Raw genomic sequence first — 43,241 nt, forward strand, 5'->3', positions numbered from 1 at the left:
ACGCCCCGCCGCCCGCCCGCCGCGCGTCACACGGCGACACCTTCGGTCACGTTCCGCAACACCGCTTCGCCGCCCGGCCGAACCGTCCTAGCGTCGCCCCATGACCGTGCCTGACCGCATCACCCTCGTCACCGCGCTGCAGGGCGCCGGCTGGCATCCCGCCGCCTGGCGCGCCGCCGACTCGGCAGCGCACCGGCTCACGAGCCTCCGGCACTGGCGCGACGTCGTCGTCGAGCAGGACCGGCTCGGAGTCGACGCCGTCACCCTCGAGGACTCCTTCACCGCCGGCCCCACCGACCCCGACGGCGACCTCGACACGTCGACCGTCGTCGGCCGCCTCGACGCGCTCCTCGTCGCGAGCGCGGTCGCCCCCGCGACCCGCGCGATCGGTCTGGTGCCGACCGTCTCGGTGACGCACACCGAACCGTTCCACGTCGCCACGGGCCTCCAGACCCTCGACCACGTCTCACTGGGGCGAGCCGGGTGGCGGATCCAGGTGAGCCCGACGACCCGCGAGGCCGCGCTTTTCGGCCGCCGACCCGGCGGCGGCGACGCGGCAACGCTGTTCGACGAGGCCCGCGAGGTCGCCGAAGTCGTCTCCCGCCTCTGGGACAGCTGGGACGACGACGCGATCATCCGCGACGTCACGACCGGCCGCTTCATCGACCGCGACCGCATCCACAACGCGGCGTTCTCCGGTTCGTTCGTCTCGGTGCACGGCGCGTCGATCGTGCCGCGGTCGCCGCAGGGGCGGCCGCCGGTCTTCTCGCTCGCGCACCGCGCCGACGCGGCGGCGTTCGCCGTGGACGCCGCGGACGTCGTGCTGGTCACGCCCGGGTTCGACGGCCTGGAGGCGCAGGACGCGTTGGCACTCGTCCGTGACGCCGAGCCGACGGCCGGGTCCGACCTCCGTCGTCCGGTCCTCGCGGACCTCGCGGTGCTCATCGGGTCGTCGCCGGCAGCCGCCGCCGACGAGCTCGCCGCACTCGACGCGGCAGCCGGTACCCGGTACGCCGCCGGCTCTGGGTCGGACACGTCCGTCCTCGCGACGACGGTGCCGGACCTGGTGGCACGGATCGGGTACCTGCGGGCCCTCGGGTACGCCGGCGTCCGGCTCCGTCCGCTGCGCATCCCGGTCGACAGCACCGCCATCGCGCGGCAGCTCGTCCCGGCGCTCGTCACCGCGGGGCTCCGCGCCGACGTGGCGTCCCGTCCCACCGCCGACCTGCGCACGCGGCTCGGCATCGCGCCGGCGGTCAGTCGGTACGCGCGTCCTGCCGTCACCGGTGCCGGTGTCGGTTCCGTCTCCTCGAGGGTCTCAGCATGAGCGCCAAGCGTCAGGTCCACCTCGCCGCCCACTTCCCGGGCGTCAACAACACCACCGTCTGGAGCGACGACCGAGCCGAGAGCCAGATCGCGTTCTCGTCGTTCGAGCACTTCGCCCGGAACGCCGAGCGGGGGTTCTTCGACTTCCTGTTCCTCGCCGAGGGGCTGCGGTTGCGCGAGCAGAAGGGACGCATCCACGACCTCGACGTCGTCGGGCGCCCGAACACGCTCGCGATCCTGGCCGCGCTGGCCGGGGTCACCGACCACATCGGGCTCGTCGGCACCCTGCAGACGACCTTCAACGAGCCCGTCGAACTCGCGAAGCAGCTCGCCACGCTCGACCACCTGACCGACGGCCGCGCCGGCTGGAACGTCGTGACGAGCTCGGACGCGTTCCACGGTGCGAACTTCCGCCGTGGGGGATTCCTCGACCACGCCGACCGGTACACGCGAGCCGCCGAGTTCGTGGAGCTGTCGCGCGAGCTCTGGGACTCGTGGGAGTCGGACGCGATCGTGGCGAACGGGTCGGGCGCCGCCGGGACCCGGGGCGCCGGGGCCTTCGCCGACCGCTCCCGCATCCACGACGTCGACCACCACGGCCCGCAGTTCGACCTGACCGGCACGTTCCCGGTGCCGCGCAGCCCCCAGCGGCACCCGGTGATCGTGCAGGCGGGTGACTCGGACGAAGGCCGCGACCTCGCCGCCGCCCACGCCGAGGTGATCTTCTCCCTGCACACCGAGTTCGACGACGCGCAGTCGTTCTACCGCGACGTGACCGAGCGACTCGAACGGGTCGGACGGTCGAAGGACGAGCTGCAGATCCTGCCCGGCGCGACCTTCGTGCTCGGCGAAACGGCGGACGAGGCCGAGGAACGTTCCCGGGCGATCCGCCGCGCCCAGGTCAGTCCGGCGACGGCGATCGCGTTCCTGGAACAGGTGTGGAACCGTGACCTGTCGTCGTACGACGTCGACGGGCCGTTGCCCTCGATCGAGCCGGACCTGGAGGGCGCCGAGATCACCCGTGGCCGCGTCCGCCACACCCGCGACGTCCCCGCGCTGGTGCAGTCGTGGCGTGACCTCGCCGCGGCCGAACACCTGTCGATCCGTGACCTGGTCATCCGCGCCTCCACCCGTGGCGGCTTCGTCGGCACGCCCGCTCACATCGCCGCCGAGATCGACCGGTACGTGCAGGAACGCGCCACCGACGGCTTCGTCGTCGTGCCGCACACCAACCCGTACGGGCTCGACGAGTTCGTCGACCGGGTCGTCCCGCTGCTGCAGGAGCGCGGCGTGTACCGGCAGTCGTACGACGAGGGGGCGACGCTCCGGCAGACGCTCGACCTGCCCGGACGGGTCCTCGACCGGCAGCGGGTGCTGGCATGAGCCGGGTCCCGCTCTCCGTCCTCGACCTCGTGCCGGTGAGCAGCGGGTCGACCCCCGCCGAGGCCCTGGCGAACACGGTCGACCTCGCACAGCGTGCCGAACGTGCCGGGTACGCCCGGTACTGGTTGGCCGAGCACCACCTGAACCCGGGCGTCGCGGGCAGCGCCCCGACGATCGTCATCGGTGCGGTCGCCGCCGCCACCTCGACCATCCGGGTCGGCAGCGCCGCGACCCTGGTCGGCAACGTCCGCGGGCTGCAGATCGCCGAGACCTTCGGCACCCTCGCCGCGCTGTACGGGCCGCGCATCGACCTCGGGCTCGGCCGGTCCGGAGCCCCGGCTCCCGGCACCCCGAAGCCGCCGTCGCTCGCCCCGCGGACCGACCAGGTCGTCGACGGCCTGCTCGTCCCCGCGCCGTTCGAGTTCCGCATCGCGCCGGGCAGCCGGTTCGCCCTGCAGGGGGAGCTGCTCGGCCGGGTGCCGGGCGACGTCGACCGGTTCGCGGACGAACTCGACCTGATCCGCGGCCTGTTCGCGGGCACGTGGTCGCGGGACGGCGCGGTGATCGAGGCCCCGCCGTCCGCGGGCGCAGCCGTCGAGCTGTGGATCCACGGCTCCACCGGCGGCGAGAGTGCCCGGATCGCCGGCGCGCTCGGGCTGCCCTACGGCGCGAACTACCACACGTCGCCCGGCACGGTCCTGGCGTCGGTGCAGGCCTACCGCGACGCGTTCCGTCCGGGCGTGCTCGACGCGCCGCACGTCATCGTGTCGGCCGACGTGCTCGTGGCGCCGACCGCGGCCGAGGCGGACGAGCTCGGGACCGGGTACGCCCAGTGGGTGCACTCGATCCGCTCCGGCGTCGGGGCGATCGAGTACCCCACCCCGGACGAGGCTCGAGCGGCGCGGCTGCCGGACGAGGCCGCCGCGTCGGTGGCGGACCGGCTCGCGACGAGGTTCGTCGGCGACCCGGCACACGTCGCGGAACGGCTCGAGACGCTCCGACGGGTCACGGGAGCGGACGAGTTGCTCGTCACGACGATCGCGCACGACCACGACGCCCGGGTGCGCTCCTACGAGCTGCTCGCCGCGGAGTGGGCGGCGCGCGCCGATCTGCGGGAGCCGGCGGCGGTCTGACGCGACCCGGTCCGGACGGGAGGCGCGGTGCCAGCTGGCACCGCGCCTCCCGTCATGTGGTCTGCGCGCTGCAGGCGCCGGTTCAGGCCGACGTGCTGGTGTCCGGGTGCATCCAGAACGGCGAGTAGTGGTAGCCGTCCGGGTCGTCGAACTGGCGCTGGTACATGAACGGGTACTCGTCGGTGTCGCCGATCCGGCCGCCCGCTGCACGGGCGCGTTCGACGAGTTCGTCCACGGCCTCACGGCTGGGGAGGTCGAACGACACCGTCACCTTCGACGGGGTGTCCGGTCCACCGATGAGGTCCTCGGTCCCGCCGACGCTCGCGTACGCGGCGCGAGAGCTGAGCATGAGGTACTGCTCCGGCGCGATCGCGACGCAGGAGTTGTCCGGGCCGGACATCGCCGCGTTCCGGGTCCACCCCAGTGCGGCGTAGAAGGTGGCCGCGCGCTCGACGTCCTCGACGGGGCAGCTGATGAAGAGGCTCATGCCGCCGATGGTGCTCCGTCCGGCTCGTCAGGTCAACACCCTCGTGCCCGACCCGCGCACGTCTGCGCCCCCGCTGCCATCGGGCAGCAGGGGCGCAGACAGAGCGGGGCGCGCGGCCTCAGCTGTTGTCGAGCGGCAGACCCTCGGGGTTCACCTCGGACGTCTTCACGGCCTCGTTCGACAGGTTGTAGGCCGCGAGCCACTTCGCGTAGGTGCCGTCCTCGATGAGCTCGTTGATCGCCGCCGCGACCGGCTTCGCGATGCCGCTGTCCCGCTTCGTCGTCGCGGCGATGAGCCCCTGCAACGAGGAGCCGGCGCCGGAGTACGTGCCCGCGGTCGTCGTCGGCTTCGCGGTGCTCTTGCTCTGCGTGTTCTGGTAGGCGATCGTCGGGTTCGGACCGAAGTAGGCGTCGATCTTGCCCGAGTCGAGCGCGAGCCTCACCGCGTTGCCGTCCGGGTAGTACTTGATCGTGAAGTCCTTGCCCTTGGACCGGAGCTCCTTCTGCCACTCGAGCAGGATGTTCTCCTGGTTCGTGCCGGAACTGACGGACAGGGTCTTCCCGGCGAGCACGGACGGGTCGCCGTCGAACCGCAGCGAGCTCGAGGCCAGCACCTGGAACGCCAGGTTGTCCTGCCGGTACGAGGCGAAGTCGTACTTCTCCTTGCGCTGCTCGGTGACCGTGACGTTCGAGAAGCCGGCGTCGTACTTGCCGCTGTCGATGCCGACGAACAGGTTGTCCCACGTGGCGTTCTGCACGTCCGCGCGCAGCCCGAGCTTCGCGGCGACGAGCCGTCCGAGGTCGGGCTCCGAGCCGGTGATCGTCTTCTGGTCGTCGCCGGTGAAGGCGAGCGGCGGGAACCCAGCGGGCAGGGCACCCACGCCGATCGTCAGCTTGCCGGACTTCCGGACGGCGGCGGGGAGCGCGTCGTGCAGCTTCGTGTCCTCGGTGACCTCGAGGGTCGTCTCCTTCGCCGCACCGTTCGAGGCGGCGCCGATGGTGACGGAGCCGTCGGGTGCGCCGCTCGTGTCGGCGGAAGCGCCCGCCGAGCACCCGGCGAGGGCGACGACGACGCCGGCTGCGAGGACGAGGAAGCCGGCGCGGTTGCGCCAGCGGGCGGGGGTGATCGTGGACATGGTTCTCCTTGGGGTGCGTGCGGGGATCAGGGATCGGGTCAGGGGTCAGCGGACGCGGGACAGGAAGTCGCGCGTGCGGGTGTGCTGCGGGTGGTCGAGCACCTGGGCCGGCGGCCCCTGCTCGACGACCCGCCCGTGGTCGAGGAACACGACGTGGTCGGCGACCTCGCGGGCGAAGGCGATCTCGTGGGTGACGATGACGAGCGTGGTGCCCGTGTCCGCCAACTCCCGGATGACCCCGAGCACCTCGCCGACGAGCTCCGGGTCGAGCGCCGAGGTCGGTTCGTCGAGCAGGACCACCGACGGCTCGAGCGCCAGGGCCCGGGCGATCGCGACGCGCTGCTGCTGCCCGCCGGAGAGCTGCCGCGGCCGGGTGTCGCCACGGTCGCCGAGTCCGACGCGCTCGAGCAGGGCCGCCGCGCGGTCGCGCGCCACGGCGCGGGGGACCCCGGCGGCGATCGGCCCCTCGGCGACGTTCTCGAGCGCGGTCAGGTGCGGGAACAGGTTGAAGTGCTGGAACACGAAGCCGATCCGCGACCGCTGCCGCAGGATGTGCCGCTCGGGCAGCTCCTTCCAGCGGGGGACCCCGTCGCGCCCGGTGCGCAGGCGGACGCCGATCGTCTCGCCGCCGACGGTGACGACCCCACGGTCGAGCGGTTCGAGGTGGTTGATCGCCCGGAGCAGCGTGGACTTGCCGGAACCGGAGGGGCCGAGGACGACGGTCACGCTGCCGGACGGCAGCGACAGGTCGACGCCGTCGACGACGACCGTGTCGCCGAACGCCTTGACGGCTCCGTGGATGCTGATCGCTGCGCTCATCAGATGGTCCTGTCGTCGATGGTGGAAGCGGGGCCGGACGCGACCACGCGCGCGGCGGAGGCGGCCTGCCGGGGGCGATCCGGGCCTCCAGGCCGTCCCGACCCACGTCCGGAACCGCGACGCACGGCGGCCCGCACCCGCTGGAACGGCGTGGGCGGCAACGCCCGGACGGAACCTCGGGCGGTCCACCGCTCGACGTAGTACTGGACGATCGAGACCGCGCTGGTGAGCACGAGGTACCAGATCGTGGCGACGACGAGCAGCGGGATGATGTCCGTCGGGTAGGTGCTCGACAGGTTCTGCACCACGCCGAACAGGTCGAGCAGCGAGACGTAGAACAGCAGCGACGAGGCCTTCAGCAGTCCGACGACCTGGTTGACGAACGCCGGCACGATCGACCGCAGCGCCTGCGGCAGGATCACCCGCACGAACTGCCGGCGACGGGGGAGCCCGAGCGCCTGCGCGGCCTCGTGCTGGCCGTGGTCGACGGCGAGCACGCCGGCGCGGACGATCTCCGACGCGTAGGCGATCTCGCTGAGGCTCAGCCCGATCACACCGATCGCCAGGTCGCCGAGCACGTTGGCGGTCGGCACCTGGAACTGCGGCCCGAAGGGGATCCCGATGCCGATGGTCGGGTACAGCGACCCGAGGTTGTACAGGAAGACGAGCACCAGGATGAGCGGCACCGACCGGAACAGCCAGACGTACCCCCACGCGAGCCCGGACAGCACCGGGTTCTGCGACAGCCGTGCGATCGCGACGACCACACCGCCGGCGAAGCTGATCACCGCGCTCAGCGCCGTCGCCGTCAGCGTCAGCTGCAGTCCGGTCAGGACGGCGGGGCTGAACAGCCACTTGCCGACGGCGGGCCAGCCCCACTGCTCGTTGGTGAACAGCGTCTCGACGAAGTTCAGCAGCACCACGAGCACGAGGGCCGCGGCGATCCACCGCAGCGGGTGGCGCAGCGGCACGACGGGGCGGTCGAGTGCGGCGTGTCCGGCCGCGTCGATGGTCGCGGTCTCCGGCCTGGAGGCGCGGCTCGGCTCGGGCGTCCGGCCCGCGTCGTCGACGCTGGTCGCCTCCCGCTGCGGGGCCCTGGTGGTGTCGGTCATGTCGCGACCGTAGGAGGCCCGGGCGGCGCCGACAACGCCTCGCGCAACACCCCGCCACGCGACGCAACACCCGGCCATCCGGCGCAACGCGGCGTCACAGAACGCCTGCCCTGCGTGACGTTCCGTGACGGCGGACGGAGCGCTACCGTTGCGCCATGACAGCGCATCGTGTGACCGCCCCGGTGCCCCCGGCGGACGGCACCAAGGTGAAGGGTCCGGCGTCGTACTTCCCGAGCATCGAGGCGACGTACGGGCGCCCGGTGCAGGAGTGGCTCGACCTGGTCGCGGACCGGCTCGACGACCACCAGCACATGGAGGTCGTCGGGTGGCTCAAGTCCGAGCACGGCCTCGGGCACGGGCACGCGAACGCCCTGGTCGCCTACGTGAAGCACGCGCTGGCCTCCTGAGCCGTCGTGCGGTGCGGTGCGGTTTCGTGGCGGGTGTCGGTGGCGCTGCTCGCTGCGTGGTGCAGCGGGTGTCGGTGGTCGTTCCTAGCGTGGTGGGGTGGCCGAACCCGTCGATGCGTGGTGGCGCCGCCGACAGTGGTCGCGCGGCGAAGCGGTGCCGTACGCCGTCGGACAGTTCCGCGCCGACTGGGCGCCGTACCCGGTGCTCATCCGGCAGTACCACCCCGACTGGAACCACGGCGTCGTCCTGACCCAGGTCCCCCCGGCGGCCGAGGTCCTGCTCACCTGGGAGTGCGACGTCGGGCACGTCTTCGTCGCGACCCCGTCCGAACAGCGGTCCCGTCCGGGCCGTGAGCGCCGCCGCTCCGTGTGGTGCCCCGAGTGCGCGGTGCAGGCCCAGCCCCAGCGGTGGCCGGTGCTGCCGTCGGAGTGGCCCCAGACGGTGCCCGTGCCGCAGCGGGTCGTCCGGAGCGCCGGACGACAGACCCTGCCCGCGGCTCCGGTGCGCGGGGTCCCGGCCGGAGCCGTCGCGTCGAGCCGTGTCCGCTCTCGTCGGCCCGTCGCCGGGTCCGCCGGCTCGGCCGGCTCAGCAGGCTCGGCAGGGTCGGCAGGGTCGGCCGGTGGTGCACCCCGTCGGACCACCCAGTCCGTTCCCCGCACGATCTGCCCGAAGACCCCGCGGCTGCCGTCGGGTGAGTCGTTCACGAGCGTCTGCGCCCCGGCGACGGCCTCGGCGGTCGAAGCCGAACTCCGGGGCATGCTGTCCGAGCGGTTCGCGTTCACCTACGACCACTCCGCCATCCGACTCGACCGCCCGTTCTTCGACCACGTCGAGGCCTGGCCGGACATCATCCTGCCCGAGCTGCGCGTCGCCATCGAGTACGACTCCACCGGTCGGCACGGGCTCGAGCACGTCGGACCCCGGCAGGACATCGACCGCAGGAAGGACCGAGCCGTCCGCGCCGTTGGGTGGGAGGTCGTCCGCATCCGTACCGGGCGGCTGCCGGCGCTCGGCCCGTACGACCTGCAGGTCTCGGGCATCTCCGGCCGGACCGTCGAGCGGCTGGCGGACACCCTGCGCGAGCTCCGGGGCGCGCTGTTCGTCGACGCCTACGCCCGGTGACGCCGCCGATCGGGGTACAGGCGCGGCGCGACGGGGTACGGCCCGGCTGGGAGCGGTCGCGAGCGACGGGTAGGTATACAGGGTGACCACCGTCTTCTGTCTCCACGCCCTCGGCGCGAGTTCCGAGGAGTTCGCGCTGCTGCGCGCCGAGCTCCTCGGCGACCTCGACCTGATCGGCATCGACCTGCCCGGCTTCGGTCGCAGCCCGGCGTCGTCCGGCACCACCGTCGAGGAGATGGCCGTCCTGGTGGAGCGCGCGATCGGGGCGAGCGGCTCGACGGAGTGGATGCTCCTCGGGCACTCGATGGGCGGCAAGGTCGCCACGGTGGTGGCCGACCGCACGATCTCCGGCGCGAACGGCCTGTTCGGGCTGCGGGCCGTGGTGCTCCTCGCCGCGTCCCCGCTCGCTCCCGAGCCGATGGACGACGACCGCCGCTGGACGATGCTCTCGTGGGCTGCCGGTGGCCCGATCGGCACCGAGGACGCCGAGGAGTTCGTCGCCGCCAACACCGCGGCACCCCTGGCGCCCGCGCGGCACAGTGCGGCGGTGCAGGACGTCGAGCGGACCGACCCCGCGGCCTGGACAGACTGGCTGTCCCGCGGCAGCCGCGAAGACTGGTCGGACGCCGCACCGAACCCGGTGCCCGCCCTGGTGCTCGCCGGCGCCGAGGACGGCGACCTGGATGCCGACGCCCAGCGTCGCCTGACCCTGCCGCACTGGCCGAACAGCGAGCTCCACGTCGTCGACGGCGCCGCCCACCTGCTGCCCTGGGAACAGCCCGAGGCCGTGGCCGAGCGCATCCGCGACTTCTGGCAGCGCCGGGTCACGGGTTCGCCGGTCGTCCCCGTGGAGCACGCCCGCGTGATCGCCTCGCCGCGGGTCAGCGCCCGGACCCGAGGGCTGCTCGCCGAGCGCGCCCTGCCCGACGACCCGACGGCCGCACCCCACGCGCTGACGCCGACGCAGTTGGGCACGCTGCGTGACGTCGCGCGGATCGTCGTCCCGCAGCCCGGCACCGACCAGATCGACCTGGCACTGCGGGTCGACGCGCAGCTGGCCGCGGGGCTCGGCGACGGCTGGCGGCCGGACGGCCTGCCGGTGGACGCCGAGGCCTACCGCGCAGCGCTCGACGTCCTCGCCGCGCCCGCCCGCGACGGTGTGCTCGACCAGGCCCTCGAGTCCGTGGCTGCCGGGCGGTACCGCGCCGACGGTGATCTCGACGCCGAGCAGCTGCGCGCGTGGTTCGAGGACGCCAGCGTCGACCTCGTGAAGCACTGGCTCGCACACCCCGCCACCATGGCCGCCATCGACTTCGACGGCTACGCGAACGGTGGCGACGGCGTCCGCAAGCAGGGCTTCCAGCTGCTCGCGGCGGGCCAGCGCGAGGCCTGGGAACCCGAGGCCCCCGCCGACCCCGGCACCGCCACCACGATGGACACCGCACCGACGACCGGAGCTGCACGATGAGACTCGACGGACAACGCACCTACGGCACGGACGACGTCGTCGACGTTGTCGTGGTCGGCACCGGGGCCGGGGGAGCACCGCTCCTCGCCTCGCTGGCCCGCCGTGGCCTGACGGTCGTCGCGCTCGAAGCCGGCCGCAACACCGAGCCGGGCGACCACGTGCCGGACGAGGTGGCCGCCCCCGGTGACATCAACTGGATGGACGAGCGGCTGAGCGGCGGCGGAGCCCCCACGGCCTTCGGCCCCAACAACAGCGGCACGGGCGTCGGTGGCTCGACGCTGCACTGGGGCGCGTTCACCCCGCGGCCGAGCGAGCACGACCTGCGACTGCGGACCGAGAGCGGCGCGGGGCAGGACTGGCCGATCAGCCACGCCGAGCTCACCGGCTGGATCGAGCAGGTCGAGCACGACGTCGGTGTCGCCGGCCCCGAGCACTACCCGTGGGACCCGTCCCGTCGCTACCGGATGCGCCCGCCGGCCCGGAACGCCTCGTCGGACATGATGATGCGCGGTACCGCGGTGGCCGGGATCACCGCGACCGATGCCCCGGTCGGCCTGACCACCGAGGACCGGCACCAGGAGCACCACGGGCTGCGCCAGGCCTGCGTGTCCTGCGGCTCCTGCCACCAGGGCTGCCGCAACGGCTCGAAGGTGTCGATGGACACGACCTACCTGCCCGCCGCCGTCGCGTTCGGTGCCGAGATCCGTCCGGAGTCCTTCGTGCACGGCATCGAGCTCGACGCGGCGGGACGGGTCGAGGCCGTCCTGTACACCGCCGACGGGCGCGAGCACCGCCAGCGCTGCCGGACCCTCGTCCTCGCCGCGGGCGGTGTCGAGACGCCGCGGCTGCTGCTGCACACCGGTGTCGCGAACGGCAGCGGACAGGTCGGCCGGAACTTCACCGCGCACGGAGCAACCCAGGTGTGGGCGCGGTTCGACGAGTCGATGCGCTCGTACCGCGGGTACCCGTCGTCGATCATCACCGAGGACTTCGTCCGACCGGCGGACGCCGACTTCGCCGGCGGCTACCTCATCCAGAGCCTGGGCGTGCAGCCGCAGACCTTCGCGACCTCGCTGGTCCGGGGCGGCGGACTCCGCGGTGCCGAGCTCGTCCGGGCGCTGCAGGACTACCCGTTCTCGGCCGGCGTCGGCATCAACGCCGAGTGCCTGCCGTACGACGACAACCGCCTCGAGCTGACCGACGAACTCGACGAGCACGGTGTCCCGCGTGCCCGGGTCTCCTTCACCCCGGGCTCGAACGAAGAGGCGATCCGCCGCCACGCGGTCCGCACGATGACGACCATCGTCGAGGCAGCCGGTGGCCAGGACGTCCGGGTGCTCGAACGCACGGCGCACACCATCGGCACCGCGCGGATGGGCACGGACCGCGAGACCTCCGTCGTCGACCAGGACGGCCGCTCGTGGGACATCCCGAACCTGTGGATCGCCGACAACTCGGTGTTTCCGAGCGCGGTCATCGCGAACCCGGCGCTGACGATCATGGCGCTCTCGCTCCGCACCGCCGACCGCATGCTGCAGGCCGCCTGAGCAGGCGCCCCGGCGGCTGAGCAGGCGCCCTGCCTGCTCGGTCGTGCGTCAGCCCCGCAGCGCGAGCGCCTCGCTCGTCCACCGGGCGTGCAGGTCCCACGGGTCGTCGACCCCGGCGGCGACGGTGTCCACGTGGGCCAGGAGTTCCGGCGTCACCCGGAACCACTCGGTACCCGGGTACCGGCTGGCGGCGAACGTGGCGTGCCGTCGGCGTTCGAGGGTCCGGTCACCGCGCTCGAACGCCAGCAGGTCCTGGTGCGGGATCGCCGCGAGCCGTTGCCGGGGGTTCATCGTCGTGCCGATCTTGATGCGGTCGCCGAAGTCGTCGCGCATCCGCAGGTAGTAGACGACGTCGACCCGAGGGGGAGCGAGGTCGCCGTCCGGTACCTCCCCCCAGCGCCACTCGCACCGGGCGCAGACCATCCCCGAGGGGTAGCGCACCCCGATCCGCGAACCGCACGCCGGGCACGGGCCGGGCAGGGTGTCCTCGATGCCGGGGTGTTCGGCTGCGAGGTCGGCGACGAACGCGACGTGCGCACCGCACAGGGGGACGCCCGCGAGACCGTCCGCGAGTACGCCCGCGCAACCGGGCACGCAGCACGACGAGGTGACCATGCGCGGAACGCTAGCCCGACCCACCGACGTGCCCCGGGCCTCCCGGCCGATGCGCGCGCTGGGCGTACCGGGCGTGCCTGGTCGTACCGGGCGTCCCTGGTCGAACCGGGCGTACCTGGTCCGTTCTTCCGACCAGGTACGCCCGTTTCCACCAGCCATCGCGCGCGTTCTGGGAAGGAACGGGCGTTCCTGCGGGTACCGGGCCTCCCGGCCGCTGCGCGCACCGGGCGTACCGGGCGTGCCTGGTCGTACCGGGCGTACCTGGTCGAAGCGGGCGTACCTGGTGCGTTCTTCCAACCAGGTACGCCCGTTTCCACCAGCCATCGCGCCCGTTCTGGGAAGGAGCGGGCGTACCTGCGGGAACCGCGCGCCCCGGCCGCCGGGCGTACCGACCGAGATCGGGCGTACCTGGTCCGTTCTTCCGACCAGGTACGCCCGTTTCCACCAGCCATCGCGCCCGCCATGGGAAGTAACGGGCACGCAGGCCGCCGTCAGTCGGTGAAGATCACCCCGACTGGCTCGCGCTTCTCCTCCTGGAACTCGTCCTCACCGCGACCGAGCGCCCAGTACGCCGACAACGACATCTCGCGCTTCTCCAGCCCCCAGTCGTCCTGCAGCAGCCGACGGATCGCCTTCATCGCAGTCCGCTCGCCGTGCGCGAAGACCTGGACCGGCCGGGAGGCACGCGGCAGCCCGCGGGCCGTCTCCAGCAGGAGCGTGCCCGGCTGGGCGCCGGTGGCGTTCCGGTGCAGCCACCGCAGGTCGACCCCGGCCGGGTGCCGGAGGTCCTGCTCGTCAGCGGGCCCGGCCACCTCGACCAGGGCGACCCCGGTGGCGGAGTCGGGCATGGACTCGAGTGCTGCGCCGATCGCGGGCAGGGCGCTGTCGTCACCGAGCAGCACGTGCGTGACCGCCGGGTCCGTGGTGGGCGCGTAGCCACCACCGGGCCCGGACAGGGCGAGCCGATCGCCCGGCTGCGCGGACGCTGCCCAGGGACCGGCGAGGCCCTCGTCGCCGTGCACGACGAAGTCGATCGCGATGGTCCGCGTGGTGTGGTCGACCGCACGCACCGTGTAGGTGCGGCGGGCGGGGCGGTCGTGCTTCGGCAGGGTCTCGCGCAGGGCCTCGAGGTCGTACGGCGGCACGAGTCCGAGCGACGGCTTGGCGAGCAGGAGCTTGACGTACTTGTCGGTCGAGCCGAGTCGGTCGGGGTCGGCCTGGGCGACGAAGTCCTCGAAGGCCGAGCCGCCCAGGTGCACGCGCACCATGTGGGGCGAGAGCCGTTCGGTGCGGTCGACGACGAAGACGTGCTGGGGGCGTTTGGGTTTCGAGCTCATCGTGGGGGAGCTTCCTCTCGCGGGTTCGGCGCCACCTGGGTGATCCCTGCTTGACGCGCGCATCACTAAGGTTAGCCTTACCTCATGGACTCGACCGTCATCCCGTTCTCCGAGCTGCTGCGGCGTCGCACGCGGCGCTCGCACGGTGCCTCGGCCACGAGCGGCTTCATGCAGGACCTGCTCGGTGGCGACTGCGACGTCGCCGACTACGCGGACCTGCTCGGACAGTACGCCTTCGTGTACGACGCGCTCGAGCGGGCGGCGGAACGCATGGCCGACCACCCCGTGGCGGCACCGTTCGTCACCGCGCAGCTCACCCGGATGCCGGCGATCCGGGCCGACCTCGAGTACCTGATCGGACCGGACTGGTCCGAGCTGGTGTGCCCGCTGCCCGCGACGACCGCGTACGTGCGACGCCTCAACGAGGTCGCGGCCGAGTGGCCCGGCGGCTTCGTGGCACACCACTACACGCGGTACCTCGGCGACGTGTCCGGCGGGCACGTGATCGGACAGGTGCTGGCCGATCGGTTCGGGTTCGACACGAACGGTGTCCTCTTCTACATCTTCGACCAGGTCGCCGACCCGAGCGACTTCGAGCACACCTACCGGGCCCAGCTCGACGCCGCGCCCTGGACGGCCGACGAGCAGGAGCGGGTGATCGCCGAGGTCGAGCTCGCCTACGAGCTGAACCGTGGGCTGCTCGCCGGCCTCGATGCCCGCCGTGCGCCGTTCCGTCAGGAGCCGGGTAGCGCCTCCGTGCCCGCCTGACCCGCGGCGGCAGTACCCAGGCCAGCCCGCCCGGACCCGCCTGCCCGCGCAGCGGCTGCGCACTCCCGCCCGGCCCCGCGTCCGTCCGGACGGTCGACGTCATGCGTCCCCGGGTGCCGATACGCTGCTGGGACCCGGGACCAGCCTCCCGGACGACCCGGAAAGGACTCCATGACGGCGATCGACGGATCTGCACGCCACGAGCGCGCGCGGGACGACGTCAGCGGTGCGGTCGACAGTGACCTGCGCGCCGACGTGCGGTACCTCGGCAACCTCCTCGGCCGGGTGCTGCGGGAGAACGGGGGCGACGAACTGCTCCACGACGTGGAGTCGTTGCGCGCCGCCGTGATCGACGCCTACGAAGGCGACCACGCCGAGGGTGCAGCGCGTGCCCAGGCGATCGTCTCCGGCATGTCGGCCGAACGCGCCGAGGCCGTGGCACAGGCGTTCACCACCTACTTCCACCTCACCAACCTGGCCGAGGAACACCACCGCGTGCGGGTCCTCCGGCAGCGTGGTGACGACGGCGGCGTGGCCGGCGACTCGTTCCCCGCCACGTACGCCGAGCTCGTCGCCGAGGTCGGCGAGGCCGAGGCCGCCGAGCGCCTCCGCACCCTGCGGTTCCACCCGGTGCTGACGGCCCACCCGACCGAGGCCCGCCGCCGCGCGGTCACCACGGGTGTCCGCCGCATCACGGACCTCATCGACGAGCGCGACCGCGCCCGCAACGCGACGGCCCGCGCCGAGAACGAGCGCCGCCTGCTCGAGGAGATCACGACCCTCCTGCGCACCTCCCCGCTCCGCACCACCCGGCCGACCCCGCTCGACGAGGTCCGCACCGCGATGAGCGTGTTCGACCAGACCCTGTTCGAGATCGTCCCGCAGGTCTACCGCCTGCTCGACGACCGGCTGCAGGGCGACGACGCCGGCCGCGCTCCCGTGATCGCGCCCGCGTTCGTGCGGTTCGGCACCTGGATCGGCGGCGACCGCGACGGCAACCCGCACGTGACGGCCGACGTCACCCGCCAGGCCGCCGAGATCGCGGCGGAGCACATCCTGCTCGGCCTCGCCCGCGCGACCACCCGCATCGGCAGCGCCCTGACCCTCGACGCGAGCGACACCCCCGCCGACGCCGGCCTCACCGCCCTCGTCGCCGCGCAGGAGTCCCTCGACCCGGGCATCGCCGAGCGCATCGGCGTCCGCGCACCGAACGAGACCCACCGTCGTGCGCTCCTGTTCGTCGCCGCGCGCATCGACGCCACCCGGACCGGCACCACGCCGCTGGCCTACGACGGCCCCGAGGCGCTGCTGGCGGACCTCCGCACCATCCAGGCGTCGCTCGTCGCCGCCGGTGCGATCCGCCCGGCGAACGGCGAGCTGCAGAACCTGATCTGGCAGGTCGAGACCTTCGGGTTCCACCTGGCCGAGCTCGAGGTCCGTCAGCACTCGCAGGTGCACCGCACCGCCCTGGCCGAGATCCGCGCCGGTGGCGAACTGAGCGAGACCACCGAAGAGGTCCTCGCCGTGTTCCGCACGATCGCCGGGCTGCAGTCCCGCTACGGCGTCCGCGCGGCGAACCGGTACATCGTGTCCTTCACGCAGTCCCCGGCGGACCTGGCGAACGTGCACGAACTCGCGGTCGCCGCGCTCGGGTCCGCCGAGGCCGCGCCGGTGCTCGACGTCATCCCGCTGTTCGAGACGTTCGCCGACCTGCACGCCAGCGTCGACATCCTCGACGAGGCCGTCCGCACCGAGGCGTTCCAGCGACGCCTCGCCGCGACCGGCCGTCGGCTCGAGGTCATGCTCGGCTACTCGGACTCGTCGAAGGACGTCGGCCCGGTGTCCGCGAACCTGGCGCTGTACGACGCCCAGGCCCGCATCGCCGACTGGGCCCGCGACAACGACATCGAGCTGACCCTGTTCCACGGCCGGGGCGGTTCGCTCGGCCGCGGTGGCGGTCCCGCCAACGAGGCCGTCCTCGCGCAGCCGCCGGGGTCGATCGACGGTCGCCTGAAGCTCACCGAGCAGGGTGAGGTCATCTTCGCCCAGTACGGCGACCAGGACATCGCCGCCCGCCACCTCGAGCAGATGGCCTCGGCGACGCTGTTCGCGTCGTCGCCGTCGAACGAGGCGCGCACCGCGGCCGCGGCCGCCCGGTTCGCCGACCTCGCCCAGCAGCTCGACGACGTCTCGCGCGTCGCCTTTTACGACCTGGTCAAGGCCGACGGCTTCGCGCCCTGGTTCGCCCGGGTCACCCCGATGGAGGAGATCGGCCTGCTGCCCCTCGGCTCCCGCCCGGCCCGTCGTGGCCTGTCGGTGGAGTCGCTGGAGGACCTCCGCGCCATCCCGTGGGTGTTCTCGTGGACGCAGGCGCGCATCAACCTCGCCGGCTGGTACGGGCTCGGCTCCGCGCTCGAGGCCGTCGGCGACGTCGACGTGCTCCGCGCCGCGTACGCCGAGTGGCCGCTCTTCGCCGCGATGATCAAGAACGTCGAGATGTCGCTCGCGAAGACCGACGAGCACATCGCACGCCGGTACCTCGAGCTCGCCGACCGCGACGACCTCGCCGCGAAGGTGCTCGACGAGATGGTCCGCACCCGCGACTGGGTGCTCCGCGTCTCCGGCGGTAGCGACGTGCTCGAGGACCGGCCCGTCCTGGCCCGCGCCGTGCGCCTCCGCAGCCCGTACGTCGACGCGCTGTCGCACCTGCAGCTCCGCGCGCTGCGCGCCATCCGCACGTCCGGCAGCACGGACCCGACGGACGCCGACCACCGGCTCCTGCTGCTCACCGTCAACGGGATCGCGGCCGGCCTGCAGAACACGGGCTGACGCCCCCGACCGACGGACAGGAGGCCCGGTGCCAGCTGGCACCGGGCCTCCCGTCCGTCTGCGCGCACGTCCCGGGCCGCACCGCCCAGTGGTCACGAAGCGTCGGCTGCGCCGTCGCCGGGCGACGGAACGCGACCACTCGGCGGACGTGAGCGGGGTGTCGTGACCGCGCGCGCTTCGCGCCGTCGGTCGGCCCGAGTGGTCAGGACACGTCGGGTGGCACCGGCCGAGTGGTCACGAACGGTCGGCTGCGCCGTCGCCGGGCGACGGAACGCGACCACTCGGCGGACGTGAGCGGGGTGTCGTGACCGCGCGCGCCTCGCGCCGTCGGTCGGCCCGAGTGGTCAGGACACGTCGGGTGGCGTCCGTCGGGCGGTCACGAAGCGTCGGCTGCGCCGTCGCCGGGCGACGGAACGCGACCACTCGGCGGACGTGAGCGGGGTGTCGTGACCGCGCGCGCTTCGCGCCGTCGGTCGGCCCGAGTGGTCAGGACACGTCGGGTGGCGCCCGTCGGGCGGTCACGAAGCGTCGGCTGCGCCGTCGCCGGGCGACGGAACGCGACCACTCGGCGGACGTGAGCGGGGTGTCGTGACCGCTCGCGGCACCGGACGGGAGGCCCGTGGCGGGGCCGCACCGGGCCTCCCGTCCCTCCGCGCGCGCGTCGCAAGGCCCGCGTTCCGTGAGCAGCAACGGTCGCGTCCGGCACCTCGACCCGACCGCTGCTGCTCACGAAGTGCCTGTCGAATCGATTCGGGGACGCGTAGCGTGTCCGAGGTGACGACGGAGCGCAGCCTGGGACCGACGACGACCGTGCTGCCCCCGATCGTGCCGCTGGCGCTCATCGTCGGGGTCTCGCCGTTCGCGACGGACATGTACATCCCCGCGCTCCCGGCCATCGCGCGTGACCTCGACACCACGCCGGGCGCCGTGCAGCTGTCGCTCACGGCGTTCCTCGTGGCCTTCGCGGTCGGCCAGCTGCTCGTCGGACCGGTGAGTGACGGGATCGGTCGTCGGCCGATGCTCGTCGTCGGGACCGCCCTGTTCGCCCTGGCGTCGGTCGGCTGCGCGCTCGCGCCCGACGTCGTGACGCTGGTGGTGGCCCGCGTCGCCCAGGGACTCGCCGGTGCCGCGGGGGCCGTGGCCGGTCGGGCGATGGTGTCCGACGTGACGAGCGGCACCCGGATGGCGAAGGTCTTCGGCACACTCGCGGCCATCAATGCGATCGGGCCCGTGGTGGCACCGCTCGCCGGGGGAGCGGTGCTCACGGTCGGCACGTGGCGGCTCATGTTCGTCGTGCTGGCCGTGCTCGGTGCCGTGTTCTTCGTGGCCGTGGTGCTGCGGTTCCGCGAGACCCTGCCGCCGGAGCGTCGCGGTGGCGTCGGGTTCGCGGCCAACGGGCAGCGCATCCGCGAGCTCCTGGCGATCCCGCGGTTCCGGGCCTACGTGCTGAGCGGGGTGCTGTCGACGGTGGGGTTCTTCGCGTACATCGCGACGAGCTCGTTCGTGTTCCAGTCGGAGTTCGGGTTCTCCGAGGGGCTGTACACGCTCGTCTTCGCTACGAACGCGTCGATGATGATCGTCACGACGCTGCTGTTCGGTCGGCTCGTCGGACGGTTCACCGAAGACGCCCTGCTGACCCTGGGCCTGGTCGTCGGGACGGTCGGGGCCACGGCCGTGCTCGTGTCGGCGCTCCTCGGACTCGGGCCCGTGCCGGTGTGGTGCGCCCTCGCGGTCGTGACGGCCGCGTGGGGCTTCGTCCTGCCGGCGGCGATGACCCGAACCCAGCACGTCGGCGCGGCGCACCCGGGCACCGCGGCTGCCCTGCAGGGCGGGCTGACCTTCGGCATTGGCGGTCTCGGCACCCCGCTCGCCGGCGCGCTCGGCGGTACCGCACTGGCCATGGGTGGGGTGATGGCAGCGCTGATGGCCGCGGCCGTGGTGGTCCAGGTGACGGCGACGCGGCGAAACCGGTCCCACAACTGAGGGTCTGAGCCGGTAGGTTGCTGGTTGCAAGGCGCACCGATCTGAGGAGACCCACCGAGATGGACATCGTCGTACACGAGGCGGAGACCGACACCGCCGTCCTGGAGTGCAGCGGCCGGCTCAACATGGTCTCCGCGCCCACGTTCCGCGAGACCGTCGCCCAGATCGTCGGCAACGGGCGTTCGCGGCTCGTGGTCGAGCTCTCCGGGGTCGAGTTCATGGACTCCTCCGGCCTCGGTGCCCTGGTCGGCAGCCTCAAGACCGCGCGGCAGGCCGGCGGCGACCTCCGCATCGCGGCGCCGTCGGAACAGGTCCAGATGGTGCTCAAGCTCTCGAACATCGACAAGATCCTGCGGACGTACCCCGACGGGGACGCCGCGGTGACCGACTGGTGATGACCGCCCCCGTCGCCGAGCACATGCTCGCACTGGCGTGCCCTCCGGACGACGTGTCCGCCGTGCACGACTTCCTCGCGGGCGTGTGGCAGCACGAGCCGTCCGTCGCCGCCGAAGACCGGATGGCCCTCGAGCTCGCCCTGGTCGAACTCACCTCGAACGTCATCGAGCACGGCGCCCGGCCGGACGGCGTCTCGTGCGAGCTCCGGCTCGAGATCGGCGACGAGCGCTTCCAGGCGCTGCTGTCCGACGACGGGGTCGCAGCGACGGTGGATCCCGACGCTGCCGTGCTGCCCGACGACTTCGCCGAGGGTGGTCGCGGGCTCGCCCTCGTCCGGATGGTCGTCGACGACCTGCGGTACGAACGCGTGGCCGACCGGAACCGCTGGACGGTGCTGCGCTCCCGGCACTGAGCGGGAGCACGGCCGTCACGCATCGACGGAGCCGCACCGGTCGTCCGCCCAGCGCACTTCGTGGGCCGTAAACCGCAATGACGGATCGCCGATTTTCGCGTTTCCCGGACACCGTGTCACGATTCGCGCGATGACTGTCGAGCCTGATCCCCGGATCCGGTTCGAGACGTCCGGCGCCGGACTCGACGCGGCCGTGCAACTGTACGAAGAGGCCTACGAGAGCACGGGGTTCTCGGCGTCCCGGACCGATCGTCCGTTCGCGTACCGGTTCCAGGTCGTGGGCGACGGATCGATGACGTTCCGCTCCACCCGGTTCGACGGGCGGATGCAGGGCGAGGTCGAGGTCCCCGACGAGTACGTCGTGATGTGGACCTCGGACGGCGGTGGCCGCGTCGACGTCGGTCGCCAGGAGGTCGACTTCGCACCGGGGACGCCCCGGGTGTTCCCGACACGGCGCCCCTTCGCCTTCGACCTGCAGGAGATCCGCCAGAGCCTCGTGCAGTTCGACCGCACGTACCTGGAGGGCGTCGCCGCCGAGGTGCACGGCACCCGGCCCGGCCCCCTGGTGTTCGACCACACCGCGGCACCCCGGCCGGAGGACCTCCGCGCCTGGAACGCCCGGGTGCAACGAGCCGCAGCGATCGTGCTCGGCCCGGCACCACTCACCGCGCTGGCCCTCGCCGAGACCGTTCGTGAGACCGCGCTGGCGTTCCTCGACACGTTCCCGCACGAGTCCATCGCCCCGGATGTCGCGCTGCCACAGGGAGCCACGGGTCGCGTCCGCGAGGCCGTGGAGTTCATGCACGCCTTCGCCCACACACCCGTGACCACCACCGACGTCGCCCAGCACGTCGGCCTGAGCGTCCGGGGGCTGCAGCAGGCGTTCCAGCGGCAGGTCGGCACCGCGCCGAACGCGCTGCTGCGGGGGATCCGCCTGGACCGCGTGCACGAGGAACTCCGGCGTGCGTCGGCGGGCGACCTGACGGTGGCGAGCGTGGCGTTGCGCTGGGGCTTCGCGCACCTCGGCCGCTTCTCGGCGGCGTACGCGTCGCGCTTCGGGCAGTACCCGCGCGACACGCTGCAGCAGCCCCGGGGCGCTGTCCTGCAGCCCTGACGCGCGTCACACTCCGGATCGGGGCCTCGCCGATTCGCTACGCTGCCCGGGTGAGCAGACCGCGACCGTGGGTGATCGTCCCCGGCATCTGGAACTCGGGCCCGGACCACTGGCAGTCCGTCTGGGAGCGGGAGCAGCAGGACGAGCACGACGAGCACGGCCAGCAGGACGAGCACGACGAGCACGGCCAGCGCGACCAGCACGGCCAGCAGGACCAACACGGCCAGCACGACCACCACCCCCAGCGCGCCAGCGTCCGCATCGCCCCCACCTCGTGGAGCGACCCGGACCCCGACGACTGGCACGACGCGATCTCCGCGGCCGTGGCGTCGTGCACGGAGCCCCCGGTCCTCATCGCCCACAGCCTCGGCGTCCTGGCCGTCGCCGACTGGCTCGCCACCACGGCGGACGTTCCCGCGCTCGTCGCCGGCGCCTTCCTCGTCGCCCCGCCCGACCCGCTCGGTGCCGCGTTCCCGGCCGAGGCCTCGGGCTTCGTGACACCGCGCCCGGTGCCCGCGGCCCAGCAGGTCCCGACGCGCCTCGTCGTGAGCGACGACGACCCGTACTGCAGCGCCGACCGGGGCGTCGTGTTCGCCGACGTCATGGGCGCGGACGTCGTCCGTGTCGGTCCCCTCGGGCACGTGAACGTCGCCAGTGGTGTCGGTGCCTGGTCGGCTGGACGGGAACTGCTGCGGGCGTTCGAGGACGGCCTCCGCCCACCCCGGTGACCACGGCGCGCGACACGCCGCTCAACTCCGCTCCGATATGGCAGGCAGTGCAGCGACACTCCGCGGATGTCCCGCATTTCGGCCCGCGCGATATTTATCCTTCGAGCATGGAGACCCAGTCCGGCGCACGCACCCCGCTCGTGGACCCGTTCGGCCGCGAGCTCGAGGAGTGGCTCCGCGACGCACCGGCGACCCGTGCCCCGTACGTGCCGGACCTCGTCGTCCCGCCCGTCACCGGCCCCGTGCAGCGCCCCGGACACGCCGCGATCAGCACCTCGACCGCCGACGAAGCGACCGTCGACCCGACGACCGCCCCGGCGCACGTCGCCACCCCGGCCCCGGCTGACGAGACGACCCCGGCCGATGAGACCACCCCGTCGGCACCCGCCGCCCCCGCGTTCCGCCGCGACCGCGCCCGCCACGCCGCGGTCTGCGCCCCGTCGTTCCCGGAGCCGCCGGAGCGTCTGGCCCTGCGCATCGAGGACCTCGCGGTCAAGGTCTCGTCGTCCACCGGCCGCAGCAGCATCGAGCGCATCGTCCTGCTCGAGGACGAGGTCCGCCGCCGTGACGAGGACCTCGCTCGCCTCGCCGCGTGGGAGGCCACCGTCGCCGGCTCGGAGGACCCCGAGGTGACGGCCGCCCGCGCCTTCGCGCACACCGTCTTCGCCGACCTGCTGACCGATGCCGCCGCCGAGGCGGACCGCCGCGACCGCGCCGCAGCCCGCCGCGCAGCGACCGCTCCCGTGGCGCTCGTCACCCGGGCGGCCCCCGCGCCGACCCGCGCAGCACGGGGCGTCCCCGCAGCAGAGCAGGCACCCGCTCCGGAAGCCGCACCGGTGGTGGAACTCGTCACCCCGGAACGCGACGAACCCGTCCGACCGGTGCTGGGCCTCCCGGCCGTGTCCCCGGTGTCCGCGGCCACGCGACCCACCCCGCTCGTCCTGCCCGCCACCGGGCCGACGGTCATCGACCGCGCGGCCTTCGCCGCCGCGCTCACCGCGCACCAGGGCGTCACCGCCAGCACGCCGGTCGTCCTGCCGGACGCCGTCGCCGCACCCGTGGTCCCGGCCCCCGCCGCGCAGGCAGCGGACGCCGACACCGCCACGGCGGCAGCGCCGGCCCCGGCCAGCTGGTGGTCGCGACTCGTCGACCGCCTGCTCGGTCTGCTCGGTCGTCGCTGACGGCTTGCGGTCACGACGCCGTCGGCTGCACTGCCTCCGGCTGCACTGCCGTCGGCTGCACTGCCGTCGGCTGCACTGCCTGGAGGCCCGGATCACCTCACACGGACCGGCTGCCCCGTGCGGGGCGGTCGCCTCGGTACACTGACGGGATGCCGACGCTCCGCGAACTCCAGGCCGTGATCGAGGACCTGTGGCCCGCCGCCGGTGCCGAGTCGTGGGACTCCGTCGGCCTCGTCGCGGGTGATCCCGCCGCCACCGTCGAGCACGTGCACCTCGCCGTCGACGCGGTGCCGGCCACCGCCCGTGAAGCCGTCGAACTCGGTGCCGGGCTCCTGCTCACGCACCACCCGCTGCTGCTCCGCGGGGTGACGACGATCGCGGAGTCGACCTACAAGGGCAGCGTCCTCGCGACCCTGGTGCGTGGCGGCAGCGCCCTGCTCGCGGCGCACACCAACGCCGACGTCGTGACGACCGGCACCTCGGCCGTCCTCGCCGACCGACTCGGGCTCACCGAGCAGCGACCGCTCGACGCCGGAGCCGACCCCGACACGGGCATCGGCCGAGTCGGGGTGCTGCCCGAGGGGACGACCCTCGGCGCCCTCGCCCGGAAGCTCGTCGACCTGCTGCCGCCCACGGCCACCGGGGTCCGCGTCTCCGGTGACTTCGACCAGCCCGTCCGCACCGTGGCGCTCTGCGCGGGTGCCGGCGACTCGCTGCTCGGCCACCCCGCCGTGCTCGACGCCGACGTCTACATCACGAGCGACCTGAGGCACCACCCGGCCTCGGAGTTCCGCGAACAGGCGCTGCTCGGCGGCGGGCCGGCGCTCATCGACACCTCGCACTGGGCCACCGAGTGGCTCTGGCTCGACGTCGCCGCCGAGCAGCTGCGTACCCGGGCCGGGGTCCGCGTCACCGTGAGCGACCTCCGCACCGACCCGTGGGACTTCGCCGTCCTGCCGGCCGCCGAACCCACCACCCCCACAGAAGGAGCCTGACCATGAAGGCAGCACCCGAGGACCAGGTCATCCTCCTCGACGTCCAGCGTCTCGACAACGACGTCACCCGCATCGCGCACCGCATCACGTCGTTGCAGAAGGGCGACCAGCTGACCGAGCTGAGCAAGCAGGCCGCGGCGCTCCGGAGCGAACTCGTCGCCGCCACCGGCGAGGTCGAGGACGCCGAGCGCGACCTCGCCCGCCTGGAGTCCGACACCGCTGTGGCACAGGCCCGTGTCGAACGCGACACCACGATGCTGCAGAACGTCGCGAACGCGAAGGACGCCGCCGGACTGCAGAGTGAGCTCGACTCGCTGCAGCGGCGCATCGGCGGCCTCGAGACCGCCGAGCTCGAGATCATGGAGAACCTCGACGGGCTCCGCGCCCGGGTCGGCGACATCGAGGCGAAGCTCGCCGACGTCGAGGCCGCCCGCGGTGGTCTGGTCGCCGAGCGCGACGCGGAGATCGCCCGGCTCACGGCCGACCGCGAGTCGGCCGAGCAGGCCCGCGCCGACGTCGCTGCCAAGGTGCCGGCCGAGCTGCTCGCCCTGTACGACCGGCAGCGTGCGCGCTACGGCTTCGGCGCCTCGCTGCTGCAGGGTGGCGTGTCGACCGCCTCGGGCGTGGCGCTCAACAACTCCGACCTGCAGACCATCCGCCGGGCTGCGCCCGACGACGTGGTGCTGTGCCCCGACAGCGACGCGATCCTGGTGCGGACGGCCGAGTCCGGGCTGTAGTCGCGAGCGACGTCCGTGGCCGAGGCGCGGTGCCGGCTGGCACCGCGCCTCCTGACCGTCGTGCGCTGGTCGCAACGCGTCGGGGGCGTGCCGCCGAGAGGTCACGAACTGTCGGCTGCGGTCCCGCCGGCCGACCGTTGGTGACCGCTCGGCGGACCTGAGCGGGGAGTCGTGACCGCGCGCGGCGCGCGCGCCGTCTGACGGGAGGCCCGTGGCGGCGCGGCACCGCGCCTCCTGACCGTCGTGGGCTGGTCGCAACGCGTCGGGGGCGTGCCGCCGAGAGGTCACGAACTGTCGGCTGCGCTCCTGCCAACCGACCGTTGGTGACCACTCGGCGGACCTGAGCGGGGAGTCGTGACCGCGCGCGGCGCCTGACGGGAGTCCCGACCGCGCGGGCCAACGCGGCGCGGAGAAGGGGGCGAATGGGCCGGCCGTACGCCGGGTTCTGTCCCGCCACTTGCGCGGCGGTGACGGCCATCTCTCTCGGACCGACGTTGCCGTCGGCCTCCAGCGGTCTACCCGAGGACTCGGCGAGCAGCCTCAACGTCCTCTGTCTGACCTTGCTCCGGGCGAGGTTTACCGAGCGGATCCGGTCACCCGGACCCCTGGTGGTCTCTTACACCACCGTTTCACCCTTACCGACGTCTCCGCCGGCGGTCTGCTTTCTGTGGCACTGTCTCGCGGATTGCTCCGGGTGGGTGTTACCCACCGCCCTGCTCTGTGGAGCCCGGACGTTCCTCGGCGCTCCCGGGGGAGCGACGCGACCGTCTCACCGACCCATTCGCTGGAGCGAGTCTACCCGGCTCCGCGGTGCCCGATGCGAGGGGAGCCGCACCCACACGCTTACCTGATGAGAACGGGCGTACCTGGTCGAAAGTTCCGACCAGGTACGCCCGATTCGACCAGGTACTCCCGCGGCCAGGGACAGCCGCAACCAGGGACAGCCGCGACCAGGTACAGCCGCGACCAGGTACAGCCGCGACCAGGTACGCCCGCAACCCGACTAGACGCTGCGCGCCGCCAGGGTCGCGGCGCCGATGATGCCGGCGTTGTTGCGGAGCGTCGCGGGGATGATGTCGGCCTGCAGGTCGAGCAGCGGGAGGAACTCCTCGTACTGCTTCGAGACCCCGCCGCCGACGACGAAGAGCTCGGGGGAGAGCAGGGCCTCGAGGGTCGAGTAGTACTTCTGCAGGCGCTTCGCCCAGTGCTTCCACGACAGGTCGTCGCGCTCCTTGGCGGCGAACGAGGCGCGCGACTCGGCATCGTGCCCCTCGATCTCCAGGTGCCCGAGCTCCGAGTTGACGATGAGCACGCCGTCGTTGATGAGCGCGGTGCCGATGCCGGTGCCAAGCGTCGTCACGATGACCAGCCCGTCCTTGCCCTTGGCCGCGCCGAACTGCTGCTCGGCGAACCCGGCGGCGTCGGCGTCGTTGACGAAGTGGATGGAGCGGCCGAGTTCCTTCTCGAACAGTGCCTCGGCCTCGAAGCCGATCCACTTCTTCGACACGTTCGCGGCGGACATCGTCTTGCCGTCCCGCACGATCGCCGGGAAGCAGACGCCGACGGGGACGTCGTCACCGGGGGCGAGCTCGCCGATGATCTCCTTGACCACCGCCGTGATGTCCTGGGGCTTCCCGCCCTCGGGCGTGGCCTTCTTGATGCGGTCCGTGGTGAGGGCGCCGGACGCGACGTCGACGATCGCGCCCTTGATGCCCGTACCACCGATGTCGACGCCGACTGCGAGGGAGGTCATGAGGTTGTCGTGCCTTTCGGTTGCCTGCCGGAGGTGTCCGGTCAGGAGACGGTGAGGAGCTCCGCGCCGCGTTCGGTGACGACGAGGGTGTGCTCGAACTGCGCGGTCCACGACTTGTCACGGGTCGAGACCGTCCAGTCGTCGGACCAGATGTCGGCCTCGATGCCGCCGAGCGTGAGCATGGGTTCGATCGTGAACACCATGCCGGGTTCGATCACCGTGTCGTACTGCGGTGCGTCGTAGTGGGGGATGATCAGGCCGGAGTGGAAGGCCCGACCGACGCCGTGTCCGGTGTAGTCGCGGACGACGCCGTAGCCGAAGCGCTTCGCGTACGCCTCGATGGCGCGGCCGATCACGTTGACCTGCCGGCCCGGGGCGACGGCCCTGATACCGCGACGCAGTGCCTCTTCGGTGCGTGTCACCAGGTCCGACACCTCGGGCGCTGCCTGCCCGACGACGAACGTGCGGTTCGTGTCGCCGTGCATGCCGTCCTTGTAGGCGGTGATGTCGATGTTGACGAGGTCGCCCTCCTGCAGGACGGTGTCGTCGGGGATGCCGTGGCAGATGACCTCGTTGAGGCTCGAGCAGAGCGACTTCGGGTAGCCGCGGTACCCGAGCGTGGAGGGGTAGGCGCCGTGCGCGACGACGAACTCGTGCCCGATGCGGTCCAGCTCGTCGGTGGTCACGCCGGGGCGGATGGCCTCGCCGACGGCGTCGATGGCCTGCGACGCGATGCGTCCGGCGACGCGGATGCGCTCGACCTCGTCCGGTGTGTAGGTGTCACCGAGACCGTGCTCGTGGGGCTCGACCTTCCCGACGTACTCCGGACGCTCGATGTCCTTCGGGACGGCGCGGTGCGGGGAGATGCGGCCGGCGGTCAGGTGTCCGTGTTCGTCCCGGGGCATGCGGACCACTCTAGCCGCGGCGCGACGCGCCGAACGCAACCGCCCCACGGTGCGGCCCCACGCCGGTGGGCGTGACTGCCTGGAGGCCCGGTGCCGGTCCGCCGGACCGGCACCGGGCCTCCAGACGGTTGCGTGGGTACGGTGGGCGGCATGAGCGAAGACCGCATCGAGTCCCAGTGGTGGTTCAACGACAAGACCGGCCAGGTCGAGCAGGGCCCGCAGTCCCCGCAGCGTGACCGGATCGGTCCGTTCGCGACGCGAGAAGAGGCGCAGCACGCGCTCGACCGCATCGCCGCGAACAACGAGAAGTGGGACGCCGAGGACCGCTGAGCACCGCGGGCGGCGCCCCGGTGACGGCGCGTCGCACGGCCCCGCGCACACCGCCGGACCACTAGCCTGGGACGAGGCCCGCCAGCGGCCACCCGATACACGGAAAGGTCGTGCATGGACAAGCAGACGGACTTCGTGCTCCGCACCATCGAGGAGCGCGGCATCAAGTTCATCCGACTCTGGTTCACGGACGTCATCGGGACGCTGAAGTCGGTGGCGATCGCCCCGGCCGAGGTCGAGGGCGCGTTCGCCGAGGGCATCGGGTTCGACGGCTCCGCGATCGAGGGCCTCACCCGTTCCTACGAGGCCGACGTCCTGGCGCACCCGGACCCCTCGACCTTCCAGATCCTGCCGTGGCGCGGCGAGATCGACCCCACCGCGCGGATGTTCTGCGACATCACGACCCCGGACGGGCAGCCCGCCGTGGCCGACCCCCGCAACGTGCTGAAGCGCACCCTGGCGCGGGCGAGCGACCGCGGGTTCACGTTCTACACGCACCCCGAGATCGAGTTCTACCTGCTGAAGAGCCGCGAGTGGAAGGACGGCGGCCCGCAGCCCGTCGACCAGGCCGGCTACTTCGACAACGTCCCCGGCGGCAGCGCGCACGACTTCCGTCGCCGGTCGGTCCGGATGCTCGAGGACCTCGGCATCTCGGTCGAGTTCTCGCACCACGAGGCCGGCCCCGGGCAGAACGAGATCGACCTCCGCTACGCCGACGCGCTGACGATGGCGGACAACATCATGACCTTCCGCACCGTGGTGAAGGAAGTGGCGATCGAGCAGGGCGTCTACGCGACGTTCATGCCGAAGCCGATCTCGGGCCAGCCCGGGTCCGGCATGCACACCCACGTGTCGCTGTTCGAGGGCGACCAGAACGCCTTCTACGAGGCCGGTGGCCAGTACCAGCTGTCGCAGACGGCCAAGCACTTCATCGCCGGCGTGCTCAAGCACGCGCCGGAGATCACCGCGGTGACGAACCAGTTCGTCAACTCGTACAAGCGGCTCTGGGGCGGCGACGAGGCCCCGTCCTTCGTGACCTGGGGCCACAACAACCGCTCGGCCCTGGTGCGCGTGCCGCTCTACAAGCCGAACAAGGGCCAGTCCTCGCGCATCGAGTACCGCGGCATCGACTCGGCGGCGAACCCGTACCTGGCGTACTCGCTGCTGCTCGCCGCCGGCCTCAAGGGCATCGAGGAAGAGTACGAGCTCCCCGCTGAGGCCGAGGACAACGTCTGGAGCCTCAGCGACTCCGAACGCCGGGCCCTGGGCTACAGCCAGTTGCCCGCGAGCCTCGACCACGCTCTGAGCCTCATGGAGGACTCCGAGCTGGTGGCCGAGACCCTCGGCGAGCAGGTGTTCAACTTCGTGCTGCTCAACAAGCGGCAGGAGTGGAAGCGCTACCGCGACCAGGTCACTCCGTTCGAGCTCGACACCAACCTCGGCGCGCTCTAGAGCCGAGCGCCCTGACCCCTCGGGAGCACGTTCCACATGACCGGTCGGACGACGACGTCACGTTCGGAGCTGGCCCGTCTGGGGTTCGCGGAGCTGTCGGAGAGCCTCGAGCGGGCTGCCGACCTGGAGGCCCGGTTCGGCCCCGACGTGCCGCTGCCGGTCGCCGGGTCTGCCGCGCTCTGGGGCGGCACCGCTGATCCGGACGGCGCCCTGCGGATGCTCGAGCGGCTGCTCGAGCGCGCGCCGGACGAGCTCCGCCCCGTCCTGACGGACGACGCGGCGACCGAGCGCCTGGTCCGCCTGCTCGGCGCCTCGATCGGTCTCGGGGAGTTCCTGCACCGACGTCCTGCGGAGCTCGCCCTGCTGCTCGAACCGGTCGGCGAACCGTGGTCGCAGGAGCGGTACACGGCGTCGCTGACCGAGGCCGTCGACGGCGCCACGGGTGAGGACGCCCGGATGCGCCTGCGCGTGCGCTACCGCCGGCACCTGGCCCAGATCGCCCTGTTCGACGTGCTGCACCCCGTGCCGACGGACGCGTTCCCGGCCGTGGCTGCCGGACTCGCCGACCTGGCGGGAGCCACCCTCGACGCGGCGGTCGACATCGCGCGGCGCGAGGTGCCGTTCCCCGCGGCCGACGTCGCGGCCACGCCGCTCGCCGTGATCGCGATGGGCAAGGCCGGTGCGCGCGAGCTCAACTACGTCAGCGACGTCGACGTCATCTTCGTCACCGAGCCCACCGACGACGTCCCCACCGACCGGGCCGTGCTCGTCTCCACCCGCATCGCGATCGCCGCAATGCACGCGATCACCGACCTCGCCGCCGAGCCCGCCCTGTGGGAGGTCGACGCGAACCTCCGGCCCGAGGGCAAGGACGGCGCACTCGTGCGCACCCTCGACTCGCACGTGGCGTACTACGAGCGCTGGGCGAAGGGGTGGGAGTTCCAGGCGCTGCTCAAGGCCCGGCCGATCGCCGGGTCCGCCGACCTCGGTGCCCGGTACGCCGAGGCCGTCGCGTCGTTCGTGTGGAACTCCTCCACCCGACCGGGCTTCGTCGAGTCGGTGCAGCGGATGCGCGAGCGGGTGACCGAGCACATCCCCGACGCCGACGTCGACCGGCAGCTCAAGCTCGGCCCCGGCGGCCTGCGGGACGTCGAGTTCACCGTGCAGCTCCTGCAGCTCGTGCACGGCCGCGACGACCCGTCCGTGCGGGTCCGGTCGACGCTCGAGGCGATGGAGGCCCTGACCGACGCCGGGTACGTCGGCCGTGCCGAGGCCGCTCGGTTCGGGCCGGACTACGCCCTGCTCCGGGTACTCGAGCACCGCATCCAGCTCCGGCGCCTGCAGCGGACGCACCTGATGCCCTCCGACGAAGAGGAACTGCGGGTGCTCGCCCGGTCGAGTGGTGTCGCCGCGTCGGCCCCGGCGCTCGAGGCCCGCTGGCGTGCCGTGAAACTCGAGGTCCGCGGGCTGCACGAGCGCCTGTTCTACCGGCCGCTGCTGTCCGCCGTGGCCTCGACCGAGGACGAGATCGTCCTGACCAACGACCAGGTCGTCGACCGGCTCGCCGGCGTCGGGTTCGTCGACCCCGCCGGAGCCGTCGGCCACATCCGCGCCCTGACGCAGGGCACGAGCCGGCGTGCGGCGATCCAGCGGAACCTGCTCCCGGTGCTCCTGCGGTGGATGGCCGAGGGGCCGGCACCGGATCGCGCGCTGCTGGCCTTCCGCCGGCTGAGCGACGGCCTGGGGGAGTCGAGCTGGTTCCTCCGCATGCTGCGCGACTCGTCGGGTGCCGCGCACTCGCTCACCACGGTGCTGTCCGAGTCGGCGTTCCTGTCCGGGCTGCTCGAGCGGTTCCCCGAGGCGGTCGCCTGGCTCGACGAACCCGAGGCGCTGCTGCGTCCGCGGCCGATCGACGCCCTGCTCGCCGAGATGACCGCGACCACCGCCCGGCACGGCGACGACGTCGACGGCTCCGCGGCGCTGCTCCGGTCGACCCGACGTCGGGAGACCCTGCGGCTCGGCATGGCCGCCGTGCTCGGCTCGCTCGACGTCGACGGCCTCGGCCCGGCCCTGAGCGACGTCACCGAGGCGACCCTTGCCGGTGCCCTCGCGCTCGCGCGCCGTGACGCCCCCGAGGGCTTCGAGTTCGGGATCATCGCGATGGGCCGGTACGGCGGGCGGGAGCTCGGCTTCGGCTCGGACGCCGACGTGCTGTACGTGTACCGCGCACCCGACCTGGCCCCCGAGGTCGCTTCCCGGACCGCCCAGACCATCGTGCGCGAGCTCAACCGGCTGACCGAGGACACGATCCACCCGCTCGACCTCGACATCGACCTGCGCCCCGAGGGCAAGAACGGTCCCGTCGTGCGGACACTCGAGTCCTACGGCGCCTACTACGCCCGCTGGTCGCTCACGTGGGAGGCGCAGGCGCTCCTCCGCGCCCGCGGGGCCGTCGGCGACGCGCAACTCCTGCGTGACTTCGAGCACCTCGCCGACCGCACCCGGTACCCCGAGCGGATCGACGACCACCAGGTGCGCGAGGTCCGCCGCATCAAGGCCCGCGTCGAGTCGGAACGGCTGCCGCGCGGTGCCGACCCCGCCCGGCACCTCAAGCTCGGCCGGGGATCGCTCAGCGACGTCGAGTGGTTCGTGCAGCTCCTGCAGCTGCAGCACGCGCTCGAGATCCCGTCGCTCCGCACCACGTCGACGCTCGAGGCGCTCGACGCCGCGGTCGACGCCGGACTCGTCGGCGCCGAGGACGGCGAGCGGCTCGGGGCCGCCTGGCGCTTCGCATCGCGCACCCGGAGTGCCCTCGTGCTGTGGTCGGGGAAGACCACCGACGTCCTGCCCGTCGACCGCGTCCAGCTCGAGGGTGTCGCCCGTCTGATGGAGTACCCGCCGGGCTCCGCGAGCCGCCTCGAGGACGACTACCTCGGCGTCACGCGGCGCGCCCGACAGGTGTTCGAGCGCGAGTTCTACGGCGCCTGACCCGCCCGCGACAGGACGCCGCGTCGCCTGCGACGGGACGCTGCGTCGCCCGCGACAGGACGCCGCGTCGCCCGCGACAGGACGCCGCGTTGCCCGCGACACGCCCGGACGTCTCCGGACGGGCCCGACCTGAGCAGCCGTCGAAGGTTAATTCCCCGTGTCGAGGGGCGTCCCCCGACGGCACCCCGTTCGTACCCCTGTTCGAAACAGAGTCCATCTCGTTACCGCGCCGTGACCGAACTCCCACCGGACCGCCAGGGGACCATTTCCGGTGCCCCCCGACACGCCACGTGACCACCTGTTGACCAGGGCTTTCCATCTGACCCGACCCGTGCCTCCAGGCCGCACCTGTCGCCCATCGAAGTGAGCCTCCGCGGTCGCGTGGTCCGCAGGATTGCTGTCAGCACGACGGGGGACCGCTCCGACCGGCCGAGAGGGGGACCAGTGTGTACCCCGTAACGCGCCCGTAACGCCCCCGGACGGGGGCCGCGTTGCGCGCGCGTTCAGGTTCTGCATCAATGGCATCACCCGAACCGGCCCTGATTCCCCGATGAAGCGGAATCTCCACCTCGAACGTTGAAGCAGGGATCAGTGTTCACCTTCATTCTGCAGATCAGGCAGATGGTCGAAGGGCACCCCGAGTTCTACCTGTTCGCCGTGTACTCCGCGGTGATCTGGTTGCTCTGGTTGCTCAAGGTCGTCATCTCCGCCCGTTACCGCCCCTTCACCGGCACCTTCGTCGGTACCACCAGCGTCGTCGTCCCCGTCGTGGACGAACCGCTCGACCTGTTCCGCGACGTCATCGGCCGCATGGTCGAGCAGCAGCCCGGCGAGATCATCGTCGTCATCAACGGTGCTCGCAACGAGGCGCTCGAAGAGGTCTGCGACGAGTTCGCCCCACTCGTCCGCTGGACCCACACGCCCATCCCGGGCAAGCGCAACGCCGTCAAGGTCGGCACCGAGATGTCCAACGGCGACATCACCGTGCTGGTCGACTCCGACACCGTCTGGACCCCCGGCGCGCTCGAGGAACTCCTCCGGCCGTTCGCCGACGAGTCCGTCGGTGGCGTCACGACCCGGCAGCGCATCCTCGAGCCGGAGCGCAGCTGGATCACCCGCTGGGCCGACTGGCTCGAGAACTCGCGGGCGCTCTACTCGATGCCGGCACAGAGTGTCCTCGGGCAGATCGGCTGCCTGCCCGGGCGCACCATCGCGTTCCGCCGGAGCATCCTCATGCGGGTGATGGACCGGTTCATGCACGAGAAGTTCATGGGCGTGTTCCTCGAGGTCTCCGACGACCGGACGCTGACGAACCTCACGCTCAAGGAGGGGTACCGGACCGTCTACCAGTACACGTCGCTGGTCTACACGGACGCCCCGCTGCAGGTGAAGAAGCTGTTCAAGCAGCAGCTCCGCTGGGCTCGCGGCTCGCAGTACAACACGCTGCGGATGCTGCCGTGGATGCTCGGCCACGCCCCGATCCTGGCGGCGTTCTTCATCACCGACATCATCCTGCCGTTCATGCTCTTCGGCGTGATCGCCGGCTGGATCTACCGCGCCTTCACCGGCCAGGGCGAGAACCTGTACCAGGGAATCCTGTCGCAGTACGGCTTCTCGACCGGCTTCGTCTACGTCGCGGCGCTCATGGTGATCTCGAGCGTGCTGAGCATGGCGATCCGCCAGATGCGGCACCTGTCCGAGAAGCCGAGCGACTTCTTCCGCCTGCCGATGTTCATCATCGTGTCGACGTTCTTCCTGATGCCGATCCGGCTCATCGGCTTCTTCCGCCTGGCGCACGCGTCCGGCTGGGGGACCCGAGCCGGCGCCTACGCCGGTGGTCCGATGCAGGAGGACCCGGCGGACGCAGTCCAGCCGCTGTCCGCCACCGCGCAGATCCCGGCCAGCCCGATCGACGCCGAACGTGCCCGGATGAACGGCGCGGACCTTGGCTCGGCGGGTTCGGGTTCGGGCTCGTCCGCTCCGCTCGACACCGTCGACCAGGTGGCCGTCGACCGCGCGTTCGACGAGCTCTTCGGCGCCGACGCGGCGACCAACTCCACCACCACCGTCCTCGCCACCCGCCGCGAGGCCGCAGCCGCGGTCGCGCAGCAGGAGGCCCAGCGAGCAGCCGCGCCGGCCCCCGCCCGAGCCCGCCGGTACAACCCGTACGCAGCGATCCCGTACGTGATCGGCATCGCGATCTTCGCCCTGGAGGCGTTCCTCATTGTCTGACATCATCCGTTCCTCGAGTGCTTGGTGGGCGCAGTCCAGCAAGCACGCCCGCCGGACGGCCATCGGCACGACGGCCATCGTGCTGGCGCTCGGCCTCATCACCTGGTCGGTGTGGATCTCGCCCACCGGCCCCGTCTCGACCGCCGTGCACCAGGCGCTCGGCGTCGAGGCGCCGAAGGCCAAGAAGGTGTCCGCCGCCGAGCTGCAGACGCAGCTCGACGCCGCCCAGGAGCGCATCTGGTCGCTCGAGGGCAAGCTCGACTCCCGCACGGCCCAGGCCGGGTCGCGCGGCGACCAGATCTCGGAACTCAAGGCGCAGATCGCGTCGCTGCAGTCCCAGCTCGGTGCGGCGAAGAGCTCGGGAGGCTCGTCCAACGTCAACGCCGCGGGCTCCGGCAGCGGTGGCTCGGGTTCCGGCGGGGCCGGTGCCGGTTCCGCCGGCGGGTCCGGTTCGGGTTCGTCGGACAACGGGTCGGGCAGCGGTTCGGGTTCGGGTTCGGGCAACGGCGGTGGGTCGAAGCCGAACCCCGGCCCCTCGACCGACCCGGGTGCCACCCCGGTCGTCACGCCGACGAAGGCCGAGATCCTCGGCCAGCAGTCGCGCTGGTACGGCCTGTACACCGCGCAGTCCCCGTTCAACTGGGCCGAGTACGACGAGGTCTCCCGTCAGGTCGGCACCGCGTCGAACATGACCGGCTTCTTCCAGGGCTTCGACCAGGAGTTCAACGCCACCGCGGTGCAGCGCTCCTGGGCCAACGGTCGGGTCCCCCTCATGACGTGGGAGACGGTGCCGGCGCAGACCGGCAACGACCAGAAGTACGTCCCCGGGTACACGAACGACGACATCTCCGGTGGGTCGTTCGACGCCTACCTGACGAAGTACGCCAAGGCGCTTGCGGCCAACGGGCAGCCGATGGTCATCCGTCTCGACCACGAGATGAACGGCTCCTGGTACAACTGGTCCGAGGGTGACGCCCAGAAGAACCCCGTCGGCTCCTACAAGAAGATGTGGAAGCACGTGCACGACGTCTTCCAGGCGAACGGCGCGAACAAGTACGTCATCTGGGACTGGTCCCCGAGCCGCATCGACAAGCTCGGCAACACGAAGTACCAGACGCTCGAGTACATGCAGCAGTACTACCCGGGTGCGGACTACGTGGACTGGGTCGGCATGAGCGGCTACTACCGCGACGCCACCGAGCAGCCGACGTTCGCCACGACCTTCGGAGCGACGCTCGCGCAGCTCCGGCAGATCGCGCCGGGCAAGGGCATCATGCTCAACGAGATCGGGGCGACCGAGACCGGCACCAGTGTCGCGAACCCGCAGAAGACGCAGTGGATCAACTCGCTCTTCGATGCGCTGGCGGACCCCGCCAACAAGGACATCGTCGGCTTCGCGTACTTCAGCGAGACCGCGACCACCATCATCGACGGCAAGCGCACCACGAACGACTGGCGCCTCAACTCCCGCGCCGATTCCCTCAAGGCCTTCGCCGAGGGCATCAAGCGCAACGACATCGACTACGACCTGCAGGAGGTCACGCAATGAGCGAGTCCAAGAAGTCGACCGCATCGGCCGACACCCGTCCCGCACCCGTCATCAGCGTCATCGGCACCGGCTACCTCGGTGCCACCCACGCGGCCGCCATGGCCGAGATGGGCTTCGAGACCATCGGCGTCGACATCGACCCGTCGAAGCTCGCCGCGCTGTCCGCCGGTGAGGTCCCGTTCTTCGAGCCCGGGCTGCCCGAGCTCATCACGAAGCACGTCGCCAGCGGCAAGCTCCGCTTCACCTCCGACATCGCCTCGGCCGTGGCCGCTGCGGACGTCCACTTCGTCTGCGTCGGCACCCCGCAGAAGGCCGGATCGCACGCCGCGAACCTGGCCTACGTGGAGAGCGCCACCCGTGGCGTCGCCGAGAACCTCACCCACCCGGGCCTCATCGTCGGCAAGTCGACGGTCCCTGTGGGCACGGCATCGCGTCTCCGTGGCATCGTCCGCGAGTTCACCCCCGCCGGCATCGACGCGGAGCTCATCTGGAACCCCGAGTTCCTGCGCGAGGGCAAGGCCGTCGAGGACACGCTGCACCCGGACCGTCTGGTCTGGGGCGGAGCCTCCGAGGCCGCCGACGCCGTGATCCGCGAGGTCTACGCCGCACCGATCAGCGAGGGCACCCCCGTCATCACCACCGACCTCGCCACCGCGGAGCTCGTCAAGGTGAGCGCCAACGCGTTCCTCGCCACGAAGATCTCGTTCATCAACGCGATCTCCGAGATGTGCGCGATCACCGGTGCCGACGTCTCCACGCTGGCCGACGCCCTCGGCCACGACGCCCGCATCGGCCGGAAGTTCCTGAACGCCGGACTCGGCTTCGGCGGCGGCTGCCTGCCGAAGGACATCCGGGCGCTCATGTACCGCGCGAACGAGATCGGCGCGGGCCAGGTCGTCGGCCTCATGCAGCAGGTCGACGAGATCAACATGGGGCAGCGCCAGCGGGTCATCGACATGGCGATCGACTCGGCCGGGGGATCGGTGCTCAACCGCCGCGTGGCCGTCATCGGTGCCGCGTTCAAGCCGCTGACCGACGACGTCCGGGACTCCCCGGCGCTCAACGTCGCCGCTGCGCTGCACCTCCGCGGCGCACAGGTGACGCTCTGGGACCCCGAGGCGATGGAACCCGCGAAGCGCTCGTTCCCGACGCTGAGCTACGCCGCCTCGATGACGGACGCGATCGAGGGCGCCGACGTCGTCCTCGTGCTCACCGAGTGGGACGACATCATCACCGCCGACCCGGTCGCCCTCGGTGACCTCGTCGGGCGCCGCGTCGTCATCGACGCGCGCAACTGCCTCCCGGTCTCCGACTGGGTGAAAGCGGGGTGGACCGTCCGTTCCCTGGGACGTCCCACGCCGGTCACGGGTGCACCCGTGAGCGTCGCAGCGGGGACGAACGACGCGTTGGCCACGAGCCGCTAGTCACCGTTCGCGAGACGGGGTCCGTGCCGGGCGGCGCGGGCCCCGTTCCCGTGCGCCCGGGGCCGTACCTGGTCCGACCGGGCGTTCCTGGTCGAATCGGGCGTACCTGGTCGTTCCGGGCGTACCGGGTCGAACCGGGCGTACCGGGTCGGAAGTTCTGACCAGGTACGCCCGATTCCGCTTTCCAGTCCAGCTGCGATGGGAAGGAACGTGCGTCGCGACCGCCTGGAGGCCCGGCGCCCGCCCGCCGGACCGGCACCGGGCCTCCAGGCGGTCGCGTCAGCACCCCGCGCTGACGGTGGCCGCGTTCTCTCGCGCTGGGCGACACCTCACGGGCGGCGCAGCCCGTGAGGTGTCGCCCAGCCCGAAACGTGGCCGGTACGACGAAGGGCCCCGCACCTGACGGTGCGGGGCCCTTCGTGTGGTGTCAGCGGAACTCAGACGCCGAAGTACAGCTCGTACTCGAACGGGTGCGGGCGCTGGGCCAGCGGGAGGATCTCGTTCTCGCGCTTGTAGTCGATCCAGGTCTGGATGAGGTCCTCGGTGAAGACGTTGCCCTTCGTGAGGAACTCGTGGTCCGCCTCGAGCGCGTCGAGCGCCTCGTCGAGGGAGCCGGGGACCTGGGGGATGCCCTTCGCCTCTTCCGGCGGGAGCTCGTAGAGGTCCTTGTCGACCGGCTCGTGCGGCTCGATGCGGTTCTGGATGCCGTCGAGGCCCGCCATCAGCTGCGCGGCGAAGGCGAGGTACGGGTTGCCGGAGGCGTCGGGCGCGCGGAACTCGATGCGCTTGGCCTTCGGGTTGGTGCCCGTGATCGGGATGCGGATCGCCGCCGAGCGGTTGCCGGCCGAGTAGACCAGGTTGACCGGCGCCTCGAAGCCCTTGACCAGTCGGTGGTACGAGTTGATCGACGGGTTGGTGAAGGCGAGCAGCGCCGAGGCGTGCTTCAGGATGCCGCCGATGTACCAGCGGGCGAGGTCCGACAGCCCGCCGTAGCCGTTCTCGTCGTAGAAGAGCGGCTTGCCGTCCGACCAGAGCGACTGGTGGGTGTGCATGCCCGAGCCGTTGTCGCCGAAGAGCGGCTTCGGCATGAACGTGGCGACCTTGCCCCACTGGTCAGCGGTGTTCTTGACGATGTACTTGAACTTCAGGATGTCGTCCGCGGCGTGGACCATCGTGTCGAACTTGTAGTTGATCTCCTGCTGGCCGCCCGTGCCCACCTCGTGGTGCGAGCGCTCGAGCTCGAAGCCGGCGTCGATCAGCTTGAGGGTGATGTCGTCGCGCAGGTCGGCGGTCTTGTCGACCGGCGACACGGGGAAGTAGCCGCCCTTGTACGGGGTCTTGTTGGCGAGGTTGCCGCCCTCTTCGTCGCGACCGGTGTTCCAGGCGCCCTCTTCGGAGTCGACCGCGTAGAAGGACTCGTTCTGCGTGACCGAGTAGCGGACGTCGTCGAAGATGTAGAACTCGGCCTCGGGGGCGAAGAACGCGGTGTCCGCGATGCCCGTCGAGGCGAGGTACTTCTCGGCCTTCTTCGCCACCTGGCGCGGGTCACGGCCGTAGATCTCGCCGTTGCGCGGGTTGTAGATGTCGAAGATCATGATGAGCGTGCGCTCGGCGCGGAACTGGTCGACGTACGCCGTGGTCACATCGGGGATCAGCTGCATGTCGGACTCGTGGATCGACGCGAACCCACGGATCGAGGAGCCGTCGAACAGCTGGCCGACCGAGAAGAAGTCCTCGTCGACGGTGGATGCCGGGATGTTGAAGTGCTGCTGCACACCGGGCAGGTCCGTGAAGCGGATGTCGAGGAACTTGACGTCGGTGTCCTTGATGAAGGCCAGGACCTCGGAGGAATCGCTGAACATGGGGCCGATCTCCAATGGGTTGGGTGATGTCGGAGGCACCGGTCAAGGCACCTCCGACGAGGCTATTGACACGGGGTTTCCCGGACATGACTGGTTTGTTTCGGGCGTGTTACGCCCGGGCCGTCGCCTACGCTGGGGACCATGGCCCGCAGCACTCCTAGTCCGTCCGCGCCCTCCGAGCACCCGGACGGGTGGCCGGGCAAGGACCTCGGTCTGCCGGAGTCCGGACCCCGGAGTGTCGGGCGGATCGGCCGGCGGGTCGTGGCGCTGCTGATCGACGGCGCGCTGGCCGACCTGGTCGCCTACGTCACCGGCGTGTGGTCGCCGGTGAACGGTTCGGGCGACATCGCGCACTCCTGGGTGCAGATCGCCATCTTCGCCGTGCTGCAGATCGTGTTCATCTGCCTGCTGTCCGGGTCGTTCGGCCACATCTGCGTCGGACTGCGGGTCGTCCCGATGCGCGGGGGCTACGTGGGGGTGTGGCGGCCGATCCTCCGGACGGTGCTGCTCTGCCTGGTGGTCCCGGCGCTCATCATCGACCGCGACAGCCGGGGCGCGCACGACCGCATCGCCGGGACGGTGCTCGTCCGGCGCTGAGCCGGGCTGTGTGGTGCGAGGATCCGTACTCGGTGCCCGCCTGCGCTTCCCGCACCGAGTACGGAACCTCGCACCGTGCAAGACCGGCTTCGAGCGAGGCACGCGCCCCGCACGCACGAGAACGCCCCCGACCAGGTGGTCGGGGGCGTTCTCGTGTCGTGTGTGGGGCTTCGGTCAGCGCGGCCGTCCGGCGCGGGCCCGCATCGGGTCCATGCCCTTCGGGATCGAGGCCGCGGGGCTCTGCGTCAGCGAGTCGAGACGGTTCGCGACCGCCAGGACCTCGTTGCGGTTGAGCGACTTCTTGAGCTTGTTCATGGCGCGGGGCAGCTTGTGCAGCGTCAGGCTCTCACCGGTACCGTCACCCACGTGCAGCACGTGCACGGCGACGTTCGGGACGATGCGCTGGACCTTGCGGCGCTCCTCGTCGACCTGGCGGTTGAGGTTGCCGCGCTGGCCCTCGGTGATCAGGACGACACCCGGGCGACCCACGGCGCGGTAGACCGCTGCCTGCGAGCGACCGTGCACCGCGACCGGCATCTCGCTCGAGCGCCACTGGCGACGGAGCGAGTTCGACAGCACGGCACCGACGGCGCCGGGCTGGCCTTCGATCTGCGAGTACGCGGCACGTTCGGCCAGACGACCGAGCACGATGAGGAAGAGCAGCACACCGAGCAGCACACCGGCGACGATCCACAGGACGATCGCGAGCCAGTTCTGCCCCGGCAGGAGCAGCGCCAGCAGGACACCGAGGACGACCGGACCGACGAAGGCGAGGGCGAACCACCAGACCGACGACGGGTCGGCCTTTCGGGTCATCTGGAAGACCTGGAACATCTGCTTGAGACGCCCCGGCTCCTTCGCCTTCTTGTCTGTGGAAGAGCTGCGTGCCATGCGAACAGGATACGGCCTCCGTGCGCCGGGGGGAGACCGTCGCGTGTCCGGCTGTGCGCGAACACGTCTTGTCCACAGATGGTGCGGGAGAGCCTGGAGGCCCGCCGCGCCACCGCCACGCTGGTCACCATGGAGACGAGCACCGACCACCACCCGGATCGCTGGATCGCGACCGGCAACGAGCGCGATGAGCACGCCGGGCACGCCGGGCACGCCGGGCACGACGAGCGCGACGTGCTCACGTGGGTCGCCGACCGCTCCGCAGCCGCCGAGCGCCACCTCGTCCCGGTGGCCGCGGTCGGTCGGACGCCGGCTGGGCGTCTCGTGGTCGACCTCGACCGGCCCACGGGCACGCCGCTCGTGCCGGCGCTCGACCGGCTCGGCACCCCGACCACCGGGGTCGCAGTGACCCTGACGGTCCCGCTCCTGGAGCTCCTGGTGTCCGTGCACGACGGCGCGGTCCTGCTCGGTACCGCCGGCATCGACGACGTGCTGGTGGACGACTCCGGTGCCGTGGTGCTCTGCGACCGCCCGACGAACGCGACGAACCCGACCAACCCGACCAACCCGCTCAATGACACGAACCCGATCAACCCAACGAACGCGACGACCCCGACGCGCACCGCGCACTCCACCGATGCGACCCGGACCCTCGTGCTCGCAGCCCGGAGCGTGTGGGACCGTGTCGACCCGGCCGACCCCGCCCAGGCCCAGGTGCTCGGAGCGCTGCAGGACGCCCTCGACGGTGACGGGCCGAGCGCACGAGCAGCACTCGACGTCGTCCGTGCCGCCGCCGCGCCCCGCCCGTTCCGGTGGACCCCCGTACCGAGCGACCTCGTGTTCGCCGAACCGCCGACACCGGACCGGCAGAACGGACTGCTTGATCGTCTGCGGGACGTGGTCGAGCACGGCGTCCCACTCGGAGCCGGACGACGACTCCCGCTCCGCCGTGTCCTCGTGGGGCTCGTCGTCACCGTCGGGTCGGCGGTCGCCGCGCTGACCCTGCTCGGCGGCGGGTGACGCCGAACCCGACCGGCAACGGGAACGGGAACGGCCCCGGCTCCCACGAGGGGAACCGGGGCCGTCGGCCGTGCTGCTGGTGATCAGTACCCGAGGTTCGGGGCGAAGTTGCCCTCTTCGAGACGGTTCTTCACCGCGACGAGGTACCGCGAGGCGTCCGCACCGTCGATGATCCGGTGGTCGTACGACAGCGCCAGGTAGACGAACGAGCGGATGGCGATGGCCTCCTGGCCGTCGACCTTCACGACCGCCGGGCGCTTCGTGACGATGCCGGTGCCGAGGATCGCCGACTGCGGCAGGAACACCACGGGGGTGTCGAACAGCGCGCCACGCGAACCGGTGTTGGTCAGCGTGAACGTGCCGCCGGCGAGCTCGTCGGGCTTCAGCTGGTTGTTCCGGGTGCGCTCGGCGAGGTCCGCGATGGACTTCGAGAACTGCGCCAGGTCCAGCGAGGCCGCGTCCTTGATGACCGGGGTCAGCAGCCCGCGCTCGGTGTCCACCGCGATCGAGACGTTCTCGGTCTCCGGGTAGACGATCTCGTCACCCTCGACCGTGGAGTTGATCTTCGGGTGGGCCTTCAGCGCCTCGGACGCCGCGAGGGCGAAGAACGGCATGAAGGAGAGCTTCGAGCCGGTCTTCTCGAGGAACTCCGCCTTGTGGGCGTCGCGGAACTGCGCCACCTTCGTGACGTCGACCTCGACGACGCTCGTGAGCTGTGCGGTCGAGGTCATCGACTGCACGGCACGCTCGGCGACGACCTTGCGCAGGCGGGTCATCTTCTCGCGGGTTCCGCGCAGCGGCGAGACCTCGGCGACGAACGGGCCGGAAGCGGCGGCGGGTGCTGCTGCAGCCGAGGCGGCCGGGGCCTTCGCGGCGGCGGCGAGGACGTCCTCCTTGCGGATGCGCCCCCCGACACCGGAGCCCGTGACCGTGGACAGGTCGACGCCCTGCTCGTTCGCGAGCTTGCGCACCAGCGGGGTGACGTAGCCGGAGGCTGCGCCGTCCTGCGTGGGGTTCGGCACCGCGGCGGCGGCCGTGGCACTCGGCGCGGACGCCGGAGCCGGTGCGGCTGCCGGAGCGGCCTGGGCCGGCACGGCTGCCGGCGGTGCGGCTGCGGGCGGCGGGACCGGAGCGGCGGCCGGGACCGGCGCTGCCGCGGGCGGGGCGGACGGTGCCTGCGGGGCGGCGGGCTGCGTCTGACCG

At 71.9% G+C, this 43,241-nt stretch carries 36 protein-coding genes and 1 other RNA gene; 25 read left to right on the plus strand and 12 right to left on the minus strand.

Features of this window, described 5'->3' with window-relative positions; all coding sequences use genetic code 11:
• The first annotated feature begins 100 nt into the window (after positions 1 to 100).
• Genes DEJ00_RS17125 through DEJ00_RS17135 form a run of 3 tightly spaced genes read left to right on the plus strand, consistent with a single transcriptional unit; the run spans position 101 to position 3,842 of the window.
• Positions 101 to 1,327, plus strand: a complete 1,227-nt coding sequence (locus tag DEJ00_RS17125) for an LLM class flavin-dependent oxidoreductase (RefSeq protein WP_111058191.1) — start codon at positions 101 to 103, stop codon at positions 1,325 to 1,327.
• Positions 1,324 to 2,709 (plus strand): NtaA/DmoA family FMN-dependent monooxygenase, encoded by a 1,386-nt coding sequence (locus tag DEJ00_RS17130; RefSeq protein WP_111058192.1) that lies wholly within the window; start codon positions 1,324 to 1,326, stop codon positions 2,707 to 2,709. The genes DEJ00_RS17125 and DEJ00_RS17130 overlap by 4 nt, the downstream gene beginning before the upstream one ends.
• Positions 2,706 to 3,842, plus strand: coding sequence for an LLM class flavin-dependent oxidoreductase (locus DEJ00_RS17135; protein WP_111058193.1), 1,137 nt, complete (start codon positions 2,706 to 2,708; stop codon positions 3,840 to 3,842). The genes DEJ00_RS17130 and DEJ00_RS17135 overlap by 4 nt, the downstream gene beginning before the upstream one ends.
• An 82-nt stretch (positions 3,843 to 3,924) precedes the next feature.
• Here DEJ00_RS17135 and DEJ00_RS17140 read toward each other — a convergent pair whose 3' ends face one another.
• From DEJ00_RS17140 to DEJ00_RS17155, 4 genes are all read right to left on the minus strand, one after another.
• The gene (locus DEJ00_RS17140; RefSeq protein ID WP_111058194.1) at positions 3,925 to 4,329 is read right to left on the minus strand and encodes a VOC family protein; all 405 of its coding nucleotides are present in this window, start codon (positions 4,327 to 4,329) and stop codon (positions 3,925 to 3,927) included.
• Between the two features lie 118 nt (positions 4,330 to 4,447).
• Positions 4,448 to 5,464 carry a transporter substrate-binding domain-containing protein gene (locus DEJ00_RS17145; protein ID WP_111058195.1) on the minus strand — a complete coding sequence of 339 codons (1,017 nt, stop codon included), beginning with the start codon at positions 5,462 to 5,464 and terminating at the stop codon, positions 4,448 to 4,450.
• 45 nt (positions 5,465 to 5,509) lie between these two features.
• Positions 5,510 to 6,283 carry an amino acid ABC transporter ATP-binding protein gene (locus DEJ00_RS17150; RefSeq protein ID WP_111058196.1) on the minus strand — a complete coding sequence of 258 codons (774 nt, stop codon included), beginning with the start codon at positions 6,281 to 6,283 and terminating at the stop codon, positions 5,510 to 5,512.
• Positions 6,283 to 7,395, minus strand: coding sequence for an amino acid ABC transporter permease (locus tag DEJ00_RS17155; RefSeq protein ID WP_071244531.1), 1,113 nt, complete (start codon positions 7,393 to 7,395; stop codon positions 6,283 to 6,285). The genes DEJ00_RS17150 and DEJ00_RS17155 overlap by 1 nt, the downstream gene beginning before the upstream one ends.
• 155 nt (positions 7,396 to 7,550) lie before the next feature.
• Here DEJ00_RS17155 and DEJ00_RS17160 point away from each other — a divergent pair, with 155 nt between their 5' ends.
• The 4 genes from DEJ00_RS17160 (at position 7,551) to DEJ00_RS17175 (ending at position 11,940) form a co-directional block, all read left to right on the plus strand.
• The gene (locus tag DEJ00_RS17160) at positions 7,551 to 7,802 is read left to right on the plus strand and encodes a DUF4287 domain-containing protein (RefSeq protein ID WP_071244532.1); all 252 of its coding nucleotides are present in this window, start codon (positions 7,551 to 7,553) and stop codon (positions 7,800 to 7,802) included.
• Positions 7,803 to 7,899: 97 nt separating this feature from the next.
• Positions 7,900 to 8,925 (plus strand): hypothetical protein, encoded by a 1,026-nt coding sequence (locus tag DEJ00_RS17165; RefSeq protein WP_111058197.1) that lies wholly within the window; start codon positions 7,900 to 7,902, stop codon positions 8,923 to 8,925.
• Between the two features lie 82 nt (positions 8,926 to 9,007).
• Positions 9,008 to 10,393: an alpha/beta fold hydrolase gene (locus DEJ00_RS17170; RefSeq protein ID WP_111058198.1), complete on the plus strand. Its 1,386-nt coding sequence runs from the start codon at positions 9,008 to 9,010 to the stop codon at positions 10,391 to 10,393.
• Positions 10,390 to 11,940 carry a GMC family oxidoreductase gene (locus DEJ00_RS17175; protein WP_111058199.1) on the plus strand — a complete coding sequence of 517 codons (1,551 nt, stop codon included), beginning with the start codon at positions 10,390 to 10,392 and terminating at the stop codon, positions 11,938 to 11,940. The genes DEJ00_RS17170 and DEJ00_RS17175 overlap by 4 nt, the downstream gene beginning before the upstream one ends.
• A 48-nt stretch (positions 11,941 to 11,988) precedes the next feature.
• Here the strand turns inward: DEJ00_RS17175 and DEJ00_RS17180 are convergent, their stop codons facing one another.
• Together DEJ00_RS17180 and DEJ00_RS17185 are read right to left on the minus strand one after the other, a co-directional pair.
• Positions 11,989 to 12,555 (minus strand): GIY-YIG nuclease family protein, encoded by a 567-nt coding sequence (locus DEJ00_RS17180; protein WP_111058200.1) that lies wholly within the window; start codon positions 12,553 to 12,555, stop codon positions 11,989 to 11,991.
• Between the two features lie 491 nt (positions 12,556 to 13,046).
• Positions 13,047 to 13,892 (minus strand): siderophore-interacting protein, encoded by an 846-nt coding sequence (locus DEJ00_RS17185; RefSeq protein WP_111058201.1) that lies wholly within the window; start codon positions 13,890 to 13,892, stop codon positions 13,047 to 13,049.
• A gap of 84 nt (positions 13,893 to 13,976) precedes the next feature.
• On the opposite strand from DEJ00_RS17185, the gene DEJ00_RS17190 reads away from it, so the two are divergent.
• The 10 genes from DEJ00_RS17190 (at position 13,977) to DEJ00_RS17235 (ending at position 25,035) form a co-directional block, all read left to right on the plus strand.
• Positions 13,977 to 14,660: a heme oxygenase (biliverdin-producing) gene (locus DEJ00_RS17190; protein ID WP_111058202.1), complete on the plus strand. Its 684-nt coding sequence runs from the start codon at positions 13,977 to 13,979 to the stop codon at positions 14,658 to 14,660.
• A gap of 171 nt (positions 14,661 to 14,831) precedes the next feature.
• Complete coding sequence (locus tag DEJ00_RS17195; protein ID WP_111058203.1) at positions 14,832 to 17,489, plus strand: phosphoenolpyruvate carboxylase; 2,658 nt, start codon at positions 14,832 to 14,834, stop codon at positions 17,487 to 17,489.
• A gap of 774 nt (positions 17,490 to 18,263) precedes the next feature.
• A complete protein-coding gene (locus DEJ00_RS17200; RefSeq protein ID WP_258373725.1) occupies positions 18,264 to 19,472 on the plus strand; it encodes a multidrug effflux MFS transporter in 1,209 nt (402 codons plus the stop codon).
• Positions 19,473 to 19,531: 59 nt separating this feature from the next.
• Entirely contained in the window at positions 19,532 to 19,867 is a 336-nt protein-coding gene (locus DEJ00_RS17205) for an STAS domain-containing protein (RefSeq protein WP_017886068.1), read from the plus strand.
• Positions 19,867 to 20,280 (plus strand): ATP-binding protein, encoded by a 414-nt coding sequence (locus DEJ00_RS17210; RefSeq protein ID WP_035808261.1) that lies wholly within the window; start codon positions 19,867 to 19,869, stop codon positions 20,278 to 20,280. Before DEJ00_RS17205 ends, DEJ00_RS17210 begins: the two co-directional genes overlap by 1 nt.
• A gap of 130 nt (positions 20,281 to 20,410) precedes the next feature.
• Positions 20,411 to 21,394, plus strand: a complete 984-nt coding sequence (locus tag DEJ00_RS17215) for an AraC family transcriptional regulator (protein WP_111058205.1) — start codon at positions 20,411 to 20,413, stop codon at positions 21,392 to 21,394.
• A gap of 50 nt (positions 21,395 to 21,444) precedes the next feature.
• Complete coding sequence (locus DEJ00_RS17220) at positions 21,445 to 22,122, plus strand: alpha/beta hydrolase (protein ID WP_181440227.1); 678 nt, start codon at positions 21,445 to 21,447, stop codon at positions 22,120 to 22,122.
• A 107-nt stretch (positions 22,123 to 22,229) separates the two neighbouring features.
• Entirely contained in the window at positions 22,230 to 23,303 is a 1,074-nt protein-coding gene (locus DEJ00_RS17225; protein WP_111058207.1) for a hypothetical protein, read from the plus strand.
• 149 nt (positions 23,304 to 23,452) lie between these two features.
• Entirely contained in the window at positions 23,453 to 24,298 is an 846-nt protein-coding gene (locus tag DEJ00_RS17230) for a Nif3-like dinuclear metal center hexameric protein (RefSeq protein ID WP_071244543.1), read from the plus strand.
• 2 nt (positions 24,299 to 24,300) lie between these two features.
• On the plus strand, positions 24,301 to 25,035 hold the full coding sequence (locus tag DEJ00_RS17235) for a zinc ribbon domain-containing protein (protein WP_027465445.1): 735 nt from the start codon (positions 24,301 to 24,303) through the stop codon (positions 25,033 to 25,035).
• Between the two features lie 419 nt (positions 25,036 to 25,454).
• Here the strand turns inward: DEJ00_RS17235 and rnpB are convergent.
• The 3 genes from rnpB to map form a co-directional block, all read right to left on the minus strand.
• An RNA gene (gene rnpB / locus DEJ00_RS17240) (RNase P RNA component class A) lies at positions 25,455 to 25,815 on the minus strand.
• A gap of 223 nt (positions 25,816 to 26,038) precedes the next feature.
• Positions 26,039 to 26,788, minus strand: coding sequence for a polyphosphate--glucose phosphotransferase (gene ppgK, locus DEJ00_RS17245; protein WP_027465446.1), 750 nt, complete (start codon positions 26,786 to 26,788; stop codon positions 26,039 to 26,041).
• A gap of 41 nt (positions 26,789 to 26,829) precedes the next feature.
• Positions 26,830 to 27,693, minus strand: coding sequence for a type I methionyl aminopeptidase (map, locus tag DEJ00_RS17250; RefSeq protein WP_027465447.1), 864 nt, complete (start codon positions 27,691 to 27,693; stop codon positions 26,830 to 26,832).
• Between the two features lie 150 nt (positions 27,694 to 27,843).
• On the opposite strand from map, the gene DEJ00_RS17255 reads away from it, so the two are divergent.
• The 6 genes from DEJ00_RS17255 to DEJ00_RS17280 all read left to right on the plus strand — a co-directional run bounded on the left by DEJ00_RS17255 (position 27,844) and on the right by DEJ00_RS17280 (position 37,668).
• Complete coding sequence (locus DEJ00_RS17255) at positions 27,844 to 28,023, plus strand: SPOR domain-containing protein (RefSeq protein WP_027465448.1); 180 nt, start codon at positions 27,844 to 27,846, stop codon at positions 28,021 to 28,023.
• A 114-nt stretch (positions 28,024 to 28,137) separates the two neighbouring features.
• Complete coding sequence (gene glnA / locus DEJ00_RS17260; protein ID WP_027465449.1) at positions 28,138 to 29,475, plus strand: type I glutamate--ammonia ligase; 1,338 nt, start codon at positions 28,138 to 28,140, stop codon at positions 29,473 to 29,475.
• Between the two features lie 36 nt (positions 29,476 to 29,511).
• A complete protein-coding gene (locus tag DEJ00_RS17265) occupies positions 29,512 to 32,463 on the plus strand; it encodes a bifunctional [glutamine synthetase] adenylyltransferase/[glutamine synthetase]-adenylyl-L-tyrosine phosphorylase (protein WP_111058208.1) in 2,952 nt (983 codons plus the stop codon).
• 591 nt (positions 32,464 to 33,054) lie between these two features.
• Positions 33,055 to 34,695: a glycosyltransferase family 2 protein gene (locus DEJ00_RS17270; RefSeq protein WP_111058209.1), complete on the plus strand. Its 1,641-nt coding sequence runs from the start codon at positions 33,055 to 33,057 to the stop codon at positions 34,693 to 34,695.
• Entirely contained in the window at positions 34,688 to 36,244 is a 1,557-nt protein-coding gene (locus DEJ00_RS17275) for a glycosyl hydrolase (protein WP_071244547.1), read from the plus strand. Before DEJ00_RS17270 ends, DEJ00_RS17275 begins: the two co-directional genes overlap by 8 nt.
• Positions 36,241 to 37,668 carry a UDP-glucose/GDP-mannose dehydrogenase family protein gene (locus tag DEJ00_RS17280; RefSeq protein WP_051596711.1) on the plus strand — a complete coding sequence of 476 codons (1,428 nt, stop codon included), beginning with the start codon at positions 36,241 to 36,243 and terminating at the stop codon, positions 37,666 to 37,668. The genes DEJ00_RS17275 and DEJ00_RS17280 overlap by 4 nt, the downstream gene beginning before the upstream one ends.
• A gap of 437 nt (positions 37,669 to 38,105) precedes the next feature.
• Here the strand turns inward: DEJ00_RS17280 and glnA (DEJ00_RS17285) are convergent, their stop codons facing one another.
• Positions 38,106 to 39,530, minus strand: a complete 1,425-nt coding sequence (glnA, locus tag DEJ00_RS17285; RefSeq protein ID WP_027465453.1) for a type I glutamate--ammonia ligase — start codon at positions 39,528 to 39,530, stop codon at positions 38,106 to 38,108.
• 141 nt (positions 39,531 to 39,671) lie between these two features.
• On the opposite strand from glnA (DEJ00_RS17285), the gene DEJ00_RS17290 reads away from it, so the two are divergent.
• Positions 39,672 to 40,127 (plus strand): RDD family protein, encoded by a 456-nt coding sequence (locus DEJ00_RS17290; RefSeq protein WP_071244549.1) that lies wholly within the window; start codon positions 39,672 to 39,674, stop codon positions 40,125 to 40,127.
• A gap of 174 nt (positions 40,128 to 40,301) precedes the next feature.
• Here the strand turns inward: DEJ00_RS17290 and DEJ00_RS17295 are convergent, their stop codons facing one another.
• Entirely contained in the window at positions 40,302 to 41,018 is a 717-nt protein-coding gene (locus DEJ00_RS17295; RefSeq protein ID WP_027465455.1) for a DUF4191 domain-containing protein, read from the minus strand.
• A gap of 129 nt (positions 41,019 to 41,147) precedes the next feature.
• On the opposite strand from DEJ00_RS17295, the gene DEJ00_RS18740 reads away from it, so the two are divergent.
• Positions 41,148 to 42,038, plus strand: a complete 891-nt coding sequence (locus DEJ00_RS18740; protein WP_220038892.1) for a hypothetical protein — start codon at positions 41,148 to 41,150, stop codon at positions 42,036 to 42,038.
• A gap of 83 nt (positions 42,039 to 42,121) precedes the next feature.
• On the opposite strand, the gene sucB is transcribed toward DEJ00_RS18740, so the two are convergent.
• Positions 42,122 to 43,241 (minus strand): 2-oxoglutarate dehydrogenase, E2 component, dihydrolipoamide succinyltransferase (sucB, locus tag DEJ00_RS17305; RefSeq protein ID WP_111058210.1); only part of this gene is annotated, 1,120 nt, incomplete at its 5' end.

It is taken from the genome of Curtobacterium sp. MCLR17_039, assembly GCF_003234745.1.
In the GTDB taxonomy this organism is placed as follows: Bacteria; Actinomycetota; Actinomycetes; order Actinomycetales; family Microbacteriaceae; genus Curtobacterium; species Curtobacterium flaccumfaciens.

What these genes read in the sequence shown, in the direction of transcription:
- DEJ00_RS17125 (WP_111058191.1), top strand. Translation starts at nt 101, where the DNA reads ATGACCGTGCCTGACCGCATCACCCTCGTCACCGCGCTGCAGGGCGCC.
- DEJ00_RS17130 (WP_111058192.1), top strand. Translation starts at nt 1,324, where the DNA reads ATGAGCGCCAAGCGTCAGGTCCACCTCGCCGCCCACTTCCCGGGCGTC.
- DEJ00_RS17135 (WP_111058193.1), top strand. Translation starts at nt 2,706, where the DNA reads ATGAGCCGGGTCCCGCTCTCCGTCCTCGACCTCGTGCCGGTGAGCAGC.
- DEJ00_RS17140 (WP_111058194.1), bottom strand. Translation starts at nt 4,329, where the DNA reads ATGAGCCTCTTCATCAGCTGCCCCGTCGAGGACGTCGAGCGCGCGGCC.
- DEJ00_RS17145 (WP_111058195.1), bottom strand. Translation starts at nt 5,464, where the DNA reads ATGTCCACGATCACCCCCGCCCGCTGGCGCAACCGCGCCGGCTTCCTC.
- DEJ00_RS17150 (WP_111058196.1), bottom strand. Translation starts at nt 6,283, where the DNA reads ATGAGCGCAGCGATCAGCATCCACGGAGCCGTCAAGGCGTTCGGCGAC.
- DEJ00_RS17155 (WP_071244531.1), bottom strand. Translation starts at nt 7,395, where the DNA reads ATGACCGACACCACCAGGGCCCCGCAGCGGGAGGCGACCAGCGTCGAC.
- DEJ00_RS17160 (WP_071244532.1), top strand. Translation starts at nt 7,551, where the DNA reads ATGACAGCGCATCGTGTGACCGCCCCGGTGCCCCCGGCGGACGGCACC.
- DEJ00_RS17175 (WP_111058199.1), top strand. Translation starts at nt 10,390, where the DNA reads ATGAGACTCGACGGACAACGCACCTACGGCACGGACGACGTCGTCGAC.
- DEJ00_RS17180 (WP_111058200.1), bottom strand. Translation starts at nt 12,555, where the DNA reads ATGGTCACCTCGTCGTGCTGCGTGCCCGGTTGCGCGGGCGTACTCGCG.
- DEJ00_RS17185 (WP_111058201.1), bottom strand. Translation starts at nt 13,892, where the DNA reads ATGAGCTCGAAACCCAAACGCCCCCAGCACGTCTTCGTCGTCGACCGC.
- DEJ00_RS17190 (WP_111058202.1), top strand. Translation starts at nt 13,977, where the DNA reads ATGGACTCGACCGTCATCCCGTTCTCCGAGCTGCTGCGGCGTCGCACG.
- DEJ00_RS17195 (WP_111058203.1), top strand. Translation starts at nt 14,832, where the DNA reads ATGACGGCGATCGACGGATCTGCACGCCACGAGCGCGCGCGGGACGAC.
- DEJ00_RS17205 (WP_017886068.1), top strand. Translation starts at nt 19,532, where the DNA reads ATGGACATCGTCGTACACGAGGCGGAGACCGACACCGCCGTCCTGGAG.
- DEJ00_RS17210 (WP_035808261.1), top strand. Translation starts at nt 19,867, where the DNA reads ATGACCGCCCCCGTCGCCGAGCACATGCTCGCACTGGCGTGCCCTCCG.
- DEJ00_RS17215 (WP_111058205.1), top strand. Translation starts at nt 20,411, where the DNA reads ATGACTGTCGAGCCTGATCCCCGGATCCGGTTCGAGACGTCCGGCGCC.
- DEJ00_RS17225 (WP_111058207.1), top strand. Translation starts at nt 22,230, where the DNA reads ATGGAGACCCAGTCCGGCGCACGCACCCCGCTCGTGGACCCGTTCGGC.
- DEJ00_RS17230 (WP_071244543.1), top strand. Translation starts at nt 23,453, where the DNA reads ATGCCGACGCTCCGCGAACTCCAGGCCGTGATCGAGGACCTGTGGCCC.
- DEJ00_RS17235 (WP_027465445.1), top strand. Translation starts at nt 24,301, where the DNA reads ATGAAGGCAGCACCCGAGGACCAGGTCATCCTCCTCGACGTCCAGCGT.
- ppgK (WP_027465446.1), bottom strand. Translation starts at nt 26,788, where the DNA reads ATGACCTCCCTCGCAGTCGGCGTCGACATCGGTGGTACGGGCATCAAG.
- map (WP_027465447.1), bottom strand. Translation starts at nt 27,693, where the DNA reads ATGCCCCGGGACGAACACGGACACCTGACCGCCGGCCGCATCTCCCCG.
- DEJ00_RS17255 (WP_027465448.1), top strand. Translation starts at nt 27,844, where the DNA reads ATGAGCGAAGACCGCATCGAGTCCCAGTGGTGGTTCAACGACAAGACC.
- glnA (WP_027465449.1), top strand. Translation starts at nt 28,138, where the DNA reads ATGGACAAGCAGACGGACTTCGTGCTCCGCACCATCGAGGAGCGCGGC.
- DEJ00_RS17265 (WP_111058208.1), top strand. Translation starts at nt 29,512, where the DNA reads ATGACCGGTCGGACGACGACGTCACGTTCGGAGCTGGCCCGTCTGGGG.
- DEJ00_RS17280 (WP_051596711.1), top strand. Translation starts at nt 36,241, where the DNA reads ATGAGCGAGTCCAAGAAGTCGACCGCATCGGCCGACACCCGTCCCGCA.
- glnA (WP_027465453.1), bottom strand. Translation starts at nt 39,530, where the DNA reads ATGTTCAGCGATTCCTCCGAGGTCCTGGCCTTCATCAAGGACACCGAC.
- DEJ00_RS17290 (WP_071244549.1), top strand. Translation starts at nt 39,672, where the DNA reads ATGGCCCGCAGCACTCCTAGTCCGTCCGCGCCCTCCGAGCACCCGGAC.
- DEJ00_RS17295 (WP_027465455.1), bottom strand. Translation starts at nt 41,018, where the DNA reads ATGGCACGCAGCTCTTCCACAGACAAGAAGGCGAAGGAGCCGGGGCGT.
- DEJ00_RS18740 (WP_220038892.1), top strand. Translation starts at nt 41,148, where the DNA reads ATGGAGACGAGCACCGACCACCACCCGGATCGCTGGATCGCGACCGGC.